This is a genomic window from Agromyces sp. SYSU T00194, assembly GCF_040496035.1.
GTDB classification, from domain to species: domain Bacteria; phylum Actinomycetota; class Actinomycetes; order Actinomycetales; family Microbacteriaceae; genus Agromyces; species Agromyces chitinivorans.
In genome coordinates, this window is sequence record NZ_JBEPJZ010000001.1 from 1,817,191 (window position 1) to 1,873,402 (window position 56,212).

49 protein-coding genes and 2 pseudogenes (2 of these 51 running past the window's edge) are annotated in these 56,212 nt (G+C 73.2%); 33 read left to right on the forward strand and 18 right to left on the reverse strand.

What is annotated here, in order from left to right; all coding sequences use genetic code 11:
• Both ABZK10_RS08350 and ABZK10_RS08355 read right to left on the reverse strand, forming a co-directional pair.
• A protein-coding gene (locus ABZK10_RS08350; RefSeq protein WP_353808720.1) for a hypothetical protein crosses the window boundary here: on the reverse strand, positions 1-114 show its 5' end (the start). The gene continues 1,776 nt to the left of window position 1, outside the view; the window shows 114 of its 1,890 coding nt (coding positions 1-114); it begins with the start codon at positions 112-114; its stop codon lies beyond the left edge, outside the window.
• Positions 111-3,017, reverse strand: a complete 2,907-nt coding sequence (locus ABZK10_RS08355) for an MMPL family transporter (protein ID WP_353808721.1) — start codon at positions 3,015-3,017, stop codon at positions 111-113. The genes ABZK10_RS08350 and ABZK10_RS08355 overlap by 4 nt, the downstream gene beginning before the upstream one ends.
• 129 nt (positions 3,018-3,146) lie before the next feature.
• Between ABZK10_RS08355 and ABZK10_RS08360 the strand changes: the two genes are divergently transcribed.
• Positions 3,147-4,100 carry a nucleoside hydrolase gene (locus tag ABZK10_RS08360; RefSeq protein ID WP_353808722.1) on the forward strand — a complete coding sequence of 318 codons (954 nt, stop codon included), beginning with the start codon at positions 3,147-3,149 and terminating at the stop codon, positions 4,098-4,100.
• Positions 4,101-4,134: 34 nt separating this feature from the next.
• On the opposite strand, the gene ABZK10_RS08365 is transcribed toward ABZK10_RS08360, so the two are convergent.
• Both ABZK10_RS08365 and ABZK10_RS08370 read right to left on the reverse strand, forming a co-directional pair.
• The gene (locus ABZK10_RS08365; protein ID WP_353808723.1) at positions 4,135-4,593 is read right to left on the reverse strand and encodes a DUF3806 domain-containing protein; all 459 of its coding nucleotides are present in this window, start codon (positions 4,591-4,593) and stop codon (positions 4,135-4,137) included.
• A gap of 78 nt (positions 4,594-4,671) precedes the next feature.
• Positions 4,672-6,036, reverse strand: coding sequence for a carboxylesterase family protein (locus tag ABZK10_RS08370; protein ID WP_353808724.1), 1,365 nt, complete (start codon positions 6,034-6,036; stop codon positions 4,672-4,674).
• Between the two features lie 88 nt (positions 6,037-6,124).
• Here ABZK10_RS08370 and ABZK10_RS08375 point away from each other — a divergent pair, with 88 nt between their 5' ends.
• Complete coding sequence (locus tag ABZK10_RS08375; RefSeq protein ID WP_353808725.1) at positions 6,125-6,919, forward strand: alpha/beta fold hydrolase; 795 nt, start codon at positions 6,125-6,127, stop codon at positions 6,917-6,919.
• Between the two features lie 166 nt (positions 6,920-7,085).
• Here the strand turns inward: ABZK10_RS08375 and ABZK10_RS08380 are convergent, their stop codons facing one another.
• Positions 7,086-9,353 carry a beta-glucosidase gene (locus ABZK10_RS08380; RefSeq protein ID WP_353808726.1) on the reverse strand — a complete coding sequence of 756 codons (2,268 nt, stop codon included), beginning with the start codon at positions 9,351-9,353 and terminating at the stop codon, positions 7,086-7,088.
• 178 nt (positions 9,354-9,531) lie between these two features.
• On the opposite strand from ABZK10_RS08380, the gene ABZK10_RS08385 reads away from it, so the two are divergent.
• Positions 9,532-11,805 (forward strand): alpha-L-rhamnosidase-related protein, encoded by a 2,274-nt coding sequence (locus ABZK10_RS08385; protein ID WP_353808727.1) that lies wholly within the window; start codon positions 9,532-9,534, stop codon positions 11,803-11,805.
• Here ABZK10_RS08385 and ABZK10_RS08390 read toward each other — a convergent pair.
• On the reverse strand, positions 11,759-12,811 hold the full coding sequence (locus tag ABZK10_RS08390) for a LacI family DNA-binding transcriptional regulator (RefSeq protein WP_353808728.1): 1,053 nt from the start codon (positions 12,809-12,811) through the stop codon (positions 11,759-11,761). The two genes, ABZK10_RS08385 and ABZK10_RS08390, sit on opposite strands and share 47 nt — an antisense overlap.
• A gap of 114 nt (positions 12,812-12,925) precedes the next feature.
• On the reverse strand, positions 12,926-13,498 hold the full coding sequence (locus ABZK10_RS08395; RefSeq protein WP_353808730.1) for a GNAT family N-acetyltransferase: 573 nt from the start codon (positions 13,496-13,498) through the stop codon (positions 12,926-12,928).
• Between the two features lie 204 nt (positions 13,499-13,702).
• Here ABZK10_RS08395 and ABZK10_RS08400 point away from each other — a divergent pair, with 204 nt between their 5' ends.
• From ABZK10_RS08400 to ABZK10_RS08430, 7 genes are all read left to right on the forward strand, one after another.
• On the forward strand, positions 13,703-14,110 hold the full coding sequence (locus tag ABZK10_RS08400) for a nitroreductase/quinone reductase family protein (protein ID WP_353808731.1): 408 nt from the start codon (positions 13,703-13,705) through the stop codon (positions 14,108-14,110).
• A gap of 126 nt (positions 14,111-14,236) precedes the next feature.
• Complete coding sequence (locus tag ABZK10_RS08405; protein ID WP_353808732.1) at positions 14,237-15,295, forward strand: LacI family DNA-binding transcriptional regulator; 1,059 nt, start codon at positions 14,237-14,239, stop codon at positions 15,293-15,295.
• Between the two features lie 494 nt (positions 15,296-15,789).
• Complete coding sequence (locus ABZK10_RS08410) at positions 15,790-17,895, forward strand: beta-galactosidase (RefSeq protein WP_353808733.1); 2,106 nt, start codon at positions 15,790-15,792, stop codon at positions 17,893-17,895.
• A 64-nt stretch (positions 17,896-17,959) separates the two neighbouring features.
• Complete coding sequence (locus tag ABZK10_RS08415; protein WP_353808734.1) at positions 17,960-19,315, forward strand: extracellular solute-binding protein; 1,356 nt, start codon at positions 17,960-17,962, stop codon at positions 19,313-19,315.
• Positions 19,316-19,418: 103 nt separating this feature from the next.
• Positions 19,419-20,381, forward strand: a complete 963-nt coding sequence (locus ABZK10_RS08420; protein ID WP_353808736.1) for a carbohydrate ABC transporter permease — start codon at positions 19,419-19,421, stop codon at positions 20,379-20,381.
• The gene (locus tag ABZK10_RS08425) at positions 20,378-21,322 is read left to right on the forward strand and encodes a carbohydrate ABC transporter permease (RefSeq protein ID WP_353808737.1); all 945 of its coding nucleotides are present in this window, start codon (positions 20,378-20,380) and stop codon (positions 21,320-21,322) included. Before ABZK10_RS08420 ends, ABZK10_RS08425 begins: the two co-directional genes overlap by 4 nt.
• Before the next feature lie 82 nt (positions 21,323-21,404).
• A complete protein-coding gene (locus ABZK10_RS08430) occupies positions 21,405-23,411 on the forward strand; it encodes a beta-galactosidase (protein WP_353808738.1) in 2,007 nt (668 codons plus the stop codon).
• Positions 23,412-23,665: 254 nt separating this feature from the next.
• On the opposite strand, the pseudogene ABZK10_RS08435 reads toward ABZK10_RS08430, so the two are convergent.
• Positions 23,666-23,842 (reverse strand): annotated as a pseudogene (locus ABZK10_RS08435) (ABC transporter ATP-binding protein); the annotation flags it as partial.
• 38 nt (positions 23,843-23,880) lie between these two features.
• Between ABZK10_RS08435 and ABZK10_RS08440 the strand changes: the two are divergent.
• Genes ABZK10_RS08440 through ABZK10_RS08455 form a run of 4 tightly spaced genes read left to right on the forward strand, consistent with a single transcriptional unit; the run spans position 23,881 to position 25,971 of the window.
• Positions 23,881-24,114 (forward strand): CoA-transferase, encoded by a 234-nt coding sequence (locus ABZK10_RS08440; protein ID WP_436408530.1) that lies wholly within the window; start codon positions 23,881-23,883, stop codon positions 24,112-24,114.
• Entirely contained in the window at positions 24,114-24,761 is a 648-nt protein-coding gene (locus ABZK10_RS08445; RefSeq protein WP_353808739.1) for a CoA transferase subunit B, read from the forward strand. Before ABZK10_RS08440 ends, ABZK10_RS08445 begins: the two co-directional genes overlap by 1 nt.
• Positions 24,758-24,997 carry a thiolase family protein gene (locus ABZK10_RS08450; RefSeq protein WP_353808740.1) on the forward strand — a complete coding sequence of 80 codons (240 nt, stop codon included), beginning with the start codon at positions 24,758-24,760 and terminating at the stop codon, positions 24,995-24,997. Before ABZK10_RS08445 ends, ABZK10_RS08450 begins: the two co-directional genes overlap by 4 nt.
• Positions 24,943-25,971: an acetyl-CoA C-acyltransferase gene (locus tag ABZK10_RS08455; protein WP_353808741.1), complete on the forward strand. Its 1,029-nt coding sequence runs from the start codon at positions 24,943-24,945 to the stop codon at positions 25,969-25,971. Before ABZK10_RS08450 ends, ABZK10_RS08455 begins: the two co-directional genes overlap by 55 nt.
• A 98-nt stretch (positions 25,972-26,069) precedes the next feature.
• Here the strand turns inward: ABZK10_RS08455 and ABZK10_RS08460 are convergent, their stop codons facing one another.
• Together ABZK10_RS08460 and ABZK10_RS08465 are read right to left on the reverse strand one after the other, a co-directional pair.
• Positions 26,070-26,468, reverse strand: coding sequence for a DUF805 domain-containing protein (locus tag ABZK10_RS08460; protein WP_353808742.1), 399 nt, complete (start codon positions 26,466-26,468; stop codon positions 26,070-26,072).
• 267 nt (positions 26,469-26,735) lie between these two features.
• Complete coding sequence (locus ABZK10_RS08465; RefSeq protein WP_353808743.1) at positions 26,736-27,029, reverse strand: DUF4287 domain-containing protein; 294 nt, start codon at positions 27,027-27,029, stop codon at positions 26,736-26,738.
• 288 nt (positions 27,030-27,317) lie between these two features.
• Here ABZK10_RS08465 and ABZK10_RS08470 point away from each other — a divergent pair, with 288 nt between their 5' ends.
• Both ABZK10_RS08470 and ABZK10_RS08475 read left to right on the forward strand, forming a co-directional pair.
• Complete coding sequence (locus ABZK10_RS08470) at positions 27,318-27,776, forward strand: hypothetical protein (protein ID WP_353808744.1); 459 nt, start codon at positions 27,318-27,320, stop codon at positions 27,774-27,776.
• Positions 27,777-27,950: 174 nt separating this feature from the next.
• The gene (locus ABZK10_RS08475; protein WP_353809639.1) at positions 27,951-29,024 is read left to right on the forward strand and encodes an NADH:flavin oxidoreductase/NADH oxidase; all 1,074 of its coding nucleotides are present in this window, start codon (positions 27,951-27,953) and stop codon (positions 29,022-29,024) included.
• Positions 29,025-29,154: 130 nt separating this feature from the next.
• Here the strand turns inward: ABZK10_RS08475 and ABZK10_RS08480 are convergent, their stop codons facing one another.
• Positions 29,155-29,778 carry a hypothetical protein gene (locus ABZK10_RS08480; protein ID WP_353808745.1) on the reverse strand — a complete coding sequence of 208 codons (624 nt, stop codon included), beginning with the start codon at positions 29,776-29,778 and terminating at the stop codon, positions 29,155-29,157.
• A 311-nt stretch (positions 29,779-30,089) separates the two neighbouring features.
• Between ABZK10_RS08480 and ABZK10_RS08485 the strand changes: the two genes are divergently transcribed.
• The 4 genes from ABZK10_RS08485 (at position 30,090) to ABZK10_RS08500 (ending at position 35,600) form a co-directional block, all read left to right on the forward strand.
• On the forward strand, positions 30,090-32,831 hold the full coding sequence (locus ABZK10_RS08485) for an ATP-binding protein (protein WP_353808746.1): 2,742 nt from the start codon (positions 30,090-30,092) through the stop codon (positions 32,829-32,831).
• Positions 32,832-33,005: 174 nt separating this feature from the next.
• Complete coding sequence (locus ABZK10_RS08490) at positions 33,006-33,827, forward strand: alpha/beta fold hydrolase (protein ID WP_353808747.1); 822 nt, start codon at positions 33,006-33,008, stop codon at positions 33,825-33,827.
• A 114-nt stretch (positions 33,828-33,941) separates the two neighbouring features.
• Entirely contained in the window at positions 33,942-34,790 is an 849-nt protein-coding gene (locus ABZK10_RS08495) for an alpha/beta hydrolase (protein WP_353808748.1), read from the forward strand.
• A 342-nt stretch (positions 34,791-35,132) separates the two neighbouring features.
• Positions 35,133-35,600, forward strand: coding sequence for a nitroreductase/quinone reductase family protein (locus ABZK10_RS08500; protein ID WP_353808749.1), 468 nt, complete (start codon positions 35,133-35,135; stop codon positions 35,598-35,600).
• 19 nt (positions 35,601-35,619) lie between these two features.
• Here the strand turns inward: ABZK10_RS08500 and ABZK10_RS08505 are convergent, their stop codons facing one another.
• Positions 35,620-36,090, reverse strand: a complete 471-nt coding sequence (locus tag ABZK10_RS08505) for an Lrp/AsnC family transcriptional regulator (RefSeq protein WP_353808750.1) — start codon at positions 36,088-36,090, stop codon at positions 35,620-35,622.
• A gap of 102 nt (positions 36,091-36,192) precedes the next feature.
• Here ABZK10_RS08505 and ABZK10_RS08510 point away from each other — a divergent pair, with 102 nt between their 5' ends.
• A complete protein-coding gene (locus ABZK10_RS08510; RefSeq protein ID WP_353808751.1) occupies positions 36,193-36,873 on the forward strand; it encodes a YitT family protein in 681 nt (226 codons plus the stop codon).
• Positions 36,874-36,951: 78 nt separating this feature from the next.
• Positions 36,952-38,721, forward strand: a complete 1,770-nt coding sequence (locus ABZK10_RS08515; RefSeq protein WP_353808752.1) for an alkaline phosphatase D family protein — start codon at positions 36,952-36,954, stop codon at positions 38,719-38,721.
• A gap of 187 nt (positions 38,722-38,908) precedes the next feature.
• Here the strand turns inward: ABZK10_RS08515 and ABZK10_RS08520 are convergent, their stop codons facing one another.
• Entirely contained in the window at positions 38,909-39,580 is a 672-nt protein-coding gene (locus tag ABZK10_RS08520) for a cupredoxin domain-containing protein (RefSeq protein WP_353808753.1), read from the reverse strand.
• 266 nt (positions 39,581-39,846) lie between these two features.
• Between ABZK10_RS08520 and ABZK10_RS08525 the strand changes: the two genes are divergently transcribed.
• Positions 39,847-40,476 carry a nucleoside/nucleotide kinase family protein gene (locus ABZK10_RS08525; RefSeq protein ID WP_353808754.1) on the forward strand — a complete coding sequence of 210 codons (630 nt, stop codon included), beginning with the start codon at positions 39,847-39,849 and terminating at the stop codon, positions 40,474-40,476.
• A 205-nt stretch (positions 40,477-40,681) separates the two neighbouring features.
• On the opposite strand, the gene ABZK10_RS08530 is transcribed toward ABZK10_RS08525, so the two are convergent.
• A complete protein-coding gene (locus ABZK10_RS08530; protein ID WP_353808755.1) occupies positions 40,682-41,374 on the reverse strand; it encodes a TetR/AcrR family transcriptional regulator in 693 nt (230 codons plus the stop codon).
• Between the two features lie 126 nt (positions 41,375-41,500).
• Between ABZK10_RS08530 and ABZK10_RS08535 the strand changes: the two genes are divergently transcribed.
• Together ABZK10_RS08535 and ABZK10_RS08540 are read left to right on the forward strand one after the other, a co-directional pair.
• The gene (locus ABZK10_RS08535; protein ID WP_353808756.1) at positions 41,501-42,574 is read left to right on the forward strand and encodes an NAD(P)-dependent alcohol dehydrogenase; all 1,074 of its coding nucleotides are present in this window, start codon (positions 41,501-41,503) and stop codon (positions 42,572-42,574) included.
• Positions 42,575-42,692: 118 nt separating this feature from the next.
• A complete protein-coding gene (locus tag ABZK10_RS08540; RefSeq protein WP_353808757.1) occupies positions 42,693-43,340 on the forward strand; it encodes a class I SAM-dependent methyltransferase in 648 nt (215 codons plus the stop codon).
• A gap of 101 nt (positions 43,341-43,441) precedes the next feature.
• Here the strand turns inward: ABZK10_RS08540 and solA are convergent, their stop codons facing one another.
• Positions 43,442-44,617, reverse strand: a complete 1,176-nt coding sequence (solA, locus tag ABZK10_RS08545) for an N-methyl-L-tryptophan oxidase (protein ID WP_353808758.1) — start codon at positions 44,615-44,617, stop codon at positions 43,442-43,444.
• 147 nt (positions 44,618-44,764) lie between these two features.
• Between solA and ABZK10_RS08550 the strand changes: the two genes are divergently transcribed.
• From ABZK10_RS08550 to ABZK10_RS08570, 5 genes are all read left to right on the forward strand, one after another.
• Positions 44,765-45,736, forward strand: coding sequence for an alpha/beta hydrolase (locus ABZK10_RS08550; protein WP_353808759.1), 972 nt, complete (start codon positions 44,765-44,767; stop codon positions 45,734-45,736).
• Positions 45,737-45,834: 98 nt separating this feature from the next.
• Complete coding sequence (locus ABZK10_RS08555) at positions 45,835-46,308, forward strand: SRPBCC domain-containing protein (protein ID WP_353808760.1); 474 nt, start codon at positions 45,835-45,837, stop codon at positions 46,306-46,308.
• Positions 46,305-46,622: an ArsR/SmtB family transcription factor gene (locus ABZK10_RS08560; protein WP_353808761.1), complete on the forward strand. Its 318-nt coding sequence runs from the start codon at positions 46,305-46,307 to the stop codon at positions 46,620-46,622. The genes ABZK10_RS08555 and ABZK10_RS08560 overlap by 4 nt, the downstream gene beginning before the upstream one ends.
• A gap of 303 nt (positions 46,623-46,925) precedes the next feature.
• Entirely contained in the window at positions 46,926-47,402 is a 477-nt protein-coding gene (locus tag ABZK10_RS08565; protein WP_353808762.1) for a PNPOx family protein, read from the forward strand.
• Positions 47,403-47,569: 167 nt separating this feature from the next.
• Positions 47,570-48,781 (forward strand): hypothetical protein, encoded by a 1,212-nt coding sequence (locus tag ABZK10_RS08570; protein WP_353808763.1) that lies wholly within the window; start codon positions 47,570-47,572, stop codon positions 48,779-48,781.
• A 55-nt stretch (positions 48,782-48,836) separates the two neighbouring features.
• Here the strand turns inward: ABZK10_RS08570 and ABZK10_RS08575 are convergent, their stop codons facing one another.
• Entirely contained in the window at positions 48,837-49,490 is a 654-nt protein-coding gene (locus ABZK10_RS08575; protein ID WP_353808764.1) for an FMN-dependent NADH-azoreductase, read from the reverse strand.
• 187 nt (positions 49,491-49,677) lie between these two features.
• Between ABZK10_RS08575 and ABZK10_RS08580 the strand changes: the two genes are divergently transcribed.
• From ABZK10_RS08580 to ABZK10_RS08590, 3 genes and pseudogenes are all read left to right on the forward strand, one after another.
• Positions 49,678-50,169, forward strand: a complete 492-nt coding sequence (locus ABZK10_RS08580) for a recombinase family protein (RefSeq protein WP_353808765.1) — start codon at positions 49,678-49,680, stop codon at positions 50,167-50,169.
• 37 nt (positions 50,170-50,206) lie between these two features.
• Positions 50,207-50,728: pseudogene (locus tag ABZK10_RS08585) on the forward strand (AAA family ATPase); the annotation flags it as partial.
• Positions 50,721-51,350 carry a GyrI-like domain-containing protein gene (locus tag ABZK10_RS08590; RefSeq protein WP_353808766.1) on the forward strand — a complete coding sequence of 210 codons (630 nt, stop codon included), beginning with the start codon at positions 50,721-50,723 and terminating at the stop codon, positions 51,348-51,350. The pseudogene ABZK10_RS08585 and the gene ABZK10_RS08590, both read left to right, overlap by 8 nt.
• A 281-nt stretch (positions 51,351-51,631) precedes the next feature.
• On the opposite strand, the gene ABZK10_RS08595 is transcribed toward ABZK10_RS08590, so the two are convergent.
• Positions 51,632-54,370: a glycoside hydrolase family 3 N-terminal domain-containing protein gene (locus ABZK10_RS08595; protein ID WP_353808767.1), complete on the reverse strand. Its 2,739-nt coding sequence runs from the start codon at positions 54,368-54,370 to the stop codon at positions 51,632-51,634.
• Positions 54,371-54,455: 85 nt separating this feature from the next.
• Positions 54,456-56,212 carry the 3' portion of a glycoside hydrolase family 3 C-terminal domain-containing protein gene (locus ABZK10_RS08600; RefSeq protein ID WP_353808768.1) on the reverse strand. Its footprint extends 655 nt past the window's final position, so 1,757 of the gene's 2,412 nt are visible here — the last part of the coding sequence; its start codon lies off the right edge, out of view — the gene reads right to left on this strand; it ends in the stop codon at positions 54,456-54,458.

Sequence of the window (56,212 nt, forward strand, 5' to 3'; positions counted from 1 at the left end):
CGACAGCGCCCATGCCAGGAGCACCGCGACCAGCACCGGCAGCACCAGGAGGCCCACGACGGTGATCCATCCGGGCCGCTCCACGCCGCGCGTCGCGCCGAACGCGGGCCTCACGAGCGGCCCCAGCTCTCGGCGAGGCGCGGCGCGCCCGCGAGCGCGAGCAGCACGCGTGGGGCGTCGGCCGGCACGAGGTCGTCGGCGGCCCCGGGGTCGGCGCAGGCGACGACGAGGGTGAGCGGATGCCCCGTGCGAGCCTCCGCCCCGCGCCGCGCATCGGCCAGCACGGCGCGCACCTCGTCCCTGGCCGCGGGTTCGGTGAGGGCGTCGGCCCCGTCGACCGCGACCACCCGCGCGTCGCCCGCGAGCGCCGGCAGCAGCGCGTCGACCGGGTCGCGCGACTCGAGCACCGCCACCGCCGAGCGCCCGCGCACGGACGCCGCCCGCGTGGGCAGCACCAGGCCGGCGACCTTGCAGCGTCCCTCGACCATCGGCAGGCGTCCGGTGAGGGCCAGCAGCACGTCGGTGCGCGACGCTGCCGTGCCGCCCGTGACGAGCAGTGCACCGCCCGCGGGCACGCGCACGTCGAGCGGCGCGTCGCCCGGCGGCATCCGCTCGCACCGCCCCTCCTCGACGACGATCGCATGCCGGTCGTCGGGGGCGGGCCAATCGGCGAGCTCGTCCTCCTTCGAGAGGCCCTCGCCCTCGACGTCGAACGCCGGCAGCACCCGGTCGAGCCACGCCGGCAGCCACCAGGCGTGCCGGCCGAACGCGGCGAGCACCGCCGGAATGAGCGTCATCCGCACGACGAACGCGTCGATCGCGACCCCGACCGCGAGGCCGAACGCGATCGGCTGCATCGATGCCTCGCCGTTCAGGATGAACCCGCCGAACACGCAGGTCATGATGATCGCGGCCGCCGTCACGACGCGGGCCGAGCCGACGAACCCGCGCTCGACCGCGGCGTGCGCCTCGCCGTGGTGCACCCAGTGCTCACGCATGCGGCTGACCAGGAACACCTCGTAGTCCATCGCCAGGCCGAACAGCACGCCCATCACGATGATGGGCATGAAGCTCGTCACCGACCCCACCGATTCGACGTTCAGGGGCCCCGCGAGGAACCCGTCCACGAACACCAGGCTCGTGAGCCCGAACGCCGCCCCGATCGACAGGGCGTAGCCGAGGGCCGCGGTGACCGGCACCACGATCGACCGGAACACCATCGCGAGCAGCAGCAGCGACAGCCCCACCACCAGCAGGCCGAACGGCAGCATCGAGGCTCCCAGCCGCTCGGAGATGTCGATGCCGAGCGCCGTGTAGCCGGTCACGGCGAGCGAGACGGCGTAGTCGTCCACGAAGTGGTCGTGCAGGGCGCGCAGGCGCTGCACCAGCTCCTCGGTCTCGGCGGAGTCGGGAGCGCCGGTCGGGATCACCTGGATCACCGCCGTGTCACCCGTCTCGTTCGGGGTCGCGAGCGGCACGGATGCCACGCCGGGCACGTCCGCCACCTCGGCGGCGATGTCGTCGATGAGCGTCACCGGGTCGGTCGACTGGATGACCGAGCCGGTGAGGATCAGCGGCCCGTTCGTGCCCGGCCCGAAGTGCTCCGCGATGAGGTCGTAGGTGACCCGACCCGGGGAGCCCTCGGGCAGCGAGCCCGAGTCGGGCAGGGCGAGTCGCAGGCCGAGCGCCGGCACCGCGGCGAGCCCGAGCAGCGCCGTGACGAGCACGATCGTGACCGGCGGCCAGCGGGTCACGCCGCGCACCCAGTGGCCGAAGAACCCGCCGACGCGGGGCGGGGGCGGTGCGGATGCCTCGGGGTCGGGCGTGTCGGCGCCGGACGCGTCGGTGCCGGACGCGTCGGTGCCGGACGAGTCGGGGTCGTGCGTCGGCTCGGTGGCGTCCATCGGCACGGTGGCGTCCGTCGGCTCGCTGTGATCCCTCGGCTCGGGGGCATCCGCGCCCGGCGCCGCGCGGTCGTGTCCGGGCCGGAAGCGCCGCGGCACCACGTGCCAGCCCGCGAAGCCGAGCAGTGCCGGCGTCAGGGTGAGGGCGACGGTCGCCGCCGAGGCGACCGCGAGCCCCGCGGCCAGACCCGTCACGGTGAGGAACGGGATCTGCGCGACCGCGAGGCCGAGCAGGGCGATGATGACCGTGGTGGCCGCGAAGGCGACCGCCGACCCCGCGGTCGCGACCGCGCGCGGGGCGGACTCCTCGGGCGGCATGCCGTGCTTCAGCTGGTCCTGGTGGCGCGACACGATGAACAGCGCGTAGTCCACGCCGACGGCGAGGCCGAGCATGACCGCCAGCAGCGGCGCGGTCGAGGTCACCGTGAGCCAGCGCGTGCCGGTCAGCACGATCGCGACCGCGACGCCGACGCCCGTGATCGCGGTGACCAGCGGCATGCCCGCGGCGACCAGCGAGCCGAACGTGACGAGCAGCACGACCAGCGCGATCAGCAGGCTGGTGAGCTCGCTGATGCCGATGCCCGGGTCGACCTGCGAGTACAGCGCGCCGCCGACCGCGACCTCGGAACCATCGGGCAGCGCGTCCTGCAGCGTCGTCGCCTCGGCCTGGAGGGCGTCGGAGGTCGACGGCTCGACCGCCGTCGCGACCACCGAGAGCTGGATGGGCACGAGCACGGCGGAGTCGTCGTCCGAGACGTTCCCGGTCGAGGTGCCGCCGTACGGGTCGGTGACGCCGGCGACCTGGGGGATCGCCTGGATCGCGGTGACCGCGTCCTCCACCGCCTGCTGGAAGTCGGGGTCGGTGACGCTGCCGCCGTCGGGCGCCACGGCGATGAGCTGAGCGGACGTGCCCGAGAACTGCGGGAAGGTGCGGGCGAGGGCGTCGAGCGCGTCCTGCGACTGCGTGCCCGGGAAGGCGTAGGTGTTGTTCGTGCCGGCGCCGAGGAGCACCGCGAGGCCGAGCAGCAGGCCGAGCACGAGGATCCACCCGACGAGCACCAGGCGGCGGGCGCGATACGCCCAGCGGCCGAGCGCATACAGGGCTGCGGACATGCGCGGCCCCCCAGCTTCCATCGCAGGGGGGGTCGGATGTGAGCGCTCCCCAGACTACGACCGGGTGCCGCCGGACGGCAATGGGAACCACGCGGCCGCCACCGTCGCGCCTGGGGGAGGATGGGGCGCATGGCCACCCCCGACGCGCGCATGCCCGTGTACCTCGACTGCGACACCGGCATCGACGACGCCGTCGCGCTCGCGTACCTGCTGGGGCATCCGCTCGTCGACCTCGTCGGCATCGGCACGGTGTTCGGCAACACGAGTGCGGCGCAGGCGGCGGGCAACACCCTCGGACTGCTCGCGGCCGCCGGCCGCGACGACGTGCCGGTGGCGATCGGCGCCCACGACCCCCTGCGCGGGCGCTTCGCCGGGGGATCCGCGCACGTCCACGGCGCGAACGGCGTCGGCGGGGTCGAGCTGCCGGCCCCGCTGCATCCGCCCGTCGACGACGAGGACGCCGCGGGCATGCTCGCCCGCCTCGCCCGCGCGCACGCCGGGCGGCTGCGGGTCGTCGCCGTCGGCCCCGCGACCAACCTCGCCCTGGCCGTGCGCCGCGACCCGGAGCTCGCCGGGCGCGTGCACTCGGTCACGATCATGGGCGGCTCGATCGACGCGCCGGGCAACGTCTCGCTCGTCGCCGAGGCGAACTTCCGCAACGACCCGCTCGCCGCGGCCGCTGTGCTCTCGGCGCCGTGGCCGGTCGTGCTCGTGCCGCTCGACGTCACGATGCAGCACACCTTCGACGAGGCCCACCGGCAGCGGCTGCTCGCGGCGCCCGCGCCGCTGCCGCGCCTGCTCGGCGAGATGCTCGACACCTACCTCGGCTTCTACACGACCCGGTACGGCGGCGATCGGCGCTGCGCCCTGCACGACCCGCTCGCCGCGGCGATCGCGGTGGGCGAGGTCGGCGGCCTCGGCTGGCGGCACGGCAGGTTCCACGTCGTCGACGACGAGGGCCCCGACCACGGTCGGGTGGTCGAGCTCGAGCCCGATCCCGAGCATCCGGACGCGCCCACCGGAGCGGTGCTGCGGGCGGACGCGGGCGTCGACGAGCTGCTGCTGCGGCGCATCCTGGGCTGACGCCACCGGCCGGTCGCCGCACGCCCGCCGGCGGTCAGCGCCCCCGCCTGCCCCGCCTCGCGGGGTTGCTCGCACACTCGGCCTCGATCACGTCGGTGATGAACTGGCCCGGCTTCTCGGCCAGCCAGTTGCCCTCGACCAGCTGCACCGGGGCGAAGAACGTACGCGTGCGCGGATTGATGACGACGAGCTCGGGGTGGTACGGATCCGTGGTGATGCGCCACTCCAGCACCGTGCAGCGCACCAGGTGCTCGCCCAGCGCCACGCCCAGCGCATTGATGCGCGTGCGGGGGTCGCTGCGCTCCGGCGGGTTGATGCGCCGCCACCGCCCGGCCCAGTGGTCGTAGAGCGCCCGGACCTGCGCCGCGTCGGCGATGTCGGTGCCCGCGCCCTCGACGAGCTCGAGGTGCGCGTCGATCCACTCCCGCTCCTGCGGCACGAGCTCCGCCATGGGCGGCAGCACGCTGCGAGAGCGGTTTCCGAACAGGGGCATCCGCCTATTCTCGCGGGTGCGGGTTGCCCGGAGTCGGCACCAGTTCGGGGGGTACCGAGGGGGGTACTGCCCGCACCGCTACGGAGTCCCGACGCGCACGTCGCCCGACCAGCCGGGACCCGCCGCGATGCGCGCGGCACCGATGCGCCCGTGGCGGGCGAACTCGGCCCAGGCCGCACGCAGCGGGGCGCCGCCGTCGACGAGCGACCGACCGCCCGCGGGGCGGAGGAGCGGCGCACCGGCCCACGCGTCCGCCGGGAACAGCAACGGCACCTCGATGGCGTGCGCCGCGCCCACCGGACTGCCGTCGGGGCGCAGCGTGAGCACGGCGACCTGCACGCGAGCGCCGGCCCGCGCGAGCATGCGTGCGAAGCGCCGGCCGTCGCGCGTGTACGCGATGCGCGTGAGCACCCGCACGAGGCCGCGTCGCAGCATCCGCCCCACCAGCGGCACGCCGGCGATCGCGCCGAGCTTCGGGTCGATCTCCACGAAGTAGGACGCCTCGTCGCGGGTCCACGTGACGAGCACGTCGACCCCCGGCGCGCGCTCGCGCCAGCGGTCGTCCATCGCGTGCTCGGCCGGCAACGGCGCATGCCCGTACTGCGGTGCGAACGCCATGCTCGAGCGCAGGCCGTCGCCGGCCGATGCCTCCTTCGCGCGGGCCTGGGCCGCGAGCACGTCGTCGACCGGCGTGGTGGCGTCGAGCGGGCCGGCCGCGGCGAGCATCCGCTCGTGCATCCGCTCGCGACCGCCGCGGATACCGAACGGGGCGCTCTCGACGATCGCCCGCCGCACCAGGCCCGCCGCGCCGTCGGCGGCGAGCAGGTGCACGACCGCGTCCGCGCCGGAGGACTGCCCGACGACGGTCACCCGGTCGGGGTCGCCGCCGAACGCCGCGATGTGGGCACGCACCCAGCGCAGCGACTCCCGCAGGTCGAGCAGGCCGAGGTTGGCCGGCCGGTCGACGCCGTCGCCGAGGAAGCCGAGCAGCCCGAGCCGGGAGGTCACCGTGACGACCAGCACGCCCTGCTCGCGCGCGAGGGCGGCCGCGTCGTGCCCGGCCATGTCCCCGGCGCCCGACACGTACGAGCCTCCGTGCATCCAGACGAGCACCGGCGCCGGGGCATCCGACAGTTCTCGTGGTCGCGTGATCGTCAGGCGCAGGCAGTCCTCGTCGGGCACGCAGCCGCGCATCGGCGATCCGACGAACGCCGCGCTCGGGCTGGCGGGCTGCGGGCAGGCGATGCGCACCTGCTGGAGCCCGGCGCTCTCGGCGGGGTCGGGGTCGACCGGCTCGGGCGGCGCGAAGCGCGCGGCCCGCGCATAGCGGACGTTGCGGATGCGCACGACGTCGCCGTCGGCCATGGCGGGGAAGGCGCCGAGCGGCGTGTCGACCTCGACCCGCTCGCCCCGCACCTCCAGCTGCTCGGTGCGATCGCTCATCGGTGGTGCTCCACGGGGACCATCGTAGGTGTCGGCGCGCGACGGCGGCGTCGACCCGGCCCGCTGTGGACACGGCATGATGGCAGGCATGAGCGCAGCATTCCCGGGGATGACCGAGATGCCCGACCCGCAGTTCGTGATGAGCGTGAACGGGCGACGGCTCGCCACCTACCAGTGGGGCCCCGAGGACGGCCCGGTCGTGCTCTGCGTGCACGGCTTCGCCTCGAGCTGCCGCGACAACTGGGTCAGCACCGGGTGGGTGCGCGACCTCACCCGGGCCGGGTTCCGGGTGCTCGGCGTCGACCAGCGCGGGCACGGCGCGAGCGACAAGCCGCACGAGTACCGCGCCTACGACATGGACCGCCTCGTCGAGGACCTCGACACCGTGCTCGACACGTACCTGCTCGACTCGGTCTCGTACGTCGGCTACTCGCTCGGTGCCCGCGTCGGCTGGCAGTTCGCCGTCGCGCATCCCGAGCGCGTCGAGCGGGCCGTGCTCGGCGGCATCCCCGACGGTCGCCCGCTCGCGCGCCTGCAGATCGAGCAGGCCCGCGCGTACGCCGAGTCGGGCACGCCCGTCGAGGATCGCGTCACCCACAACTACGTCACCCTCGCCGAACGCGTGCCCGGCAACGACCTGCTCGCACTCGTGGCGCTCGCCGAGGGCATGCGCCACGGCCAGGCCGACCCCGACCCCGACGACCCGCCGCTGCAGCAGATCCTCTTCGCGACCGGCAGCGAGGACGCCATCCTCGAGCGCTCGAAGGCGCTCGCCGCGGTCACGCCGAACGGCACGTTCCTCGAGCTGGAGGGTCGGCACCACTTCAACGCGCCCGGATCGCGCGACTTCCGCCGCGCGGCCGTGGAGTTCCTCTCGGAGTAGCGCGCTGCGCGGTTCGATCTCCGCATCCGCGAATCGACCGGGTGTCGAGACCCGTCACGAAGCTGCACTCTGAGCGCGCAGAGCGCAGCCTTTCGACGGGTCTCGGCTCCCGGAGACGACGAACGGGGGCGGGACCCAGCGGCCCCGCCCCCGTCGCCTCAGGGGGCTACCTGATGGTGAAGGATGCCGCGGCGTCGGCCGAGACCGAGCCGCCGACGGTCACCACGTAGGTGCCCGGAGCGGTCGACCAGTCACCGGCAGCGGTGTCCCAGTACTCGAGCAGGTGCAGGTCGGCGAGGTCCTCGGCCGACAGGGTCACCTGCACGTTGCGGTGCTGGCCGGGCTCGAGCGTCACGCGCTCCCACCCGATGAGTCGCTTCGACGGCTCGCCCGTGGCATCCGGCAGCTCGAGGTAGACCTGCGCCACCTCGGTGCCCGCGACGTCACCGGTGTTGGTGAGCTTGAAGCGCACGCGGATCTCCTGGTCGCCCGTGGTCGACTTCGGGGTCACCGTCACCTGGTCGTACGAGAACTCGGTGTAGGACAGGCCGTGTCCGAACTCGAACAGCGGAGCGATGTCCTGTGCCTCGTACCAGCGGTAGCCGACCTCCAGGCCCTCGCTGTAGTCGACCTGGCGGATGCCGAACTCGTCGAGCACGCCCGGGTACTGCTCCTCCGAGCCTGCCGTCGGCGTGTCCGCGAGCGAGACCGGGAAGGTCATCGGCAGCTTGCCCGTGGGGCTGACGTCGCCGAAGAGCAGGCCGGCGAGCGCCGGACCCCACTGCTCGCCGCCGTACCAGCCCTCGAGCACGGCCGAGACCTCGTCGATCCACGGCATCTCCACCGCGCTGCCCGTGTTGAGCACCACGACGGTGTTCGCATTGGCGGCGGCCACCGTGGAGACGAGCGCGTCGCCGTCGCCCTGCAGCGCGAGGTCGGCGATGTCGCTGAACTCGCCCATGCTCTGGTAGCCGAACACGATCGCCACGTCGGCGGCGGCCGCGGCGGCCGCTGCTGCTTCGAGGTCGTCGCCATCCTCGAAGGTGACGTCCACGCCGTCAGCGGCAGCCCGCTCGGTGATCGCCGTCTCCGGCGAGACGAGGTCCTCGCAGGTGAGGGTTCCGGCACTGCCGAAGCGCCACGGCAGGGAGCAGACGGTGGCGGCGCTGACGCCGTCCTCGTTCGCATCGAGCGACGCGGTCGGGCCGATCAGCGCGATCGTCTCGCCCGCCTCAGCCGCCAGCGGCAGCACGCCGTCGTTGGCGAGCAGCACGGATCCCTGCTCGGCGATGGTGCGGGCGATCGCCTTGTGCGCGTCCGTGGATGCGTCGGCGACCGGCTCGTCGGGGAGCGGCGTGTCGAACAGGCCGCCCTCGATGTACGAGACGATGACCCGGGTCGCCGCCTCCTCGATGCGCTCCTGCGTGATGTCACCGGCGGCCAGGGCGGCGTCGAGCCGCGCGGGGCTGAACCAGCGCGGACGGTTGAGCTCCTGGTCGAGTCCGCCCATGAGGGACTCGGCCGTCGAGTGGACGGAGCCGAAGTCGCTCATCACGTAGCCCGCGAAGCCCGCGTCCGCCTTCAGGGCGACTTCGAGCAGGTCGGGGTGCTCGCAGGTGTAGACGCCGTTGACCTGGTTGTACGAGCACATCACGCTGGCCGGCTCGCCCCGGTCGACGGCGATGGCGAACGGCAGGTCGTAGATCTGCCGGAACGTGCGCTCGTCCATGTTCGACGAACTCGTCGACCGGCTGGTCTCCTGCTCGTTCGCGACGTAGTGCTTCGGCGTGGAGAGCACGACGCGACCGTCGTCGCGGTCCTCGATGCCGCGCACGCCGGCCGCGGTCATGAGGCCCGTCAGCACCGGGTCCTCGCCGAGGTACTCGGGCGTACGGCCCGACAGCGGAGTCCGCCCGCTCGCGAGCCCCGGCGCGAGGATCACGCTCTTCTGCTTGTCGAACGCTTCGGCGCCCTGCGCGTCGCCCTTCTCCTCGGCGAGGTCGAGGTTCCAGGTCGCGGCGACGCCGAGGGTCGCGGGGAAGGCGGTCACGCCGTCCTGGAAGCGGATGCCGTCGGGACCGTCGGTGTAGACGACCCACGGGGTGCAGGGCACCTGCTCGGGGTAGACGATGGGGTCCTCGCCGTTGAAGCCCGCGCGCCACTCGGTCGCGGTGGGGTCGTTCGCCGGCTGCTCCACCAGCCAGCGGTAGATCTGGTGCTGGCTGCTCGCGTCGAGCAGGGCGGCGGCGCGCTCCTCGGCGCTCAGCGAGGTGTCCATCCAGGCGACGGTGGAACAGTCGACCTCATCGGCCGCGGCAGGGGCCGCGGTGGCGGCGAACACCATGGGCGCGGCGAGTGCGGATGCCGCGAGTGCCGTGACCACCCCCCGCCGTCGTGCAGCGGGCCGTCGGCCCGTCGTGTCGGTATGCGTCATTGCGTACTTCCTCTCCACGTTGAGAGCCCCGGGACGGGGTTCGATCGATCGTGATCGTCGCTTCGCCTCCCCGCTGCACTCCGACCGGACGGCAAGGTGAAGCGGTTCAATGAAACGCTTCACAGCGTATGGTGGCAGCGAGCAGAGGGTCAAGACCCTTCCGCAGATCGGAGCGACGATGCCCGCAGACACCCCGACGACCCTGCGCCGGCACCTCGACGAGGTGCTCGGCACCTCACGAGCGGATGCCGCGCTCGAGCCGGAACACGGTCGGCCGGAAGAGCCGTGCCGCGACGGCAGGGGCTCCGGTCGAGGGCTCGCCCGAACCATCGGGTATGCGGTGCGCGACGGATCCGCGGACGCCGCGGCCACCTGGTGGTACGCGCCCGACCAGTTCGAGCTCGGTGTGATGCACCGGCTCGTGCGCGAGGGGTTCGCGGCCAACCGGTTCGTGCACTACGCGATGAACTTCGGCGCCACGGTGACCGTTGCCCGATACGCCCGCGGCCTGACGGCCGGCGAGACATCGCTCGAGCTCGCGGCCTCCGGGGTCGCGATCGTGCACGTCGACGGGGCGCCCGTGGAGGTGCACCGCGACGCGGTCGGGTTCCGCGTGCCCCTGCCCGACGGAGGCGGTCGGGTGGAGGTGGAGGTGCGCACCGTCGACGGGGAGCCGCCCGCGCTTGCCGAACTCGGCGCGGACACCGCTTGGTCCGTGGACGCCGGCGACGGGTGGCGCCCGTGCGAGCCTCGGGCCGGCACCGCGTCGACGGCCCCGCACGCGCTGGGCGAGCCGGTGGTCGAGGTGGCCGCGCGACCGGTCGGCATGACGGACTGGGAGGTGGACCCGCCCGTGCTCGGACGGCCCTACGTCGCGAGCGTGCAGCGTCCGCGCATCGGTGCGGGGGAGACCCGGGAGGAGGCGCTTGCCACCGCGGGCAGCGGCACCGAATCGGAGACGCGCATCGAGGTCGTCGAGGCCGCGCCGGGCACGTGGACCACGGCCCACGAGGCCGCGATCCGGTACCTGCACGTCGAGGCCGACGGCGGATCCGTCGATGCCGTGCGAGTCGAGGGGCGGCGTCGGCGGGCGGTGCGCCGCGGCGCGTTCGCGTGCAGCGACGACGTGCTCACCCGCATCTGGGGCACCGCCGCCCGCACGCTCGAGACGTGCATGCAGGGCCTGATGGTCGACGGCATCAAGCGCGACCGCATGCCGTGGATCGGCGACCATGCGCTCGGCATCCTCGCGAACGCCTTCGCGGCGGGCGATGCGGGCATCGCCCGCGACAGCCTCGTCGCCCTCGGCCGCCCGCGTCACGGCTTCGTCAACGGCATCGCGGACTACTCGCTCTGGTGGCTCATCGCGGTGCGCTCCCACCTGCGCCAGTTCGGCGATCTCCGGTTCGCCGAGCGCGAGGCGCCGCACGTGCGCCGGTTCCTTGCGACGATGGACGCCTTCGCCGACGCCGACGGGGTGCTCCGTCCGGTGGCGGGCGAAGACGCGTTCGGTCCTGCAGGCGAACGCGCGGTGTTCATCGACTGGGGCGTCGCCTTCGACGACGGACGCGACCCGACGGCCCTCCAGGTGCTCTGGTTCTGGGCGGTGCGCGACGGCGCCGAGGTGCTCGCCCTGGCCGGCGCGGACGACGCCGACGCATGGGCGGCGCGCGCCCGGGGCATCCGCTCGACCCTCCTCGCCCGGGCCTGGGACGACCGGAGTCGCGCGTGGAGGACCTACCTCGACGGGCCGGCCGCCGGCGACACGGCGGGCGATCACCGGGCCATCGACGCCGCACTCGCCGGCTACCCGAACTTCCTCGCGGTGCTCGCGGGACTCGAGTCCGAGGCGACGGATGCCGCCGAGTCGACGTGTGCGGAGGCGCGCGATGCGGCCGACGGTCGCGTCGCAGCGATCACCGCGACCACTGCCGGCACCCCGTTCATGCAGGCGTTCGCGCTCCTCGCGCTCTCGCGCCTCGGCGCTCGCGCCGCCGCAGTGGCGCGGGTCCGCGAACTCTGGGGCGGCATGCTCGATGCGGGCGCGTCGACGTTCTGGGAGGAGTTCGGCATCGACGCCGACGGCGGCCACGCCGCCATGTACGGGCGGCCGTTCGGGCGCAGCCTCGCGCACGCGTGGGCGTCGGGGCCGGCGGCACTGCTGCCCGAGGCCGTGCTCGGCATCCGACCGATCGACGACGGCTGGCGCACGGTGCGGGTCGCCCCGGAGCTCGGGGTGCTCGAGTGGGCGGCGGCGAACGTGCCGACGCCGGCCGGCGACCTCTTCGTGCACGCCGACCGGGAGCGCGTGCGGCTGGAGGTGCCCGCGGGGGTGACGGTACGGCTGCGCGGCGACGAGGTCCGGGGGCCGGGCGCCTTCACACGGCCCATCGGCGCGGCGGTCGTCAGCGGGACGACGCCGGCGCGGGGCCCCGGGTGGTCGACGACCTGACCTCGAGCCGGGGTTCGAGCACGACCCTGCGGTGCACGTGCTGCGCCGGATCGGTCGTGAGCTCGTCGAGCAGCAGGCCCATGGCCGTCTCTCCGATCTCGAGCCCGCGCATCGCGATCGTGGTGAGCGTGACATCGCCGTCCCACGACTGGGTGTTGTGGTCGCACCCGATGACGAGCAGGTCGCCCGGCACCTCGAGGCCCTCCGACTGGATGCCCCGGATCGCACCGATCGCGATGGCATCGGTCAGGCACAGGAGGCCGTCGGGACGTTCGGCGGAAGACACCTCGACGATCGGTCGAACCGCAGCCGCGCCCGCTTCGGGCGTGAGCGCCGCGGTCGGCACCGCATCTGCCACGACGCCGTCGCCGAGTTCCTCGATCGCACGACGGATGCCGCGGCGCCGCAGTTGCACGGGCTGGAACTCGTCGCCGCCGCCGAGCACCGTGATGCGTCGGCATCCGCGCTCGATCAGGTGGCGCGCCGCGAGGTAGCCCACGGCCTCGTTGTCGACGACGACCCGGCACGCGTCCTCGTCGCCGTCCCAGTTCATGAGCACGACGGGGCGACCGTGCGAGGCCATGCGCGCGACGTGCTCCGAGGAGTCCTCCATGGGCGCGAGCAGCAGGCCGGCCACGCGGGCCTCGTCGAAGAACCGCACGAACTGGCCCTGCGTGTCGTACGAGTCCTCGCTGCCGGCGAGGAGGAGGTTGTACCCCTCGCTGCGCGCGACGCGCTGCGCGCCCCGGGCGATGTCGACGAACATCGAGTTGCCGAACGCGATCGCGACCATGCCGATGTTGCTGCTGCGGCCCGTGGCGAGCGTGCTCGCGTTCGCGTTGCGCACGAAGCCGAGCTCTCTGATGGCGTCGTTGACGCGCTCGAGCGTCGCCGGGCGGAGCCGCGACGGGTGGTTCAGGGCGTGCGAGACCGTGCCGAGCGACACGCCCGCGAGCCGCGCGACGTCGGAGATGCGCGCGGGCTTCCGCGGCAGCTGGTCGGTCACGGTGCCTCCAGGTCGAACGCCGCGGCACCCGCGGCGGAGAGCGGGTGCCCACACTCTATCCCCGGGTGCGACGGCGAGGATGCGGGCAGCCACCGACGTGCTCACGCGCCCGGATCAGCGCAGGTCGAGTCGCATCAGCACGCGCGGGAACCCGTTCAGCACCGACGTCGTGTCGGCCGCCTTCGTGAAGCCCGCACCCTCGAACAGTGCCCGGGTGCCCACGTACGCCATCGTCTGCTCGATCCGCGCGCCGCGGTTGTCGAGCGGGTACCCCTCGATCGCCGGCGCGCCGTACGATCGCGCGAACTCGACGGCGCCCGCCAGGAGGGGATGCGAGATGCCCTGCTTCCGGTGCCCGGGACGGATGCGGATGCACCAGACGCACCACACGTCGAGGTCGTCGACGTGCGGGATCTTGCGGTTGCGCGCGAACTGCGTGTCGGCCCGCGGATGCACCGCCGCCCAGCCGACCACCTCGTCGCCGTCGTACGCGAGGACGCCCGGCGGCGGGTCCTCGGCGCAGAGCTCGCGCACGCGCTCGCCCCGCCCGCGCCCGCCGAGCTCGCGGTGCTCCCGCGACGGGATGCGGTAGCTCAGGCACCAGCACACGTTCGCGTCGGGCCGCTTGGGCCCGACCATGGTCGCGACGTCCGCGAAGCGGGACGCCGGGCGCACCTCGATGGCCATGCGGCCAGTGTCGCAGGCGCATCCGACATCGCGCCCGGGCGGCTCGGGCGGCCCGGGCGGCTCGGGCGAAGCGGAGGAGATTCGTGCGCACGGTGGGGTTGGTGCGGCGTGTCGGGCATCGGCCCCTCCGCTCGGCCCGGGCGGCGCGGAATACGAGCAGTCGGCGAAGGCTTGAGAGGGACGAACGTCCGACAGGAGGCATCCGTGAACGACTGGAACCAGGGGATCATCGACGAGTTCCGCGGCAACGGCGGGTTCGTGAGCACCGCGGGGTTCGGGCGCAACCTGCTGCTCGTGCACCACGTCGGCGCGAAGTCGAGGGTCGAGCGCGTGTCGCCGCTGTTCGCCCTGCGCAGCGACGCGGGCTGGCTGATCGCCGCGTCGAAGGGCGGCGCGCCCGCGCACCCGGCCTGGTTCCACAATCTCGGCGCCCACCCCGACACCGTCGTCGAGGCGCCGGGGGAGGGAGAGGTCGCCGTGCGCGCGGTCGAGCTGGAGGGGCAGGAGCGGGATGCCGCCTGGGCGCTGTTCACCTCGACGAGCGACGGATTCTCGCGGTACCAGGAGCGGACGAGCCGGGTCATCCCGGTGGTCGAGCTGCGTCGTCGCTGAGCCGGAGGCCCGCGTCGGGGCATCCGCAGCACTCACATGCCGAACGCGGAATGCATCGTGATCGCGTGGGCCGGGGTCTACAGTCGTGGGGTGAACGCAGGCCCTGCCCTGCGGAGAGGTGTCGACATGGACCGTGACGCGCCCGCGCATGAGCCCGTCGCCGTGGCGCCCGGAGCCCGGAAGGCCGCGACGATCTACGACGTCGCGCGCGCCGCCGGGGTCTCGCACCAGACCGTGAGCCGCTACCTGAAGGGGTACGAGGGCATCCGCCCGGCGACCCGCGAGAAGGTCGAACGGGCGCTCAAGGACCTCGACTACCGCATGAACATGACCGCCCGGTCGCTCGCGATGCGACGCTCCAACCGGGTTGCCGCGCTCGTGCACGACATCGTGCAGGTCGGGCCGAGCAAGACCGCGCAGGGCGCGAGCAGCGCGGCGCACGACGCCGGGTACGTGCTCGACTTCATCTCGCTCGACTTCCGTGACCGCGCCGCGATCGACGAGGCGCTCGAACTGGTCGCCCGGCAGGACCTCGCCGGGGTGATCGCGATGTCGACGACCGACCACATGGCGGCCGCGTTCGCCGCGACCGAGTTCCGCATGCCCGCGTTCATCGTGCCCGAGGACGAGGACGACGACGACCTGCGCTCCGACGACCCGCAGAGCGTGCACGGGCACGGCATGAAGCTCGCGATCGACCACCTCGTCGGACTCGGGCATCGCCGCTTCTTCTACATCGCGGGCCCCACTGGCTGGTCGTCCGCCCGCAACCGCGCCGCCGCGTACCACTTCGCGCTCGAGCACCACGGCATCGCATCCATCGGCCAGGCGGAGGGCGACTGGTCGCCGGCATCCGGGTACGCCGCCGCGCACCAGGCGGCGGTACGCACCGACGCGACCGCGCTGCTGGTGGCCAACGACCAGATGGCGCTCGGGGCGATGCTCGCGCTCGAGGAGCACGGCATGCGCGTGCCCGACGACGTCAGCGTGGTCGGGTTCGACGACATCCCCGAGGCGCGGTTCTTCCGCCCGCCGCTCACGACCGTGCGCCAGGACTTCGACCTGCAGGGGCGCATCGCGTTCGGACGGTTGCTGCAGCTGATCGACGGCCCCGACGCCTACACGGTGCCCCCGAACGTGCCGGAGCTCATCGTGCGCAGGTCGACGGCGCCGATGCGCGGCTGACCGCGCTCGCGGGGCGGCGGCATCCGTCGTCCGGTGCCGTCCGTCGCCCGGCGGATCGGTCGGCCCGTGTGGATCGGTCGGCCCGTGTGGATCGGTCGGCCCGTGTGGGTCGGTCGGCCCGTGTCGGTCGGTCGGCCCGTGACATCCGTCGCGCGGGTGGCATCCGCCACACCCGGTCGCATCCCCCGACCCGGGTGCGCACCCCCGCACGCGGCGTGACTCGGTATTCAGGAAGCCGAGGCGGGCGAGCGGACGCCGTTGCGCCGGAGTGCCCCCGGACGGCGATCCGCATCCTGAGCACTGCCGATTCCGGCGGAATGCTGCGTGCGGTCGCGCTCTCTCCCCGACGGGCTCCTGAAAAGCGCTCCTCACGTCCGGATTGTTAGCGGTAACAAATTGATAACGAGGGTTTGTTACCGGTAACAAACGCGTGTAACTTCCCGAACAGACCGGCACAGACGCCCTCACCGCACGACAACGGAGTTCTGCAGCGCATGACCTCGCACCAGCACGCACATCGCCCCACCGGCATCCTCTTCGGCGCCGCCTACTACGCGGAGTACCACCGCGAGGAGCGCACCGAGCAGGACCTCGACCTCATGCGGGAGGCCGGCTTCACGGTCATCCGGGTGGGCGAGTCGGTCTGGTCGACCTGGGAGCCGCGCGACGGCGAGTTCGACCTCGACTGGCTGCAGCCCGTGCTCGACGGCGCCCACGAGCGGGGCATCAAGGTCATCCTCGGCACGCCGACCTACGCGGTGCCGCCGTGGCTGCAGACCGCGTACCCGGAGATCGCGGCCGACCGCCGCACCGGGGAGCCCATGCCGTGGGGCGCCCGCCAGGAGGTCGACTACTCGCACCCGGCGTTCCGCTTCCACGCCGAGCGCGTCATCCGCGCCGTGGTCGCGCGCTACGCCGACCACCCGTCGGTCATCGGCTACCAGGTCGACAACGAGCCCGGCATGGAGCTCTTCCACAACCGCGGCAGCTTCCAGCGGTTCGTCCGTCGCCTGAAGGTGCAGTACGGCGACGTGGAGACGCTGAACCGCGAGTGGGGCCTGACCTACTGGTCGCACCGGCTCTCGGACTGGTCGGACCTGTGGACGCCCGACGGCAACTCGCTGCCGCAGTACGACCTGGCGTGGCGCCGCTACCAGGCCGACCTCACCACCGAGTTCATCTCGTGGCAGGCCGACATCGTGCGCGAGTATGCGAGCCCCGAGCAGTTCGTCACCACCTGCATCGCCTACAACCGCCCCGCACTCGACGACGAGGAACTCGTCGCGAACCTCGACATCACCGCCGGCAACCCGTACTACGCCATGCAGGACCACCTCGACCTCACGAGGGAGCTCGAGCCGGTCACGCACTGGACGACCTCAGGCGTGGCAGCGGTGTTCCGGCAGGCCGACCGCCTCTTCTCGTCGAACCAGTCGCGGTTCCTCGTGACCGAGACCGACGCGCAGGCGATCGGCGGGTCGGCGTTCAACCTGCCGCCCTACCCGGGCCAGCTCACCCAGGCGGCGTTCCTGTTCATCGCGCGCGGCGCCGCGATGATCGAGTACTGGCACTGGCACACCCTGCCGTACGGCACCGAGACCTACTGGGGCGGCGTCATCCCGCACAGCCTGCAGCCGGGGCGCGTCTACGCCGAGCTGGCCGAGGTCGGCGCGAGCCTCGAGGCCATCGGCGACGCGCTCGACGGGTACGAGCCCGACGGCGACGTCGCCCTGCTCTGGTCGAACGACAGCAACTTCGCGTTCGAGTTCACCCCGCCGCTGATGCGGCCCGACGGGCAGCCCGACACCACGGCGTACACGCGCATCTTCGACGCGTTCCACCGGGGCGTGCTCGAGGCCGGCGCGCAGTCGCGCATCCTGCACGCCGGGCAGGCGCACGCGATGGGGGCCGCCGAGCTCGCCGCCCGCTTCCCGGTGCTCGTCGCACCCGCCTTCTACATCGCGACCGACGCCGACCTCGACCTGCTGCGCGACTACGCGGCAGCGGGCGGGCATCTCGTCGTCGGCATCCGCACCGGCTACGGCGACGAGGAGGCCCGGGCCCGGGTCGAGGTCGCACCCGCCCGCGTGGGCGAGGCCGCCGGCGTGCACTACGAGGAGTTCTCGAACCTGCAGTCGGACGTGCCGGTCACGGGCGAGGGCGGGTTCGCGGCATCCGCGGATGCCTCGGGGCGCCTCTGGGCCGACGGGCTGATCGCCGTCGAGGCCGAGGTGCTCGCACGCTACGACCACCCGCGGTTCGGCGACTTCCCGGCCATCACCACCCGCGCCCACGGCGAGGGGCGCATCACCGTGGTCGGCACCGTGCCGTCGCCCGCGCTCGCCGCCGACCTCGTGCGCTGGGCCGTGCCCTCGACGATCGCCGACACGCTGGCCGCCGGCCGCGCGCTGCCCGCCACGGTCTCGTCGGGCACCCTGCCCGACGGCCGACGCGCCTGGTTCTGCTTCAACTGGAGCTGGGACGCGACCGCCATCACGCTCTCCCGCGACGTCGTGGATGCCGTCTCCGGCACGGCGCACGCCGCGGGCACCGAACTCACCCTCGAGGCATGGTCGACGCTGACCCTGCTCGACGGGTGACCCCGCCGGAATCCACCGGAGTCCGGGAACACCAAGGGAACACCAGAGAATCAGGGAAGAGGACATGAGGAACGCATCACGAACAGCACTGAAGCTGGGATCCGTCGCGGCCGCGGCAGCACTCCTCCTCACGGCGTGCTCGTCGGGCGACGGAGGCGACTCCGGCTCGAGCGGTGACGCCATCACCGACGCGCAGCGCGAGGAGGCGCTCAACACCCCGACCGAACTCACGTTCTGGACGTGGGTGCCCGACATCCAGAACGAGGTCGACCTCTTCGAGGAGGCCTACCCCGCGATCAGCGTCAAGGTCGAGAACGTCGGCCAGGGCCTGGAGCACTACCAGAAGCTCCGCAGCGCGCTCGAGGCGGGACAGGGCGCACCGGATGTCGCGCAGATCGAGTACCAGTACATCCCGTCGTTCGTGCTCACCGAGTCGCTGCTCGACCTCGAGCCGTACGGCGCCGACGAGATCTCGGGCGACTACGTGGGCTGGGCCTGGAACCAGGTCTCGCCCGCCGACCAGACGTGGGCGGTGCCGCAGGACGTCGGCCCGATGGGCAACCTGTACCGCGAGGACATCCTCGCGGAGGCAGGCATCGACGAGGCGCCCGCGACCTGGGACGACTACGCCGACGCCGCCAAGGCGGTCAAGGACGAGACGGGTTCGTACATCTCGAACCTCGGCGCGACCCAGGCCGGCCAGATGATCGGCTTCATGTGGCAGGCGGGCGTCAAGCCCTTCAGCTACGACGGCGCCGAGACCGTGTCGATCAACGTCAACAGCGCCGAGGCCAAGCAGGTCGGCGACTACTGGACCCAGCTGATCCAGGACGACCTGATCTCGACCGACGTCGACTTCCAGGACGAGTGGTACCAGGGCCTCGCGAACGGCAAGTACGCCGGGTGGCTCACCGCGGCCTGGGGGCCGATCTTCCTCCAGGGCACGGCCGAGTCGACCTCGGGCCTGTGGCGCGCGGCGCCGCTCCCGCAGTGGTCCGAGGGCGAGAGCGTCTCGGGCAACTGGGGCGGTTCGTCCGACGCGGTGCTCGCCTCCAGCGAGAACCCGATCGCGGCGTACGAGCTGGCGAAGTTCATCAACCACGACGAGGAGTCGGCGTTCCGCCTCGCGACGGAGCAGTTCCTGTTCCCGCCGCAGCTGTCGGTGCTCGACGACCCTGCGTTCTCGGGCCAGCAGCTCGAGTTCTACGGCGGCCAGGAGGTGAACGCGCTGTTCGCCGACATCTCCGAGACGGTCGACACCGACTTCGAGTGGCTGCCGTTCATGGAGTTCGTCTACTCGACCTACGAGGAGACGATCGGCACCGTGATCGCCGAGAAGGGCGACATCTCGACCGCGCTCGACGAGTGGCAGACCGAGCTCGTCGACTACGCCGAGGCGCAGGGCTTCACCGTCGAGTGAGGTCTCGGGGTGCCGGCCGGATGCCTCGGCCGGCACCCCGTCCCCGCCGGGCGCCCTCCACGGGCACGCCCGCCGCAGCACCACCTGAGAGTAAGGAGCCGTCGTGTCCACCGCACCGGCGCTCGACGCCGAGCGCCCCTCCGCCGCCGCCCCGAGGAAGAAGCCGCGCGTCGGCGCGAACCAGCGCAAGCTGAACCGCGCCGCGTACCTCTTCATCCTCCCGTTCTTCGTCGTCTTCGTGACGATGCTCGTCATCCCGCTGGTCTACGCGGGCTACCTCAGCCTGTTCGAGAGCAAGCTCATCGGCGGCGAGACGTTCGCCTGGTTCGCCAACTACGCCCGCGCCCTGCAGGACCCCGACTTCCTCGCGAGCCTCGGCCGCATGGTGGTGTTCTTCGTCGTCCAGGTGCCGATCATGCTCGGGCTGTCGCTGTTCTTCGCGCTCGCGCTCGACAGCGGTCGCGCGCGCGGCTCGAAGAGCGTGCGCCTGCTCGTGTTCATGCCGTACGCCGTGCCCGCGGTCGTCGCCACGCTGATGTGGGGCTACCTGTACGGGCCCGACTTCGGCCCGATCGCGCAGATCGCCCGGAACATCGGCTTCGGCACCCCCGACTTCCTGTCGCCGCAGAACATCCTCGGCTCGATGATGAACATCGTCAGCTGGGAGTTCATCGGCTACAACATGATCATCATGTACGCGGCGCTGCGCGCCATCCCGTCGGAGCTGTACGAGGCGGCCGAGATCGACGGCGCGGGCCAGTTCCGCACGGCATGGAGCGTGAAGATCCCGGCCATCCGGCCCGCGATCCTGCTCACCGTCATCTTCTCCATCATCGGCACGTTCCAGCTGTTCAACGAGCCCAGCCTGCTGAACGCGATCGCGCCCGACGCGATCACGAACTCGTTCACGCCGAACTACTACGCGTACAACCTCGCATTCATCAACCAGGACCTGAACTACGCGGCGGCGATCGCGTTCCTGCTGGGCCTGGTCATCGCGATCACCTCGTACGTGGTGCAGCTCAACGAGCAACGCCGCGAGCGCAGGGACAGGAGCGGAGCATGACCGACATGGAGACCCGCGCCGCCGTCACGGTCGGAGCGAAGAACGCCCCGCCCCGCGCGCGGAGGTCCGCGGCGACGCACCGCCGGTTCGCGCCGGAGCGCCGACGGAGCTGGCTGCTCACCGTCATCCTCTGGCTGCTGGTGCTGTACTTCGTGCTGCCCCTCTGGTGGCTGTTCGTCTCGTCGACGAAGGACAACTCCGCGCTGTTCTCGACCTTCGGGCTCTGGTTCGGTGGTGAGCTGTCGCTCTGGGACAACCTGCAGACGCTGTTCACCATCCGTGGCGGCCTCTTCGGGCGGTGGATCCTCAACACGGTCTTCTACGCGGGCACGGCGGCCGTCGGCGCCACCCTGCTGTCGACGATGGCGGGCTACGCGTTCGCGAAGTTCCGCTTCCCGGGCAGCGCGGCGCTGTTCAGCATCACGCTCGGCGCGATCATGATCCCGCTGACGGCGCTGGCGCTGCCGACCTACCTGCTGTTCTCGCGGGCCGGTCTCACCGACACCCCGTGGGCGATCATCATCCCGTCGCTCGTGAGCCCGTTCGGCGTGTACCTGATGCGCGTGTACGCGGCCGACGCCATTCCCGACAGCATGATCGAGGCGGCCCGCGTCGACGGTGCGGGGGAGTTCCGCATCTTCTGGCAGGTCGGCCTCCGGCTGCTCGGGCCGGGGCTGGTGACCGTGTTCCTCTTCTCGCTGGTGGCGACCTGGAACAACTACTTCCTGCCGCTGATCATGCTGAACACGTCGGAGCTGTATCCGCTGACCGTGGGCCTGGCCCAGCTGCAGTCGGCGGCGAGTGCCGGCGGCGGGTCGCAGGCGCTGTTCTCGACCGTCATCACGGGATCGTTCGTGTCGATCCTCCCCCTCGTGATCGCGTTCCTGTTCCTGCAGCGCTACTGGCAGTCGGGCCTCGCGACAGGCGGGGTGAAGGGGTGAACGGGACGAGCCCGGTGTCGGATGCGGCGCCACGGCGCGGCGAGACGGATGCGGCGCGCGAGCGCCGCACGGAAGGAGCATCGTGACCATCTGGTACGGCGGGGACTACAACCCCGAGCAGTGGCCGCGCGAGGTGTGGAACGAGGACGTCGCGCTCATGCAGCGCGGCGGCATCACCCTCGCGACCGTGGGCGTGTTCTCCTGGGCGAAGCTCGAGCCGCGGCAGGGGGAGTACGACTTCGCGTGGCTGGACGACGTGCTCGACGGGCTCCACGCCGGGGGCGTCCGCGTCGACCTCGCCACGGCGACCGCGTCGCCGCCGCCGTGGCTGGCGGCGCGGCATCCGGAGACCCTGCCCGTCACGGAGGACGGCGTGCGGCTCGCGGTCGGCAGCCGGCAGCAGTACTGTCCGAGTTCGCCGGTGTACCGGGCGCACGCGAAGCGGCTCGTCGAGCAGCTGGTGGCGCGCTATGCGGGGCATCCTGCCCTCGAGCTCTGGCACGTGAACAACGAGTACGGATGCCACGTGAGCCACTGCTACTGCGAGGTGTCGGCCGCGGCCTTCCGATCGTGGCTCGAGGCGAAGTACGGCTCGGTCGAGGAGCTGAACCGCGCCTGGGGCACCGCGTTCTGGTCGCAGCGCTACGACTCGTTCGCCCAGGTGTCACCGCCGTCGGCCGCGCCGAGCTTCAGGAACCCGACCCAGCTGCTCGACTTCGACCGGTTCTCGAGCGACGAGCTGATGGCGTGCTACGCGGCGGAGGTCGAGGTGATCCGGGCGGCGTCGGACGTGCCGATCACGACCAATTTCATGGGCTTCTTCAAGCCCGCCGACTACTGGAAGTGGGCGCCGCTGGTCGACGTCGTGTCGGACGACACCTACCCCGATCCGGCCGACCCGATCTCGCCGGCGTACGGGGCCATGGTGCGCGACCTCATGCGCTCGCTCGGCGGCGGCGACCCGTGGCTGCTCATGGAGCAGGCGCCGAGCGCCGTGAACTGGCGTGCGCGCAACGCGCCGAAGGCGCCCGGTCAGATGCGCGCCTGGTCGTACCAGGCGGTCGCGCGCGGCGCCGACGGCATCCTGTTCTTCCAGTGGCGGCAGTCGGCCGCCGGCTCGGAGAAGTTCCACTCGGGGATGGTGCCGCACGGCGGCACCGACACCCGGGTGTGGCGCGAGATCGCACATCTCGGCGGTGAGCTGCGCGATCTGTCGGGCCCCGCACGGGGGGTCGAGGGCGGTCGGGTGCCGGCGGCGGTGGCGATCGCCCTCGACTGGGACAGCTGGTGGGCGATCGAGCAGCCGGCGTCGCCGACGACGGTCGCGTACCTGCAGGTGCTGTTCGCGTGGCACCGGGCGTTCACGTCGCTCGGCCACACGGTCGACTTCGTGCGCGCCGACGGCGACCTCTCGCCGTACGGGCTGGTCGTCGCGCCGGCGCACTTCGTGGCGACGGACGCGCAGGTCTCCGGGCTGGCCGCGTACGCCGCCGCCGGCGGCACGCTCGTCGTCGGCTTCGGCACCGCGATCACCGACGAGCACCTGCACGTGCGGCTCGGCGGCTACCTCGGCGCGCCGCTGCGCGACGCGCTCGGCGTGTGGGTCGAGGAGTTCGCACCGCCCGCGGGGGCCGACCTCGCGGCGACCGGGGGCGGCGAGGTGCCGGCCGTCGGCCTGTCGGGAGCGGTCGTCGGCGGGGATGTCACCGGGTCGACGTGGGCCGAGGTCGTGCGGGTCGAGGACGCCGACGTGCGCGCGACGTTCACCGACGGCGCCCTCGCCGGGACGCCCGCGATCACGCGGCGCGCGACGGGCGACGGCGCGGCCTGGTACGTCGCCACCCTCCCCGACGCCGAGCCCCTGCGGGCACTGGCCGCTGCGCTCGCCGCGGACGCCGGCGTCGAGGCGCCCCCGCCGGCGGCGACCGGCGACGCGGTCGAGGTGGTGCGGCGCGGCGACGTCGTGTTCGCGATCAACCACGGGGCATCCGACGCCCGCGTGCTGATCGAGGGCACCGACCTGCTGACCGGGGCGGATGCCTCGGGGCTCGTACTCGCCCCGCAGGACGTCGCGATCGTGCGCCCCTGACGACACTGCGCCCGCTCCGCCCCGCTCCGGTCGGCCGGGGTCGGCCGGGGTGGTGCCCGTCAAAACAGTCAGCCCCACGGGCGGGCGTCGGGCTGCGGGGGCGCGGGCGCAGGGGCCGGGCGCCGACGCAGGGGCCGGGCGCCGACGCAGGGGCCGGACACCGCGAACCCGCCGATGGGGCGTCGCCCGGGGGGAACGGACGCCCCACCGGCGGGTCCGCAGCGGGCGGCCGTGCGACGGCCGCCCTCGCCGGCTCAGGCGGGCTGCGGGGGGCGCGCAGCCTCCGCCTTCGCGCGCTGGATCTCCTCGTAGATGTGCGTGCGCAGCTCGGTGAACCGCGGCGTGGACCGGGTGCCGAGCTGGTCGCGCTCGTCGGGGAGGTCGATCGTCACGTCGTCCTGCACGACGGTCGGCGAGCTCGAGAGCACGATACCTGCGGTTCGAGAAGTCGACCCGCAACTTCAACCCGCTGGCCGGCATGGCCGGGCGGGTGACCATCGCCGAGGTCGACGAGCTGGTCGAGCCCGGCGTGCTCGGGCCCGACGACATCCACCTGCCCGGCATCTACGTCGACCGCGTGGTCGCGCTGACGCCCGAGCAGTCGGCCGACCTGCCGATCGAGAAGGTCACCGTGCGGCCGCGGCCCGCCGGGGCGTCCGGCGGCCCCGCGGCATCCGCCGCCACCACCGTCGAGGAGGCATGATGCCGCTCACCCGCGACGAGATGGCCGCACGCGCGGCCCGCGAGCTCGAGGACGGCTCCTACGTGAACCTCGGCATCGGGCTGCCGACGCTCATCCCGAACCACCTGCCCGAGGGCGTGGAGGTCGTGCTGCACTCGGAGAACGGCATCCTCGGCGTCGGCCCGTACCCGTGGGAGGGAGAGGAGGACCCCAAGCTCATCAACGCCGGCAAGGAGACCGTGACGGTGCTGCCCGGCTCGGCGTACTTCGACTCGGCGACGAGCTTCGGCATGATCCGCGGCGGGCGCGTGACGCACGCGGTGCTCGGGGCCATGCAGGTGTCCGAGGCCGGCGACATCGCCAACTGGGCCGTGCCCGGCAGGATGGTCAAGCGCATGAGCGGGGCGATGGACCTCGTCAACGGCGCCGAGCACGTGCTCGTCGTGATGGAGCACGTCGCGAAGGACGGATCGCCGAAGATCGTGCGCCAGTGCACCCTGCCGCTCACGGGCCGGGGCTGCGTCGACCGCCTCATCACCGACCTCGCGGTGTTCGACGTGACCGATTCGGGGCTGGTGCTCGTCGAGCTCGCGCCCGGCGTGAGCCTCGAGCAGGTGACGGATGCGACCGAGGCGCCGTTCACCGTCGCCGAGGGGATGGCGGCATGACCGAGCTGCGCACCGCCGTGATCTGCGCGCCGCTGCGCACGCCGGTCGGGCGCTTCGGCGGCGCGCTCGCGGCGGTGCACGCGCGCACGCTCGCCGTGACGGTGCTCGAGGCGCTGCTCGAGCGCACGGGCATCGACCCGGCGGCGGTCGACGCGTCATCGGATCGCAGGGGTACCCGACGATGGAGTCGCCGGCGTTCGGCCGGGTGGCGGCGCTGGACGCCGGCTTCCCCGTGACGACGGGCGGTTACCAGCTCGACCGTCGCTGCGGATCGGGCCTCCAGGCGGTCGTCAACGCGGCGATGGAGGTGCAGACCGGGGCATCCGATGTCGTGGTCGCCCTCGGTGCCGAGTCGATGTCGAACGCACCGCTCTATACGGAGGAGGGGCGGCGCGGGCTGCCCGCGGGCGGACTGCTGCTGCACGATGCGCTCGCGCGCGGCCGCGAGACCGTCGGCGGCGCGCGGTTCCCGACGCCCGAGGGCAACGTGGGCTCGGCCGAGCTGCTGCGGCGCGAGTACGGCATCTCGCGCGCGGCGCAGGACGCGCTGGCGCTGCGGTCGCACCAGCGCGCCGTGGCGGCGTGGGAGTCGGGCGCGTTCGCGGCCGAGATCGTGCCGGCGACCGTGCCGGGCCGCCGGGGCGCGACGGTGGTCGACCGCGACGAGCACCCGCGCGCCGACACGACGCTCGAGGCGCTCGGCGCGCTGCGGCCCCTGCTGGGCCGGACGGACCCCGACGCCACCGTCACGGCGGGCAACGCGAGCGGGCAGAACGACGCCGCCGCGGCCTGCATCGTCACGACCCCCGAGCGCGCCGCCGCCCTGGGGCTCGAGCCGATGCTGCGGCTCGTCTCGTGGGCCGCGGCGGGCAACGACCCGCTGCGCTTCGGCGTCGCGCCAGTGCCCGCCGCGAACCGCGCCCTCGAGCGCGCCGGCCTCACCCTCGCCGACCTCGACGTGATCGAGCTCAACGAGGCGTTCGCCGTGCAGGTGCTCGCGTGCCTCGCCGACTGGGGACTCGACGCGGAGGACCCGCGGCTGAACCCCCGCGGCAGCGGCATCTCCATCGGGCACCCGATCGGCGCCACGGGGTTGCGCATGCTCGCGACCCTCGCGCACGAACTGCCCGACCTCGACGGCGACCTCGCGCTCGAGACCATGTGCATCGGCGGCGGCCAGGCGCTCGCCGCGGTGTTCGCGCGCGCCTGAAGCGGAGCGTCGCCTCGACGCATCCGTGCATGGGCGGGCGAACCGGCGGGCCCGGGCGCCCCGGGGCATCCGCTCGACTGCTCAGCGGGCCGGTGCGCTCAGTGGGCCGGAGCGGGGGGCGGCGTGCCGGGCGCGGCGCTGCTCGTGGTCGGTGCCGTCACGGCCGACTTCGTCGGCTGCGCCGTCATCACGATCAGCACGATCAACCCGGCAACGGGCAGCAGCAGCCAGAACAGGTGTCCCCAGCCGTAGCCGGCGTCGCGGAGGCGGCGCACGGTGACCGCGAGGTTCGGCAGCAGCACGGCGAGCCCCCAGAGCCCGCCGAGGATCGAGCCGAGCAGCACGCCGTCGTCGAGGCGGATCACGTTCAGCACGTTCAACCCCGCGCCGACGAGCACGAGGAACAGCACCCACCACCAGTACTCGGGCCGCGTCGCACGCCCACGGAACTCGGCGTACTTGCGGAGCACCGTCTGGATCGATTCTCCGAAGGACATGGCGATCGCCTCCCGCACCTCGATGGTCTGTCGGCGCCCACGCTACGGCGGCGGCGACGCCCGCCCCGGGACCAACGGCCCGCGCACGCGGCGCCACCCGAGGGGGTTCTCCCTTCTCAGGAGCGACGACGGTCGCCGGTCGCGAACATTGCGTCAGTGGCCACAGGGTGGCCGAAATCGGCCGGATACCTCTCCGCCGACGCATGGATCCGGAGTCCGGCTCCGGAGGTTCATGAAGAGCGGCGAAGCTCGCAGGGGTTCGGGCTCTCAGCGGTTCGGGTTCGTGGCGGCGCCGTCGAGCCAGAGCGTGTCGGATGCATCGCGGTGCGAGCCGTCGGAGCCGACGTGCTTCGCCGGCACGATCTTCGGCCCCTTGCTGATGACCTGCGCGACGGCGTTGGCGTGCCCGTGGCCGAGTCCGTGCTCCGCCTTCAGCCAGGCGACGATCGGGCCGACCTTCGCGCCCTCGTCGAAGCCCTGCTCGCGCGCGAGCTCGATGAACTGCCGGGGGGTGAGCCCGGTCTGCTGCTCGACCGTGTCGAGGTAGGCCTGGAACGACATGATGCTCCTCATCGTGCGTGGACTCCCGAGTCTGCCGCGCGATCGCCCGCATCGCCAGCACCTCGCCGCGGAGCCGTGCGATCAGTCGTCGACGACGGCCGACGCGGAGTGCGAGTGATGGGCGACGACAGTCGCTCGACTGGGCTGCCCTGGTGACCGGGTAGCCGGGCGTCCGACGAGCCTGCGTTGTCCACACGCCCGTAGCGGAACCTCCAGACCGATAGTCTCCGAGACGGACGCCAGATGTGAGCGTTGCTCGATCCGGAACGCACGAGACAGGGGACGACGATGACCGAGGAGCGCGCGAGCTGGGATGCATCCGACCACCCCCTGTCGCCGGGAACCACCCGGCGCGCGGCCCTCCGCGGTGCCGCCTGGACCGTTCCGGTGATCGCGCTCGCCGCCGTGGCGCCACAGGCGGCCGCGAGCGTCACCTGCCAGCTGGATGTGCACTTCCTCCGGGCGTGCATCGACGGCGAGGACGACGCGGCGACCATCTCCCTGATCGTGCGCGTCTCCAATCCCTGTCCGGAAGCGGCCGGCTTCAGCTTCCAGCTCGACGACCAGGAGGGCATCGCGTTCGCGAGCGCGCCCTGGCCTCAGATGCTCGCGACGGGCGAGCACGCGGACATCCAGGTGACCATTCCGAGGAGCTTCGACCCCGACCTCACCGAGGTGACGGCGACCGTCTGGCCCAGTTGGGGTGGATCCATCGTCGAGTCCGTGCTCCTCGGCATCTGCACCTGACGCGCGATCGGCCTCGACGGCGGTGGATGCTTCGCGACGACGAATTCGCTTCGCGCGTCGGGAACACGTGCGCCGGCCGACGCGTTGCCGGGAGCGGGCAGATCTCGCCACCGTGCGATGATCGCCCGGGTGCGTCGTTCGTCGCGCCACGCCGCTCGACCCGGGAGTCCCGCCCTGTCTGCAACGCTCTTCGACCCGATCACCCTCCGCGGCGTCACCGCGCGCAACCGCATCTGGGTGCCTCCCATGTGCCAGTACAGTGCGGATGCCCGTGACGGCATGCCCACCGAGTGGCACCACGTGCACCTCGGCGCCCTCGCCCGCGGCGGGGCCGGCGCCGTCATCGTCGAGGCGACCGCGGTCGTGCCCGAGGGGCGCATCAGCCCCGAGGACCTGGGGCTCTGGAACGACGACCAGCGCGACGCGCTGCGCCCCATCGTGGACTTCATGCACGACCAGGGCGCGCTCGCCGGCATCCAGCTCGCGCACGCCGGGCGCAAGGGGTCGACGTACAAGCCGTGGGCCGAGCAGCGGGGCACCGTGCCCGCCGCGGACGGCGGCTGGGAGGCGTTCGCGCCGAGCGCGGTGGCCTTCGACGGCTACGCGACGCCGACCGCGATGACCCGGGAGGGCATCCGCGAGGTCGTCGACGCCTTCGCGGCATCCGCTCGCCGTGCCGTCGACGCCGGGTTCGACCTGCTCGAGCTCCACGCCGCGCACGGCTACCTGCTGCACGAGTTCCTGTCGCCGCTCAGCAACGAGCGCACCGACGCGTACGGCGGATCGCTCGAGCACCGGGCGCGCATCGTGCTCGAGGTCGTCGACGCCGTGCGCGCCGAGGTGGGGGAGGAGGTGCCGCTGCTGATGCGCTTCTCGGCGACCGACTGGACCGAGGGCGGGTGGAGCCCCGAGGAGATGGAGCAGGTCACGCGCTGGGTCGTGGAGCGGGGCATCGACCTCGTCGACGTGTCGTCCGGCGGCAACGTGCATGCGCGCATCCCGCTCGGCCCCGGGTACCAGGTGCCGTTCGCGTCGGGACTCCGCACCGCCACCGGTGTGCCGACCGCGGCCGTCGGGCTGATCGACGACGCCCGCCAGGCGGCGGACGTGGTCGCGTCGGGCGCGGCCGACGTCGTGCTCGTCGGACGCGAGTCGCTGCGCGACCCGAACTTCCCGCTGCGCGCCGCGCGCGAGCTCGGCGTCGCGGTCGACTACACCCCGCGGGCGTACGAGCGCGCCTACCGCTAGGCACGCGCGCCGACGGCGCGGCTCGTCGCGTGCGGACGGGGGCTTCGCGGAGGACGCGCCGCCGCGACTCGCGACCCGCGTGCCGCCGGCGCGTCACGGCGCAGCTCCGCGAACCGGATCGCTCGTGTCGTCAGGGCGCCTCGGCGTGGACGTCCTCGGCCCGCGCCGCCCGCCGCGGCGCGTCGAGCGCCCGGAACGGGATCGCCGCCGCGAGGTACAGCACGCCGACGAGCGACACCGCCAGCACCGCGACCCACGCGCCCCGGGGTGTGGCGAGCCCGAGCGTGACGCCGCCGATGCCGGGCACGGTCGCGGCGAGGCCGACCAGCAGCAGCCCGGCGAGCACGCCGCACGCCCAGCGCGCCCAGGTGCGGCGTCCGCCGCCGATCGCGTATCCCGCCGCGACGGCCGCCAGTGCGACCCCGAGCGCACCGCCCCCGAGGCCCTGCGTCAGGAAGTCGACCAGTGCACCGGGCAGCGCGAGGGGCACGGCCGCGAACAGCAGCGGAGCGGATGCCGCCCAGCGCAGCGCCCGCCGATGGCGCGCCGGGTCGGCCGCCGCCGACGCCCCGAACGCGACGCCCACGATCGCGCCCGGCAGGAGGATCGCGAGGAAGGTCCCGACCCAGCCGACCGTCGATGCGCTGCCGGTGATCTCCGCCATGTAGGCCCGGAACGACGCCGCCCAAGCCAAGCCGCACAGGCCGCCCACGGCGGCCCATGTGCGCAGTCGTGTCGTCGTGGCGCGCATCATCGCCCTCGCCCGAACTCTACGCCCGCCCCGACGCGCGCCACTGCGTGCGGCCACCGGGTCCGCTCGGTTCGCGGATGCGGGAATCGCATGCGACACGCCGAGACGGATGCCTCGAGGCCGGCGCGTCGCCGCGCGACTCCGCATCCGGGCGCGTGGGCCGGGCGAATCGACGGACGAACGGGGCGACACGCCGCGCGCAGGAGGCGACACGCCGAGAGCGTCCTGCGATTGGCACGCGGGCCGGCCCGGAGGCATCCGCCACCCCGTGTGAAAACGCTCTCTGGACGCCCGGCCGGCGCCGGGGCTAGGTTGTGCGCATAGCTGCGGAAGCCCCTGTCCTGCTCGGCCGCGAGCGCGAACTCGAACGACTCCTCGCCCTCGTCGGTCGCGCGCGCAATCGCACCGGCGGTGCAGTCGTCGTGCGGGGCGAGGCGGGCATCGGGAAGACCACCCTGCTCGGCGAGCTGGAGCATCGGGCGAGCGGCGTGCGCGTGCTGCGCGTCGACGGGTACGAGGCCGAGCAGTCGATGCCGTACGCCGCGCTCCAGCGACTCGGCGGCCCGCTCGCGCGCCACCTCAGGTCGGTGCCCGCGGGCCAGGCGGCCGCCCTGCGCATCGCTGCGGGGCTCGACGACGGCCCCCCGCCCGACCGCTTCCAGGTGGGGCTCGGCACGCTCTCGCTGCTCGCCGCCGCAGGGGAGGCCGAGCCGCTGCTCTGCGTCGTCGACGACGCGCACCAGCTCGACCCCGAGTCGCTCGAGGTGCTCGCCTTCGTCGCCCGGCGCCTGCAGGCCGAATCGGTGGCGCTGGTGCTCGCGGTGCGGCCCGAGTCATCGGTCGCGCACGCGCTCGCGGGCGTGCCGGCCCTGGAGCTCGACGGACTCGCCACCCCGGAGGCCGTCCGCCTGCTGAGCCGTTCGGCGAGCGAGCCGATCGACCCGTACCTGGCCGCCCGGGTCGCCGCGGAGACGGGCGGCAACCCGCTCGCGCTCGTCGACCTCGCGCACGCCGCGTCGGCCGGAGCGCTCACCGCGTGGGCCGTCGCCGAGGCGCCCGTGCCGATCGGGGAGCGCCTCGAGGCGCACTACGCGCGGCAGCTCGAGTCGTTGCCCGCCGATACGCGTCGGTGGTTGCTCGTCGCGGCGGCCGAATCGACCGGCGACGCCGTGACGATCGAGGCGGCAGCCGAGCTGCTCGGCCTGGGGGCGGATGCCGCTGCGCCGGCCGAGCGCGCAGGGCTCGTGTCCGTGCGCGAGGTCGTCCTGTTCCGTCATCCGCTCGTGCGCTCGGCGGCGCATGCCTCGATGCCCGTGGGCGACCGTCGCCGCGCGCACCGGGCGCTCGCCCTCGTGGCGGAGCGCGCCGGTCGCGCGGCGTCCGCGGCCTGGCACGCCGCTGTCGCGGTCGCCGGCACCGACGAGGCGATCGCCGAGCAGCTCGTGCAGGCGGCCGACTCGGCCGGCGGTCGCGGCGGCACGGCGTCGCGCGCGCGGCTGCTGGCCCGTGCGGCCGACCTCACCCCGCCCGGGCCGGGACGCGACCGGCGGCTGCTCGACGCCGCCGACGCGGCGGCTGCGGCCGGGGCCGCGCAGTTCGCGCTGGAACTCGCGGCCACGCCCGAACCGCAGCGCCTCGACGAGGTCGGGCGCGGGCGCGTGCTCGCGCTCCGCGCGGTGCTCGCCCTGTTCATCGGCGAGGCAGACGGCATCACGGGGGGCTCGGCCATGATGCTCGAGGCCGCCGACCTCTTCCACGCGGACGATCCCGAGCGCGAGCAGCGCGCCCTGCTCACCGCGTTCGAGCTGTCGCTCACCACCGAGTGGATGCTGCGGGGCACGACGCTGCCCGAGCTCGGCGCGCGCATCGGTGCGGGCGTCGGCGTCGCCGACGGCGAGCTCGCGGTCGTGCTCGGGGCGCTCGAAGCCCACATCCTGCGACCGTACGACGAGTCGGCGCCGAGGCTCCGGTCCGCGCTCGACATGCTCGAGACGTGGGACGGCGCCCGGCTCGGCGAGTTCATCACCGTGGCGGTCGCCTCCTCGATGGCGCTGTGGGACGACCGTGTGAGCCTCGAGCTGCCCCGCCGCGCGATCCGGGCCGCTCGCGACGCCGGTGAGCTGCGCGCGCTCGACGCGAACCTGTGGCTGCTCGGGCTGATCGAACTCGCCGTCGGCGACCTGGTCGCGTGCGGCCGCACGATCGAACAGGTGCGCGAGCTGCGGCGGGCGATGGGGTACGACGCCGAGCAGGTGGTCAACGCCGCCTACCTGGCGTGGGTCGGTGCCCCGCTGGCGCAGGTCGAGGCGATGGCGGAGGGCGCCGCGGCGTCGGGCTGGGGCGGCGTCTGGTCGATCACGATGCACGCCGTCGCCGTGCGGCTCATCGCCGAGGGGCACTACCGCGACGCGTTCGAACGGCTGGAGCCGATGGTCGCTCGGAACTTCCTGCAGGTGACGTACCGGCACCTGCCCGACTACGTCGAAGCGGGCGCGCGCGCCGGCCGGCCCGAGCTCGTGCGCTCCGCGCTCGCGAAGCTCGAGCATCAGGCGGCGGTGAGCGGCATGCCGTGGATCCGCGGCATCGCGGCGCGGTCTGCGGCGATCCTGGCGTCCGACGAGGATGCGGAGCCGCTGTACCTCGAGGCGATCGCGCAACTGCGCACGACCGTCGCGGTCGCCGACCTCGGACGCGCACACCTCGTGTACGGGGAGTGGCTGCGGCGCATGAAGCGCCGCCGCGAGGCGCGCGAGCAGCTGCGCGAGGCGCTGGCGATCTTCGAGCGCGCGGGCGCGGTCGCCTTCGCCGAGCGCGCTCGCACCGAGCTCGCGGCGACCGGGGAGCACGTGCCCCACCGGGAGCCGGGCGCCGAGGCCGGGCTCACCCCGCGCGAGTCGACCATCGCCGGGCTCGCTGCCGCCGGCCGCACCAACGCCGAGATCGGCGCGACCCTCTTCGTCAGCGCGAACACGGTCGACTACCACCTGCGCAAGGTGTTCCGGAAGCTCGGCGTCACCTCGCGGCGCCAGCTCGCCGAGCGGATGCCCCGGGGCTGACCCGCCGCCCTCGCGCCGTCCGCGCGTCGGCCTCCGTTCTCAGGATCGCCGGACTCGGACTCCTGAGCCGCGCACCACCCACGCGCTCACGACTACGTGCACCACGTGGTTCGGCGACCTGCGCGTGGCGCGCACCATCGAGGCATCCGCTCACCGCACCTCGAGGAGGCTCCCATGCCCTACGTCACCACCGATGACGGCGCCGAGATCTTCTACACCGACTGGGGGTCCGGGTCGCCCGTGATCCTGAGCCACGGCTGGCCCCTGAACTCCGACGCGTGGGCGGCCGCCGCCCGCTTCCTCGCCGACCACGGCCACCGCGCGATCGCGCACGACCGGCGCGGCCACGGGCGCTCCAGCCGCACCTGGGACGGCAACGAGATGGACACCTACGCCGACGACCTCGCCTGCCTCATCGACCACCTCGACCTGACCGACCTCGCCCTCGTCGGTCACTCGACCGGCGGCGGCGAGATCACCCACTACCTCGGCCGGCACGGCAGCGCGCGGGTCTCGAAGCTCGTGCTCGTCTCGGCGGTGCCGCCGCTGATGCTGCGCACCGACGACAACCCGGAGGGCCTGCCGATCGACGTGTTCGACGGGATCCGCGCCGGCGAGGCATCCGATCGCGCCCAGCTCTACCGCGACCTCGCCGACGGGCCGTTCTTCGGCCACAACCGCAACAACGACGTCTCGCAGGGCGTGCGCGACGCGTTCTGGGTGCAGTCGATGGCGTGCGGGCACCGCGCCGCGTACGAGTGCATCGCGGCGTTCTCGGCGACGGACTTCCGCGACGACCTCGCGAGCATCGACGTGCCGACGCTCGTGATCCACGGCGACGACGACCAGATCGTTCCGTTCGAGGTCGGCGGCGCGCGTTCGGCCGCACTGGTCGACGGCGCGCAGCTGCTCGTCTACGCGGACGGCGCGCACGGCCTCCCCGACACCGACCGCGATCGGCTGCACGCCGACCTCCTCGCCTTCATCGACTCCTGAGCATCGTCGCCGAGGCGCCCCGGACGGGATGCCTTCGGCACCCGACCACCCCGGCACCTGAATACCGCGAGACGTTCCTGAGAACGATTCCCCACCACGAAAAGGATGACGATCATGACCGACACCACCCCCGCCCCCGCGCCCGACGCACCCGACACCATCGTGCTCGTGCACGGACTCTGGATGACCCCGCGCAGCTGGGAGGGCTGGAAGGCCCACTTCGAGGCGAAGGGCTACACCGTGCTCACGCCCGCCTATCCCGGGTTCGAGATCGAGGTCGAGGCGCTGCGCGAGCAGCCCGAGGTCATCGCGAACCTCACCGTGCCCGAGACCGTCGACCACCTCGCCGGCGTGATCGAGGCGCTGCCGAAGCCGCCCATCATCATGGGGCACTCGTTCGGCGGCACGCTCACGCAGCTGCTGCTCGCACGCGGGCTCGGGGCATCCGCCGTCGTCGTCGACTCGGCGCCGACCGAGGGGGTGCGCGTGACGCCGCTGTCGCAGGCGAAGTCGCTCTTCCCGGCGCTGAAGAACCCGGCGACCCGGCACCAGGCGGTCGCCTTCACGCCCGAGGAGTTCCACTACGCCTTCACGAACACGCTCAGTCGCGAGGAGTCCGACGCGGTGTGGCAGAAGTACGCGATCGGCGCGCCCGGCAACTGGATCTGGGCGTACGGGCTGCTCGCGAACTTCACGCCCGGCCACCAGGAGACGTGGGTCGACTACGCGGCCGACCGCGCGCCGCTGCTGTTCATCGGCGGCGGTGCCGACCACATCATGCCGCCATCGGTGAACAGGTCGAACGCGAAGCACTACGCCAAGTCGCCGGCCGTCACCGAGTACGTCGAGTTCGCCGGGCGGTCGCACTGGACCTGCGCCGAGCCCGGCTGGGAGGCCGTCGCCGACCGCGCGCTCGAGTGGGCGCTGGAGCACGCACGGCCGGCGGTCGCGGCGACCGCGTAGTGCGGGTCGTGGGCGGAATGAAGGACGAAACCGGCGACGCGCCGGGTCGGCCGGCACGACACGCCGCGTGCGTCCTTCGTTCCGCCGAGGGCACGGTCCCCGGGGCATCCTGACGCGAATCGGATGCCTCGGGCGGTCGCCCGCGAGCCGCTCGCGCTCGTGGTCGTGATCGGGATGCGGAGGTCGCGGGCGACACGCCGGGCAGGACGCCTCGGGACCGGCGTGTCGCCCGCGATCTCCGCATCCGCGCACCTCGATCCCTGGCCCGCCCCCGCTGCCCGAGGAGTACCGTGGAAGTGGCGGCGCGACGCGCGTCGCGCCGCGTGTGGGGAGGGCAGTCCCATGGCATTCGCACCCACGGCGAACGGTACGCGGGGGCCGCACGCGCGGCACCACGGCTGGCTCGACCGGAAGAGTTCCGAGTGGATGGTGCGCCGCACCGCGGCGGCCGACGGGCACGCGATGGGGTCCGACGTGATCGTGATGGTCACGGAGGGCCGGAAGACCGGACTCGAGCGGAAGACGCCCGTCGGCTGGTACGCGTCGGACGACGGCTGGATCGTCGTGGCATCCGCAAGCGGATCGCGGGAGCATCCGCAGTGGTACCGCAACATCGCGGCGCATCCCGACCACGTCGCCGTGGAGACGGGCGGCGAGCACATCCCCGTCGACGTGGCGCAGCTCGCCGGGCACGAGCGCGACGATGCGTGGGAGCGCATCATCGAGACCCGGCCGAGCTTCGACCGGGTGCGGGCGAAGACCGACCGCGAGTTCCCGATCCTGCGGCTGACGCGCCGCGCAGTGCCATAGTGCCCGGCCGATCCGGACCTCATCCGGCGGCGATGCGCTCCAGCAGTGCGGAGACCCGCGGGCCGATCACCTCGTCGAGGGAGATGACCGTGCCGGAGCGCACCACGCCGTCGATCGCCAGGATCTCGGCGGTGATGCGGCGCAGGTCGGACGTGTCGCGCGCGACGACCTTCAGCAGGTAGTCGGCGTCGCCGGTCGTGGAGTGGACCTCGACCACCTCGGGGATGCGCACGAGCTCCGCCTCGGTCGCAGGGGCGTCCGACTGGCGCGCCTCGAGCGAGATGAACGCGGTGAGCCTCAGTCCGAGCGCGGCCGGGTCGATGCGGCGGCTCGTCTTCCCGAGCACGCCGCGATCGGCCAGGCGCCGGAGGCGCGCGTGCGCCGTGTTGCGGGCGATGCCGAGGCGGCGGGAGAGCGTGAGGATCGTCGCATCCGGCTCGTCGTCCAGTGCGAGGAGGATGCGGGCGTCGAGCGGGTCGATCGCGTCCATGGTGAGCATTCTGCCGCATGGGTGCCACTGGAGTGCGCATCTGTCGCAGTACGGGCAGCTCGTGTTGCGCCGAGTGGCGGCTGCTACCGATGATCGGTGATCATGACGTCCGATGCGCCCGCCTCCGCCGATGCCCGTCCCGCCGCGCCCGCCGTGCCGGCCGCTCCGGCCGCTCCGGCGACGCCCGCCGCGCCGCGTCACTCCGCCCTGGACGACGTCACGGGCATGGCGACCGGCATCTTCGTGGCATCCCTCGGCCTCTTCCTCCTGAACTCCGCCGAGATGGTCACGGGCGGCACGGCCGGGCTGTCGCTGCTGATCGGCTACGCCACCGGCATCCCGTTCGGCATCGTGTTCCTCCTCGTCAACGCGCCGTTCTTCGTGCTCGCGGCGCTGCGCAAGGGCTGGCGGTTCACGGTGAAGACCGCGATCGCCATCGTGTCGGTGTCGCTGCTGTCGTCGCTGCATCCGCTCGCCATGCCCGGCTTCGCGATCGACCCGCTGTACGGCGCGATCGCCGGCAACCTGCTCGCCGGCATCGGCCTGCTGGTGCTGTTCCGCCACGGCGCGAGCCTCGGCGGGTACAACGTCGTCGCGCTGCTCGCGCAGGAGCGTCTCGGGTGGCGCGCCGGCTACGTGCAGATGGCGTTCGACCTCGTCACGGTGCTCGCCGCGATCGCGACCATCGCCCCGCTGGGCCTGGCCTATTCCCTGCTCGGGGCGGCGCTGCTGAACCTCGTGCTCGCGCTGAACCACCGGCCGGGACGCTACTTCGGCGCCTGATCGCGCCTGCCGCTAGGCGGTGAGGGCGGCCGGCGCAAGCCCGTGCACGATCTCGCCGGCACGACTAGAACGGAACGCATGGCGGATTCCCCGATCGTGCTCGGACCCATGCTGCGCTACACCGACGAGACCTCGGCCTCGGTGTGGGTGGAGACGGCGGCGGATGCCCGGGTGGGCGTGCGCTCGGCCGGGCGCGAGTGGACCGCGCGCACCTGGGCCGTGCACGGGCACCACTACGCGCTCGTCGAGGTGGACGGGCTCGAGCCCGGGTCGCGCCACGAGTACGAGGTGCACGTCGACGGCGTGCGGGCGTGGCCCGAGGCATCCGGCACCCATGCCTCGGTCATCGCGACCCGCGAGCCCGGACGCGACCTGCGCATGGCGTGGGGGTCGTGCCGCACGAGCGTGAGCCACGATGCGTACGGCAACCGGCGTCACGGCGTCGACGCGATGCGCGCGTTCGCACTCGCCATGGCCGACGACGACGGGCTGCGCCCCGACCTGATCCTGCTGCTCGGCGACCAGGTCTACGCCGACGTGACGACCAAGCCCATGCAGGAGTTCATCGCGCAGCGCCGCGACCTGCGCGAGCCGCCCGGCAAGGAACTCCAGGACTACGAGGAGTACGCGCACCTGTACCGGCTCGCCTGGTCGGACGACGCGAACCGGTGGCTGCTGTCGACCGTGCCCAGCGCGATGATCTTCGACGACCACGACGTGCGCGACGACTGGAACGCGTCGCTCAGCTGGAAGCGTGCGATCGAGCGCACCTCGTGGTGGCACGGTCGCATCGTCGCCGGGCTCGCGTCGTACTGGGTCTACCAGCACCTCGGCAACCTGTCGCCCGCCGAGCGCGCCGAGGACGAGATCTGGCAGCGGATCGCCGCCCACGACGGCGACGACGAGCTCGACCTCGGCGAGGTGCTCGATGCGTTCGCCGATCGGGTCGACCGGGAGCCCTCGACCTACCGGTTCAGCTTCGCGCGCGACTTCGGCGACCTCCGCCTCGTGGTGGTCGACTCGCGCGCGGCGCGCGACCTCGACCCCGACCACCGCGCGCTCGTGGGGCACGGCGAGTGGGAGTGGGTCGACGCGCACCTGACCGGCGGGTTCCGGCACGTGCTCGTCGCGACCTCGCTGCCGTGGCTGCTGCCGATCGGCCTGCACCACGTCGAGGCGTGGGACGAGGCGGTCTCGCAGGGCGCCTGGGGGCGGGGCGCCGCGTGGGTGGGCGAGCAGCTCCGGCAGGCGGTCGACCTGGAGCACTGGGCGGCCTGGCAGCGCAGCTTCCAGGACCTGGCGCGCGCGACGACCGAGCTCGCCGACGGCGAGCGGGGGGATGCCCCGCAGACCGTGACCGTGCTCTCGGGCGACGTGCACTTCTCCTACCTCGCCGAGGTCGACCGCGACTCGGGCGGCCGCATCGTGCAGGCCGTCTGCTCGCCGGTGCGCAACCCCCTGCCGATCATCATGCGCTGGTTCTCGGTGGTCATGTCGTACGGGGTCGCGAAACCGTTCGGCGCCGCGGCCGCGCGGTCGGTCAAGGTGCCCGACCCGCCCTTCGACTGGCGCACGACGAAGGGCCCATGGTTCGACAACAACCTGTCGGTGCTGCAGGACGGCGCCGACGGGCTCACGTTCACGTGGCACGCCGGCGACACCGTCGGGCGCGCACCGGAGGACCCGCGTCTCGTCGAGGTGGCACGCGTCGTCGTCGGCCCGCGCGGCGCGCCCGGCAGCGTGCGGCCGCCGGGTGACGGCGGGGCCGACGGCCCGCTCGCGCGCGCCGGCCGGTGGGTGGGATCGTCGGCCGCGGACGCCGTCGCACTGGTGCGGCGGGCGGCCTGAGGCGCGGGCTCGTCCCGCGCAGCGCGCGGATGCGGAGTCGCCGCGTGGCACGCCGGGCAGGATGCGATGATGTCGGCATTTCGCCGCCGGTCTCCGCATCCGCCGCCCGACGGTGGGGAGCGGAGATGGCGGATGCCCCGGAGCCGCATGGCCCCGAGGCATCCGCTCGGTCGTGCGAACCCCCGGCTCAGTTGGCGATGCCGCCGCAGAGCACGGGCACGGTCGCCTCGAGCGGGATCGCGCCGCTGAGCGACGAGGACCGGCTCGAGAACGGGTCGTCCGCGTTGAACGCGTAGTCGCCGCTGTTGTCGAAGTCGATGCCGTGCACGACGACCTGCACCGTGCCCGCATCGGTGTAGCCGGGCACGTCGGTGAACGTGCGCTGGTAGTACAGGTAGCCGTTCGCGTCGGACATCGCGAAGCGGTCGAGCGCGAGCGCGCTCGCCGGCGAGACGTCGCCCGTCGAGGTGAGCGAGGTCAGGATGCCGCCGTAGAACGGGATGCCGTCGACCACCGAGACCACGCCGTCGTCCCCGGCGGCCGCGGGTCCGGGGCAGCCCATGTCGGTCGCTGCGCCGGGCACGCCGTGCAGGTGCATCGCGTGCGGCAGGTTCGGCGACAGGCCCCACGCCTCCACGGTGACCTGCAGCTTGCCGTTCGGCAGCGCCTTCACCCGGGTCGTGCCGCTCGCGGCGGACTCGGGCACGGATGCCGGCTGGATGGCGTTCAGGTCGTAGCTGTAGCTCGCGACCTTCGCCGACGGGTTGTCGTCGTGGGCCGCGTTCGCCGCTGCGGCGCCGCCGAACACCAGGGCGATGCTCGCTGCCGCGGCTGCCGCGACTCGTGTCGTGTTCCTCATGGGGTACTCCCTTGTCTCCTGTGCGTCGGGTTCGACCGGTGCATCGGGCGAGACCCGTGACGACGTCGGAACGGCCGTCGCGCAGGGGTTCGGAGCGGAGCGGGAGGTGGATTGGATGGAGTGCGCCGGGCACCTCACGCGGAGCCGGGTGGGAACGCGGGTGCGGAGCGGGCACGGGACCCGCCGGGTGAGGATGCGGCTCCCTCGGCGTGTCGCGCGCCGACTCCGCAGCCGTACGCGGCGCAGCACGGTCGTAGTCTGAGGCGATGGAGGTCGAAGCGCTCGTGGCGCGCGCCGCGGCGCTCGCGGCCGGCGGGCGGGCGATCCTCGGCATCGCGGGGGCGCCCGGGGCGGGCAAGTCCACGCTGGCGGCGGCCGTGGTGGCGGGCGTCGCCGCCCGGGGCATCCGCTCGTCCCTGCTGCCGATGGACGGGTTCCATCTCGCCGACGTCGAGCTCGAGCGGGTCGGCCGCCTCGACCGGAAGGGGGCGATCGACACGTTCGACGGGTGGGGCTACCTGGCGACGCTGCGTCGCGCGCTCGCCGAGCCCGGGCACACCGTCTACGCCCCGGGGTTCGAGCGCACGCTCGAGCAGCCGATCGCCGGTGCCGTGGGGATCGACTCGGAGGTCGAACTCGTCGTCACGGAGGGCAACTACCTGCTGATGGATGCGGAGCCGTGGTCGCTCGTGCCGTCGGTGCTCGCCGAGACCTGGTTCGTCGACGTGCCCGACGCGGTGCGACAGGCGCGGCTCGTCGCCCGCCACGTCGAGTTCGGCAAGTCGCCCGAGGCCGCCGCGGCGTGGGTGCGCGACGTCGACGAGGCGAATGCGCGGGCGATCATCGCGCGCCGCGGGGCGGCCGACCTCGTCGTCGGGAGCGCCGCCGGCGCCTGAGCCTGGTCGGCTCGGGGCATCCGCTCGCCGTCGCGAACCGTCCGGGCCGGGCCGTCCGCCGGTCCCGCCCGGATGCGCCGCCGGTGGTCCGTGGCCGGTGCGGAGCGGAGGACTCGATGGACGACACGCCGGGTCGAGGTGGCGACACGCCCGGGATCTCCTCCGGTTCGCGCGGAGGGGTGGCCGATGCGCCGGGCCCCCGGCCTCAGCTGCGGGCGAGTGCGGCCTCGAAGCCGTCGAGGATGAGGTCGAGCCCGAAGTCGAACGAGTGGCCGAAGTCGTAGCCGGGCTGCATCACGTACTCGCCCGCGAAGCGCACCAGGTGCGGGTACTCGTCGGGCGACATCGGCGTGATCAGCGCGTCGGCCACGTCCGACAGGTCGCCCTCGCGCTCGCCGAAGGGCAGGGCCGCCTCCTGCAGGGCGAAGCCGTAGAGGTACGCGTCGAGCACCGCGCCCGCGTGGGCGATCAGCTCGAGCGGGAACCCCGCGCGGAACCACACGGCGAGCACGGCCTCGTGGTGGCCGAGGATGCTCGGGTTCGGCGCCGTGCGCGACTCCATGAGCGGCGGCGCCCACGGATGCCGGCGCAGCACGTCGCGCGCGGACTCGGCGCGCACCCGGATCGCCGCCTTCCACGGGAGGTCGACCGGCGGGCGGGTGATCTCGTCGAAGACGAGGCCGACCATGCCGTCGATGATGTCCTCCTTGTTCGCCACGTAGTGGTAGATCGACATCGGCTTCGCACCGAGGTGGTCGGCCAGGCGACGGATCGTGAGCGCGTCGACGCCGATGCGGTCGGCGAGGTCGACGGCTCCGCGCAGCACCGCGTCGCGCGAGAGCGATCCGCGGGCAGGGGCAGGGGCGGGCGGATGCTCCGCAGCCTCGCGTTCGGCCATCCGGTCGCCTCCCTCTTGACGTTCGTACTAAGTACGAGTAGCTTCAGCGTAGCGCATCGTACTTAGTACGAACACCGCGACGCAGACCAGACCGGGAGCCGAGTGCTCCGAACAAAGGAGAACCCCATGACCGTGGACACCCGCCACGAGACCCAGGCCGCCGGCACGCACGCCGCGCCCGCGGCATCCGCTTCGCCCATCGCCGCCCCGGCGCCCGGCGCCCTCATGACCGCCGTCGTGCAGCACCGCTACGGCGGCAGCGAGGTGCTCGCGTCCGAGCCGATCGCGGTGCCCGCGCCCGGTGCCGGCCAGGTGCTCCTCAAGGTGCGCGCCGCCGGCCTCGACCGCGGCACCTGGCACCTCATGGCCGGCAAGCCGTTCCTGACTCGCTTCATGTTCGGGTTCCGGCGCCCGAAGGACCCGGTGCCCGGCCTCGACGTCGCCGGCACGGTCGTGGCGCTGGGCGACGGCGTCACCGACTTCGCGATCGGCGACGAGGTGTTCGGCGTCGCGAAGGGCAGCTTCGCCGAGTTCGCGGTCGCGCCCGCGACGAAGCTCGTGCGCCGGCCCGAGCAGCTGGCCCCGGAGGCCGCCGCGGCGGTGCCGGTCTCGGGCATGACCGCGCTCCAGGCCGTCGTCGACGAAGGCCGCGTGCGCCCCGGCCAGCGCGTGCTCGTCACGGGCGCCTCGGGCGGCGTCGGCAACTACGCGGTGCAGATCGCCGTGGCATCCGGTGCTGAGGTGACGGGCGTCGCGAGCGCGGGCAAGGTCGGGTTCCTGCGATCGCTCGGCGCGACCCGCACCATCGACTACCGCGCGACCGACGTGACCACGCTCGACGAGCGGTTCGACCTCATCATCGACATCAACGGCCGCAAGCCCGTGCGCCGGCTGCAGCGCGTCCTCGCTCCCGAGGGCACGCTGGTGATGGTCGGCGGCGAGGACGGCGACTGGTTCATGGGCGGGTTCCAGCGGCAACTCAGCGCGCCGCTGCGCGACCGGTTCACGAAGCAGCGCATCCTCGGGCTGATGTCGGCCGAGCGGGCGGAGAGCCTGGAACGGCTCGCCGCCATGATCGTCGCGGGCCAGGTGCGCCCGCAGGTCTCGGAGGCGTACCCGCTTGCCGACGTGCGCCGCGCGATGGACGACCTGGTCGGCGGGCGTGTCTCGGGCAAGGCGGTGATCACCGTCGCGGGGTAGGCGCGGCGACCCTCGCCGTGGGCGCGGCGACCCTCGCCGTGGGCGAGGCCCTCGGGACGCGGCACGCGGCACCCACCCGAACTTGACCCGCGACCCGACGACGACGTTGGCTGGTCGCATGAGCGACCATGACCACCACGGCGACGGACCGCACCGGCACTCGGGCGACGGGGCCGCCGACTGGGACGCGAGCTACGCCGACTCCGAGCAGCGGTGGAGCGGGCGACCGAACCCGCAGCTCGTCGCCGAGCTCGCCGATCACGCGCCCGGGACCGCGCTCGACGTGGGCAGCGGCGAGGGCGGCGACGCCGTCTGGCTCGCTCAGCACGGCTGGACCGTGACCGGCCTCGACCTCTCGTCGGTCGCGATCGAGCGCGCACGGCGGGCGGCGGCGGGCGCGGGGGTGGCCGTCGAGTGGCTGGTCGGCAGCATCGCGGACGGCCCGCTGCCCGGCCGCACGTTCGACCTCGTCGCCGGGCACTACCTGGCCCTGCGACGCGACACCGCGGCGCGGGCGATCGACGTGATGCTCGACGCGGTCGCGCCTGGCGGCACGCTGCTCGTGGTCGGCCACGGCGAGGAGCATCGCGAGCGCGCGTTGTCGCACGGCTTCGACCCCGACGACTACCTGCAGCCCGCCGACTTCGCGGCCGCCCTCGGCGACGGGTGGGCGATCGAGGTCGACGAGACGCGCGAGCGATCGGATGCCGCGGACGCGTCGTCCCACCACGTCGCCGACGTCGTGCTGCGCGCGCGTCGCGCCTGATCGTCCGGCCCCGCACGGTCCCTCGCCGCCCGGGCCGGACGGCGCGGGCCGGGCCGAACGGCGCGGGCCGGGCCGAACGGCGCCGCCCGGGCCGAACGGCGTCAGCCGAACCGGCGCGGGTCGAGGAACTCCGCGTCGAGGGCGGATGCCTCGCCGGCGACGGCCTGGGCGACGAGTTCGCCGAGCGCGGCGGCGTGCTTGAACGAGTGCCCGGAGCATCCGCCGCCCACCGTCACCCGCGGGTGCGCCGTCGGGCCGACGAGGAACTGGTTGTCGGGCGTGTGGGCCATGATGCAGGTCGTCACGGCCGAGGGCTCGGGGTCGAGGTCGGGGAAGGTGGCGGCGACGAGGTCGTGGATCTCGTCGGTCTCGCCGGGGTGCACCACCCGGTCGATCGCGTCGGGGTCGTCGGCGTGGAACGGGCCGTCGAACTCCGGGCCGACCTTCGCGTCGAACCCGTCGCCGGCACCCGGCGCGGAGTCGGGCATCGCGCCGTGCCCCCACACCCACGTGTCGCGACCCGGCACGCTGCGGATGAACACGGGCAGCACGTCGAGGTCGGCGTCGTGCCCGGGCCTGGCGCGGAACCACGTCATCACGACGCGGTGGGGAACCACGGGTGCTCCGGGCACGAAGCGCGAGATCCACGGACCCGCGGTCACGGCGACGTGGCGCACGCGGTAGCTCGCGGTATCGGTCTCGATCGTCACGCCGTCGTCGTCCGGCAGCACCGCCGTCACGCGCGTGCTGGTGCGCAGGCGCGCGCCCATCGCGCGGGCGGCGTCGGCGGCCACGACGATCGCGGCCTCGGGGCGGAGGATCCCCGCCTCGGGGTCGTGGACGCCGACGTCCCCGGGATCCATCCGCGCGTGGGCGGGGAAGCGCCGCGCGACCTCGTCGGCATCCAGCCGCTCGACGGGCAGGTCGTGCGCGGCCGCGGTGCGGAGCGTGCCGGCGATGAGGCGCGAATCGGGGGGCCCGATCATGATGCCGCCCGTCTGCATGAAGAGCGGCGTGCCGGCGGATGCCTCGAGCTCGCGCCACAGCGCCCGGGCACGACGTGCGATCGGGGCGAGGCCCGGATGCTCGAGGCACGCGACGCGGAACAGGCGCGTGCGACCGGTCGAGCCGCCGAGCGCGTGGCCGGGTTCGTGCAGGTCGAAGCCGAGCACGCCGAGCCCGCGCGCGGCGAGCTGCCACGCCGCGCTCGAACCGACGGCGCCCAGGCCGATCACGGCGACGTCGGCGTCCGGGGCGGCGGTCTCGGCGGTGGACATGGTGCGATTCTCGTCCTCCGGTGCGCCGTGCGCGAGGCCCGGACGGCGGGCGCGGTGGAGTGCGCGCGGCCGAGGTGTACGAGTCGGCTACCATCCGTACCAGTCCGACACGGCGGTCGCGAGGCAGCGACCGGGAGGGATGCATCGATGGCAGGCACCGGCACCGCGACCGCGCGCATGCGCGCGGAGGACCTCCACCCCGACCTGCGTCGGCCCTATCGGGCGATGCCGCCCGTCGCCGTGCAGCGCGCGTGGCAGCGCCGGCTCGCGAACCGGGCCATGCGCCTCGCGCCCGCGCCGCGCCTGGCCGAGGGCATGACGCTCGAGGTCGTCGACTTCGCGGCGCCGGGCGCGGGGGTGCGCGTCTTCACGCCCGCGGGCGGCTCGGGCGCGGCGGTCGTCTGGATCCACGGCGGCGGGTACGTGATCGGCGCCGCGCAGATGGACGACCGGGCGTGCGCGGGCCTCGCGGCCCGCCTCGGCGTCACCGTGGTCTCGGTGCAGTACCGGCTCGCCCCGGCGCATCCGTTCCCCGCCCCGCTCGACGACTGCCTGACCGCGTGGGAGTGGCTGCAGGACGAGGCGGCGGTTCGTGGCATCGACGCGGAACGCGTCGCCGTCGGCGGGCAGAGCGCCGGCGGCGGACTCGCGGCCGCGCTCGTGCAGCGCCTGCACGACCTCGGCGGCGTGCAGCCGGCCGCGCAACTGCTGTACTGCCCGATGCTCGACGACCGCACCGCTGCGACCCGGTCGCTCGACGCCAGGCGTCACTTCGCCTGGACGAATCGCGCCAACCTCGTGGGGTGGCGGTCGTACCTGGGCTCGGCGCCCGGCGCCGCCGAGGCGCCCGAGTACGCGGTGCCGGCGCGTCGCACGGTGCTCGACGGGCTGCCGCCCGCGTGGGTGGGCGTCGGCGACATCGACCTCTTCCACGACGAGGACCTCGCGTACGCCGAGGTGCTGCGGGCGGCCGGCGTCGAGGTGACCACGGACATCGTGCCGGGCGCGCCGCACGGGTTCGAGACCATCGCGTGGTCGAGCGAGCCGGCGACGGCGTTCCGGGCGCGCGCGGAGGAGTGGCTGGCCGGCCGGCTCGGCGTCCGGGCGGCGGCCGACTGACGTACTGCAACTCGTAGGTTGCGCTTGCGCCCCATGAGTGCAACCATGAGGTTGCACTCAATCGGAGTGCGAGGGGAGACCGAAGGACCATGCAGACCATGACGCAGAACCCATCGTCCGTCATCGACGACGACGCGTACGCCGTGCGCCGCGACATTCGCATCGCAGCATCCGTCGACCGCGTCTGGCGCGCGATCACCGAGCCCGAGCTCGTCTCGGCCTGGTTCGCACCGATCGTGCTCGACGGCACCGGTGCCGGCTCGGCCGGCACCATCACCTTCCCCGGCTACGGAGCCGTGCCGATCCGCGTCGAGTCGGTCGACGAGCCCCGCTCGGTGACCTACCGCTGGAGCAACGACGACGCCTCCGGCCGGCTGCCCGACGCACTCGTCGAGGCGACCGCCACCGAGTTCACCTTCACGCTGGAAGCCGTCGACGGCGGCACCCGGCTCACCGTCGTCGAGACCGGGTTCGACCGCACGTCCGACCCGGCGGCGAACCTCGCGGCGCATGCGTCGGGCTGGGTGTCCGAGCTCGACAAGCTGGTCGCGATGCTCGAAGGGGCGGCGTGAGCCGCTCTGCGCTGGTGCCGGTGTTCGCCGCCCTCGGCGACGACACGCGGTGGAGCATCCTCACCGCGCTCGGCGAGGGCGACGCCTCGGCTTCGGCCCTCGCCGGGCGGCTGCCCGTCACCCGCCAGGCGATCGCGAAGCACCTCGCCGTGCTCGAGGAGGTCGGTCTGGTCGAGCCCGTGCGGGTCGGCCGCGAGGTGCGCTACCGCGTGCTCGGGGCGCGGCTCGGGGCGGCCGCGCGCCGCCTCGAGGCGATCGGTGCCGAGTGGGACCGCCGCCTCGCCGCGATCAAGGAGATCGCCGAGGGGCTGTAGGCGGGGCGCCGGATGGCGCGAGGCGCGCACTGGCCAGGCAGGTCGCCGACGACGGCCGGCTCACACCGCGGGTGATCGGCCGGGCCCGCGGTCGGGAAGGGGCGGACCCGCAGCGGCTGGATCCGGTGTGGCACGCTTGGCACGGTTCGGTCGGGGCGACGCTGTACCCGATCCGGCGCCCGCCTGCCGCGAACGGGGGTGGTGACCGCTCGCGGCATCCGCCCTACGCTGGGTCGGGTCGACGACGTGAACGGGGGACCACATGGACCAGGACATGACTCGGATGCCTCGAGGGTGCGCGCGATGAAGGCGCTCGGATACGTGCTGCTTGGCCTCGTCTCGGCCGCGGCCATCGCCACGGCGGGCTTCGCCGCGGTGCTGATCATGGGCGTGCGGTCGAAGGACCCGCGCGTGATCGAGCCGTTCCTGAAGTTCCAGCGGAACGTGGCGAACCCCGAGGTGCTGAAGACCGCGGGGCGCGAGGGCCAGCGCACCGCGATCATCCACCACGTCGGTCGCCGCACCGGCACCGAGTACGCGACGCCCATCTCGCCGGCGCGCATCGACGACGGGTTCGTCGTCGCCCTGCCGTACGGCGCGGGCGTGAACTGGGTGCGGAACGTCCAGGCCGCCGGGTCGGCGGTGCTGCAGCACGAGGGCGAGCACTTCGTGGTGGGCGACCCCGAGGTCGTACCGATCGCCGAGACCCGCCTCGCCGCCGACGAGCCGTGGACGGTGAAGATCTTCGGCCTCACCGAGGCGCTGGTGCTGCGCACCTAGGCGGTCGGTGCGCGGCGTCGCCTCGTTGCGACCCCGCGCGCCCGCCGTGCGGCCGAGGGGCTGGCCCTGAGCGGGGACCGAACGCCAGCACTGATGCGGCCGTTGGCGCGGTGCGGCACGATCGGGGGTGTTCCGTCCGATGACGGATGCTCCGATGGGCGATTCCAGTGACGCAGGACCCGGACCCCACCAGTGGGGTCACCCCGCAGCACGACGCCGGCGGCCCCGAGACCGCACCGGCGTCGCAGCCGTCCACGCCCTGGTACCGCCGGGCCAAGGTGCTCGTGCTCAGCGGTGGGGCCGTGGCGGGGGCGCTGGTGGCGATCCTCGCCCTCGGGGGCACGGTCGTCGGATGGTTCGCGCCGGCGGTGGACTCGCAGGACGTTGCCGAGATCCGGTCGGTCGAGCGCATCGACCTGGCGACGCTCCAGGAGTTCGCATCGACGTACGACCCCTCGATGGACCCCCTGCGGGACGACGCCTCGGCATCGGCTGGGTACGACCCGATCGCGCCCCGCGGCGTGGGTGCCGGCGTCGAGCGCCGCGGCGCGGTCGCCGTGCGCATCGCGCTCGCCGGCGACCTGCAGGACACGGGCGAGACGTCCGACCCGGTCGGACCCGCCGCTCCGTCCGACCCGGACGGGGACTCGGGTTCCGACGGCTCGTTCGAGGTCGTCGGACCGGAACAGACGTCCGCTCCGGTGGAGGAGAACGCCCCGCTCGACACGGAGGGCGAGGATCCCGAACCGACCGAGGAGTCCGGTCCCACCGGTCCTCGAGATCCGATCCAGGGCCCGAGCGCCCCGCAGCAGCGATCCGACCCGGTCGCACCGGCACCGGAGACGTCGGAGACGCCCGCGCCGGAGGGCACCGACGACGACCCGTTCCGTTCGTACCGCCATCGCCTGGAGGCGATCGCGAGCGACCCCGCCATCGTGCAGTACGACTTCCCCGATCCGTCGTACCTCGTCGCCGAGCTCAGCCCCGGTTCGTACACCAACGGCGAGGGGTCGGAGCTCACCCCGGGCGAGTTGGCGGAGCGTCTCGCCGCGACGCTCGCCTCGGTGCAGACGGTGCCCGGCGAGGACGGCCTGCTCGTCGAGGGGTGGACGTTCAGCGTCGACGTGCGCCTGCACGGATTGAAGGGCGTGCCCGTGGTGCTCACCTGGGCGCTCAACGGAACCGACGTCCCGGACGACTGGGCGGCGTCGCGCGTCGCCTACCGCATGGAGGCGGACACCGAGGACGACGGCGGCCCTGCGCGCATCTGGGTGCCCAGGCTCCGCGCGGAGGGCACGTACGTCGTCGTGGTCACCCTGCGCACGGAGTCCGACGGCACGATGCTCGCGCAGAAGGCCTCCGCCGAGATCACCCCATAGCGTCGTCGGTCGACACGCCCGCGGAGCGCGGGCGGAGGTGCGATCGGCGATGTCGTCAGGCGGCGCCCGCCAGTTCTCGCCACCCGTCCGCGCGAGCCGCGGCCTGCGCGTCCGCCATGGCCGCCGCGAGCCCGTCGGCACGGTGCGCGGCGGATGCGTCCATGGCATGGCCGTGCACGAACGTGATGTCGGTGATGCCGACGAACCCGAAGATGGCACGCAGGTACGGCTCCTGGAAGTTGAGCGCCTGCAGCGGGCTGCCGGGGGAGTAGTCGCTGCCCGAGGAGGTGACGACGACCATGCGCCGGTCGTTCACCAGTGGCACCGGGTAGCCCAGCTCGTTGTACCGGAACAGGTAGCCGGGCTGCACGATGCAGTCGATGTAGTACTTCAGGGCGTAGGGCGTGCCGAGGTTCCAGAGCGGGCTCGAGATGAGGTACGCGTCGGCGGCGAGGAAGTGGGCGATGGTGCGCTCGATCTGCGCCCACGAGTCGGCGTGGGTGGGATCGACCGGCGCGCCCGCCATGAGCGAGTACTTCGCGTCGATGTTCGCGCCCGCGAGGCCCGGCAACGACTCGGCGAAGAGGTCGACGGTCTCGACCTCCAGGTCGGGCACGGATGCCTCGAGCTCGGCGAGGAACGCCTCGGACACGCGCAGCGTGTTCGAGTTCGCAGTCCGCGGGCTGGCGATGATGTGGAGCAACTTCATTGGGGAACCTCACTCGTCGTCGAACGTGCAGGTGTTGCCCGGTTCTCCGCGAACCGTGAACGTGAAGGTTACTCGGCTCCCGTTTCCGCGGCGTTTCCGCTTCCGGACCGCAGCGGCCACGACGGCCGCGCACGGCTCCCGCATCGGCTGCGGATCGGGGAGAATGGAACCCGACGTGGAGGTGCGCATGGGTGAGCTGACGGAACCGACGATGGGCGCGGCATCCGATGCCACTGTGGACGGCGCGGGGGCGGATGCTCCCGGCAGCGCGCACGTACCGGGCCACCACGCCATCGGCTGCCCGGAATGCTTCGAGGAACTCCAGCGCAACCGGTACTGGTGGAAGGCGCGGCCCGATGGGTCGCGCCTGGTCGGGCTCGTCGTCTCGCGCGACGACATGCCCCCGGTCTACGAGCAGCGCATGGACCTCGCTCGGTTCGGCGTCGACATCCTCGACTTCCGGTACCCGGCCCCCGAGACCGAGGAGAACTGGGAGCAGCGGCTCGGCCGCCTCTTCGACACGCTGCGGGCCGGCGACGTGCTCGTCGTCGCGAACGAGCGCGCGCTCGGGCGCCAGTCCGACGAGGTGACGCGCACGATCCGTGCGCTCGCGAAGCACAACCTCGTCGTGAAGGTCGTCAACCACGGCGCCCCGCACCTGGAGGACGCGAGGGCGTGAGCGCACGGCTCCGCGTGGTCGTGCGGGCACGCATGCGAGCGGCAAGACGACCCTCGTGGACGACGTCACGACGGCGCATCCGGAGTTCTCGCGCTGGGTCGACCCGTACGAGCTGGTCGATGGCGCGTTCGCGTCGCCGGATGCACCGGCGTTCGCCGAGCAGCTCGCGCTGAGCGCGCACCGGCTCGCGGAGGACGACGATCCGGGCCCGGTGATCGCCGAGCGCGGTCCGCTCGACTTCCTCGCCTACCTGACGGCCCTCGTCGAGCTGGGACGCGCCGGGCCCGGCCCGCTCGACCGTGCGATCGAGACGACCGCCGAGGCGATGCGGCGGATCGACCTGCTCGTGGTGCTGCCGCTGGAGCACCGGGACGGGCTGCCGGTCGGCGCCGACGAGGACCCCGAGTTGCGCGCTGCGATGAACGACGCGCTGCTCGACCTCGTGGACGATGCCGACCTGGTCGGCGACACCCGCGTCGTCGAGCTCACGGGGTCGCGAGCCGCGCGGCTGGCCGCGCTCGAGGCGGCACTGCCGGGGGAGCGGATGCGACATGGCTGAGGTCGCGGAGAAGTACGACGTGAAGCGGGCGCACCGCGAGCTCTACGCGCCGTCGGCGCGCGACTGGGCGCTCGTCGACGTGCGGCCCATGCGGTACCTCGCCATCGACGGGCAGGGGTCACCGGGCGCCGGTGACGAGTACCTCGAGGCGCTCGAGGCGCTGTACCCGGTGGCGTACGCGGCGAAGTTCGCGAGCAAGCGGGAGTCGGGGCGCGACTTCGTGGTCGCTCCGCTCGAGGGGCTGTGGTGGGCCGACGACCCGACCGCGTTCACCCGCGGCGACCGGGACGCCTGGAAGTGGACGCTGCTGATCCACCAGCCCGGCTGGATCGACGAGACCGCGATCGACGCGGCGATCGACGCGGCCCGCGCGAAGCGCGATTCCGATGCGCTCGACCGGCTCCGGCTGCAGGTCATCGAGGAGGGGCGGTCGGCGCAGATCCTGCACCGCGGCCCGTTCGCCGACGAGGCGCCCACGCTCGCCCGGCTCCACGACGAGTGGATGCCCGCGCACGGGCTCGCCTTCAACGGCCCGCACCACGAGGTCTACCTGAGCGACCCGCGGCGCACGGCGCCCGAGAAGCTCCGCACCGTGCTGCGCCAGCCCGTGCGCCCGGCCTAGCCCCGGGGCATCCGCCCGCCCGTTCGCCCGTTCGCCCGCCCGCCCCCTCGCGGCCCGTGGTCGGAGACCCGTCAAGAAGCTGCGTTCTCACGGTCGATACCGCAGCTTCCTGACGGGTCTCGCCTCGTCGGGTGCCGTGCCGCCGCGAGACCCGTCCAAAAGCTGCGCTTTCACGGTCGATACGGCAGCCTTTTGACGGGTCTTGGGATCAGGAACGAGAGCGGGCCCCGAGGCATCGCCCCGGGGCATCCGCCCCGGGGCTGGACCGGCGAACGCGCGACCTAGTCGAACAGGTCGGTCTGCGTCAGCGCGAAGAGCACCGCGTGCACGCGGTCGCGGAGCGCCTCGCCGACACCGACCGGGTCGGCCTCGAGCTCGGACGCGATGGCCGACTCGACGCTGCCGGGCAGCACCGCCAGCATGAGGTCGTTGCCGTGGCGCACGGCCTGGCCCGGGTCCATGAAGGCGCCGAGCACGGCGTCGGTCGAGACGATGCCGTCGAAGCCCCACTCGCCGCGGAGCACCTCCTGCAGCAGCGCCGCGTTGCCGCCCGACCAGGTCGGCCCGATGTGGATGAACGAGCTCATCGCGCCGCTCGCGCCGCCCTCGGTGACCGTGATCTCGAACGGGCGCAGGTACAGCTCGCGGATCGCCTGCTCGTCGGCCCACACGTGCACGCCGGAGCGGGCGTTGACCTCCTGCTCGTTGAGGGCGAAGTGCTTCATGAACGTGATCACGCCACGGCTCTCCGCGCCCGCGACCATCGCGGCGCCCATCTTCCCCGACACCAGCGGGTCCTCCGAGAAGTACTCGAAGTTGCGGCCGCCGAGCGGTGTGCGGTGCAGGTTCATGCCCGGCGCGTACCAGCCCTGCACGCCGTAGGCGTTCGCCTCGGTGCCGACCGCCTCGCCCATCGCGTAGGCGAGCTCGTCGTTCCAGGTCGAGGCGATGACCACCTCGGTCGGGAACGCGGCGGCGGTGATGTCGCCGAAGAAGTAGCTGATGCCGGCGGGGCCGTCGAGCAGCACGGCGGCGGGGATGCCGAGGCGTTCGATGCCCTCGGTCAGGTAGGCGCCGCGCGCGAACATCGCGGTCTGCTCCTCGACCGTCATCTGGTCGAGGAACGCGTCCCACTGCGGGTCGTCGACCTCGAGCCCGACGAGGTCGGCGAGCACGAGCCCGTTGTCGGCACCGGTCGTCGGCGCCTCGCCCGAGGCTGCGTCGAACTCGGGGAACATGGCCGCGACGAGCGCGTCGGATGCCTCGGTCGCGACGTCCGACGCGTCGGGCCAGGTGCCCTCCCAGTCGTCGCGCGACAGGTACGTGAGGTCGCCGTCGGCGTCGGCGAAGCGGTTCTCGAGCGGGGCGCCGGTGGCGGCATCCGTCTCGTAGACGACCTCGTCGGCGATCGCGGTCTCGAACGACGCGACGGGGGCGTGCACGTTCGTCGACACGTCGATGCCGTAGGTGCCGGCCTCGAGCACGTACGCGCCGAGCTCGGTGCTCCACGACGACATGTCGCGCACGTCGAAGGTGAGCGAGACGGTCTCCGACGCACCGGGCTCGAGCAGCGACGTCTTGTCGTACGCGGCGAGCTCGATGGCCGACTTCTCGATGCCGCCGGTGGTGTGCGGGGCCGAGAAGTAGGCCTGCACGACGTCCTTGCCCGCGACGTCGCCCGTGTTGGTCACCGTGACCTCGAGGCGCACCTCGTCGTCGGTGACGACCGGCCGGGCCGCATCCCACTCGAACGAGGTGTAGCTCAGGCCGTGGCCGAAGGGGTACTGCACGGCCGCGGCGTAGCCCGCCTCGTCGCCCGCGTACCGGGTCTCGTAGTAGCGGTAGCCGAGGTAGATGCCCTCCTCGTACTCGATGAGCGCGCGGTTCACGTTCTCGTACCGGTAGTCGCCGAAGTTCTCGACGCCGGGGGCACTCGACACGTCGTACGCGTAGGTGTCGGTGAGGCGACCCGAGGGGTTCACCTCGCCGGCGATGATCTGCGCGAGCGACACCGCGCCCTGCGGGCCGGGGGTGCCGATCCAGAGCGCAGCGGTGATCTCGGGGTACTCCTCGAGGAAGCCGAGCTCCATCTGGTTACCCGAGTTGACCACGACGATGACGTCGTCGAAGCTGCCGGTGACCATGTCGAGGAGCTCGCGCTGCTCGTCGGTCGGGCGCAGCTGGTCGACGGTGAAGTCGGATGCCTCGACGCCGTCGTTGCCGAGCACCACGAGCGCGGTGTCGGAGAACGCCGCGGCCTGGTCCATGACTTCGTCGGTCAGGTAGTCGGGTGCCGGTTCGTGGTCGGAGCCGCCGCCGAGCATGCTGAGGATCTGGATGAGCCCGTTGCTCGACCCTGCGTCGGTCTCGGCGCCGGCCTCGGCCATCGTGTCGTACAGCTCGGTGTTGACGGCGATGCCCTGCTGCTCGAGCGCGTCGTACAGCGTGACGGCGCTCGACTGGTCGGCGCCGCCCGAGCCGCCGCCGCCGTAGCGGAGGTTGAACGAGGCGAAGCTGAAGACGTTGAGGGTCGGCTCGGCGAGCGGCAGCGCGCCCTCGTTCTCGAGCAGCACGATGCCCTCGTCGGAGATGTCGCCCGCGAGCGCGGTGCCGTACTCGCGCGAGGCGACGCCCTCGGCGGTGCTGGAGTCGACGGAGACGCTCAGCAGGCGCGAGATGTTGCCCACGATGGGAGCGACGAGCACGCCGATGCCGACGAGCGCGAGCGCGGCGATGCCCCAGCTCGTGAAGCGGCGCGGACGCGCCTTGACCTTGCGGTAGACGCGCTCGCGCTTCCGGGCCTCGCGCCGCTCGGCGCGGGTCATCGACGACTTCCGGAGCTTGCGTTCGGCCCTCGCGGCCTGCTTCGCCTCGCGGGCGGCGGTGCGGTCGGAGACCTTCGCCGCCTTCCGTGCCTCGGGCGACATCGCCGTCAGCTCGGCGCGGCGTTCGCGCTTCGCCGCCTTCTCGGCCGCGACGCGGGCGACTGCTTCCTGCTTGCGTTCCTTGCGGGTTGCCATTTCCTTGTTCCTTGCGGGTGTCACGAGCGACAGCGCTCGCGTGGGGGTACGGCCGCCGGTGGGCGGCGCGCGGTGGCGACGGGCGTCAGCGCGCCCGTCGACGTCGGAGGAGGCGCCACCAGGCGGTGACGAGGTCGCGCGTGCCGCGCCAGAACCGTCCGTTGACCATCTGCAGCAGGCCGCCGAGCATCGCGTCGTCGAACGACCCGTTCGAGAGTCGTGGGAGCGACCGGAACGGCAGGTCGAGCGCGAAGCGCACGTTGTTGGCCGCGTGCGGCCGGCCGAGGCGCATGAGCGTGCGGCTGGTCGTCAGGATCAGCCCGTGCAGGAACCCGGCGAACCCGCCACGACCCTGCGTCTGCGCGACGATGTCGTCGCGGGTGAGCGTACCGGTCTGCCACTCGGGGTCGGGCAGCGCGCGACCGAGCAGCCGCTCGTACTCGGCGTCGTCGACGCGCGCGAGGTCGCCCGCGACGAAGTGGGGCAGGTCGGCGCCGGGCAGCTCCCACGGCTCGCCGGCGACGTCGATGGGGTAGCGCAGGCGGATGTCACGGCTCGACGCGCCGGCGAGCAGGCTGTGTCGCCCGGGCACCCGTCGCCAGTCGTGCGCGCGGGCGTCCCACGCGTCGAACGCGTGCTCGGCGAACGCGATGCGCACCGTGGCGTGCGCGCCCGGTTCGAGGTCGATGCGCGCGAAGCCGACGAGCTCGCGCGGTGCGCGGAACGCACCCTCGGCCGCATCCGGCGCCTCGAGGTAGAGCTGCACGATCTCGCTGCCCGCGCGCTCACCGACGTTCGCGACGGTGAGCTCCGCGCCCGTGTCGTCGGCGACGAGGTCGGCGTAGGCGAACTCCGTGTAGCTCAGCCCGTGGCCGAACGGGTACCGCACGGGCGCGCCCACCTTGTCGAAGTAGCGGTAGCCGACGTAGATGCTCTCGCGGTGCACCGAGCTGGCCTCGGTACGGCCGAAGTCGCGCGACGACGGCACGTCCGCGTAGGCGAGCGGGTACGTCTCGGCGAGCTTGCCGCCCGGGTTCACCGCGCCCGTGAGGACGTCGACGACAGCGCGGCCGCCGCCCTGGCCGGCCAGCGAGGCGTGCACGATCGCGTGCACGTCGTCGGCGAACGGCAGCTCGACGGGTGCGCCGCCCGCGAGCACGACCACGATCCTCGCGTCGAGCGCGAGCAGGTCGTCGACCAGCTCGAGCTGGTTCTGCGCGAGTCGCATGTGGGTGCGGTCGACGCCCTCGGCCTCCGCCGACTCGTCGAGCCCGAGGAAGAGCAGCACCACGTCGGCGCGACGTGCGAGCGCGACCGCACGGCGGCGACGGCGAGCGGATGCCCCGTCGCGACGCGAGTACCCGGGCTCGAAGCCGATCACGTCGAGGTCGGCGGCACGCAGTGCGGGCAGCGGCGCGTCGACGCGGGTCGGGTTCACGAGCGAGCTGCCGGCGCCCTGGTACCGGGGGGTCTCGGCGAAGTCGCCGATGACGGCGACGCGGCCGGCCGCGGGCGAGAGCGGGAGCGTGTGCTCGCGGTTGGCGAGCAGCACGATCGAGCGGCGGGCCGCATCGGTCGCGAGCTCGTGGTGGCGGTCGAGATCGACCGGCTCAGCGGCATCCGCTCGCCTCGTGCGCTCGATGAGCGTCAGCACCTCGGCGACGCGTGCGTCGAGCACCGACTCGTCGAGCGTGCCGGCCTCGACGGCGCGCACGATCTCGGCGTCGGTCACGCCGTCGGTCGACGGCATCTCGAGGGCGTTGCCCGCGACGAGGCCGGCGACGCGGTCGTTGCTGCCGCCCCAGTCGGTGACGACGAGGCCGTCGAAGCCCCAGCGGTCGC

What these genes read in the sequence shown, in the direction of transcription:
- ABZK10_RS08515 (WP_353808752.1), top strand. Translation starts at nt 36,952, where the DNA reads ATGGCGGATTCCCCGATCGTGCTCGGACCCATGCTGCGCTACACCGAC.
- ABZK10_RS08495 (WP_353808748.1), top strand. Translation starts at nt 33,942, where the DNA reads ATGACCGACACCACCCCCGCCCCCGCGCCCGACGCACCCGACACCATC.
- ABZK10_RS08380 (WP_353808726.1), bottom strand. Translation starts at nt 9,353, where the DNA reads ATGACGCATACCGACACGACGGGCCGACGGCCCGCTGCACGACGGCGG.
- ABZK10_RS08425 (WP_353808737.1), top strand. Translation starts at nt 20,378, where the DNA reads ATGACCGACATGGAGACCCGCGCCGCCGTCACGGTCGGAGCGAAGAAC.
- ABZK10_RS08530 (WP_353808755.1), bottom strand. Translation starts at nt 41,374, where the DNA reads ATGGCCGAACGCGAGGCTGCGGAGCATCCGCCCGCCCCTGCCCCTGCC.
- ABZK10_RS08465 (WP_353808743.1), bottom strand. Translation starts at nt 27,029, where the DNA reads ATGTCGTTCCAGGCCTACCTCGACACGGTCGAGCAGCAGACCGGGCTC.
- ABZK10_RS08395 (WP_353808730.1), bottom strand. Translation starts at nt 13,498, where the DNA reads ATGGCCATCGAGGTGCGCCCGGCGTCCCGCTTCGCGGACGTCGCGACC.
- ABZK10_RS08575 (WP_353808764.1), bottom strand. Translation starts at nt 49,490, where the DNA reads ATGAAGTTGCTCCACATCATCGCCAGCCCGCGGACTGCGAACTCGAAC.
- ABZK10_RS08375 (WP_353808725.1), top strand. Translation starts at nt 6,125, where the DNA reads ATGAGCGCAGCATTCCCGGGGATGACCGAGATGCCCGACCCGCAGTTC.
- ABZK10_RS08415 (WP_353808734.1), top strand. Translation starts at nt 17,960, where the DNA reads ATGAGGAACGCATCACGAACAGCACTGAAGCTGGGATCCGTCGCGGCC.
- ABZK10_RS08460 (WP_353808742.1), bottom strand. Translation starts at nt 26,468, where the DNA reads ATGTCCTTCGGAGAATCGATCCAGACGGTGCTCCGCAAGTACGCCGAG.
- ABZK10_RS08445 (WP_353808739.1), top strand. Translation starts at nt 24,114, where the DNA reads ATGCCGCTCACCCGCGACGAGATGGCCGCACGCGCGGCCCGCGAGCTC.
- ABZK10_RS08565 (WP_353808762.1), top strand. Translation starts at nt 46,926, where the DNA reads ATGAAGGCGCTCGGATACGTGCTGCTTGGCCTCGTCTCGGCCGCGGCC.
- ABZK10_RS08365 (WP_353808723.1), bottom strand. Translation starts at nt 4,593, where the DNA reads ATGCCCCTGTTCGGAAACCGCTCTCGCAGCGTGCTGCCGCCCATGGCG.
- ABZK10_RS08510 (WP_353808751.1), top strand. Translation starts at nt 36,193, where the DNA reads ATGACGTCCGATGCGCCCGCCTCCGCCGATGCCCGTCCCGCCGCGCCC.
- ABZK10_RS08470 (WP_353808744.1), top strand. Translation starts at nt 27,318, where the DNA reads ATGACCGAGGAGCGCGCGAGCTGGGATGCATCCGACCACCCCCTGTCG.
- ABZK10_RS08595 (WP_353808767.1), bottom strand. Translation starts at nt 54,370, where the DNA reads ATGGCAACCCGCAAGGAACGCAAGCAGGAAGCAGTCGCCCGCGTCGCG.
- ABZK10_RS08540 (WP_353808757.1), top strand. Translation starts at nt 42,693, where the DNA reads ATGAGCGACCATGACCACCACGGCGACGGACCGCACCGGCACTCGGGC.
- ABZK10_RS08405 (WP_353808732.1), top strand. Translation starts at nt 14,237, where the DNA reads ATGGACCGTGACGCGCCCGCGCATGAGCCCGTCGCCGTGGCGCCCGGA.
- ABZK10_RS08385 (WP_353808727.1), top strand. Translation starts at nt 9,532, where the DNA reads ATGCCCGCAGACACCCCGACGACCCTGCGCCGGCACCTCGACGAGGTG.
- ABZK10_RS08550 (WP_353808759.1), top strand. Translation starts at nt 44,765, where the DNA reads ATGGCAGGCACCGGCACCGCGACCGCGCGCATGCGCGCGGAGGACCTC.
- ABZK10_RS08525 (WP_353808754.1), top strand. Translation starts at nt 39,847, where the DNA reads ATGGAGGTCGAAGCGCTCGTGGCGCGCGCCGCGGCGCTCGCGGCCGGC.
- ABZK10_RS08450 (WP_353808740.1), top strand. Translation starts at nt 24,758, where the DNA reads ATGACCGAGCTGCGCACCGCCGTGATCTGCGCGCCGCTGCGCACGCCG.
- ABZK10_RS08455 (WP_353808741.1), top strand. Translation starts at nt 24,943, where the DNA reads ATGGAGTCGCCGGCGTTCGGCCGGGTGGCGGCGCTGGACGCCGGCTTC.
- ABZK10_RS08555 (WP_353808760.1), top strand. Translation starts at nt 45,835, where the DNA reads ATGACGCAGAACCCATCGTCCGTCATCGACGACGACGCGTACGCCGTG.
- ABZK10_RS08500 (WP_353808749.1), top strand. Translation starts at nt 35,133, where the DNA reads ATGGCATTCGCACCCACGGCGAACGGTACGCGGGGGCCGCACGCGCGG.
- ABZK10_RS08490 (WP_353808747.1), top strand. Translation starts at nt 33,006, where the DNA reads ATGCCCTACGTCACCACCGATGACGGCGCCGAGATCTTCTACACCGAC.
- ABZK10_RS08520 (WP_353808753.1), bottom strand. Translation starts at nt 39,580, where the DNA reads ATGAGGAACACGACACGAGTCGCGGCAGCCGCGGCAGCGAGCATCGCC.
- ABZK10_RS08580 (WP_353808765.1), top strand. Translation starts at nt 49,678, where the DNA reads ATGGGTGAGCTGACGGAACCGACGATGGGCGCGGCATCCGATGCCACT.
- ABZK10_RS08505 (WP_353808750.1), bottom strand. Translation starts at nt 36,090, where the DNA reads ATGGACGCGATCGACCCGCTCGACGCCCGCATCCTCCTCGCACTGGAC.
- ABZK10_RS08480 (WP_353808745.1), bottom strand. Translation starts at nt 29,778, where the DNA reads ATGATGCGCGCCACGACGACACGACTGCGCACATGGGCCGCCGTGGGC.
- ABZK10_RS08370 (WP_353808724.1), bottom strand. Translation starts at nt 6,036, where the DNA reads ATGAGCGATCGCACCGAGCAGCTGGAGGTGCGGGGCGAGCGGGTCGAG.
- ABZK10_RS08410 (WP_353808733.1), top strand. Translation starts at nt 15,790, where the DNA reads ATGACCTCGCACCAGCACGCACATCGCCCCACCGGCATCCTCTTCGGC.
- ABZK10_RS08535 (WP_353808756.1), top strand. Translation starts at nt 41,501, where the DNA reads ATGACCGTGGACACCCGCCACGAGACCCAGGCCGCCGGCACGCACGCC.
- ABZK10_RS08590 (WP_353808766.1), top strand. Translation starts at nt 50,721, where the DNA reads ATGGCTGAGGTCGCGGAGAAGTACGACGTGAAGCGGGCGCACCGCGAG.
- ABZK10_RS08360 (WP_353808722.1), top strand. Translation starts at nt 3,147, where the DNA reads ATGGCCACCCCCGACGCGCGCATGCCCGTGTACCTCGACTGCGACACC.
- solA (WP_353808758.1), bottom strand. Translation starts at nt 44,617, where the DNA reads ATGTCCACCGCCGAGACCGCCGCCCCGGACGCCGACGTCGCCGTGATC.
- ABZK10_RS08355 (WP_353808721.1), bottom strand. Translation starts at nt 3,017, where the DNA reads ATGTCCGCAGCCCTGTATGCGCTCGGCCGCTGGGCGTATCGCGCCCGC.